This window comes from Marinobacterium sp. NO-S09 (assembly GCF_059179545.1).
Genome location: NZ_CP168954.1, coordinates 2,361,055 through 2,418,725 on the forward strand (window position 1 = coordinate 2,361,055; position 57,671 = coordinate 2,418,725).

General features: G+C 53.5%; 46 protein-coding genes (1 of these 46 running past the window's edge). 29 read left to right on the forward strand and 17 right to left on the reverse strand.

Annotated elements, in window-relative coordinates; all coding sequences use genetic code 11:
- The first annotated feature begins 49 nt into the window (after positions 1-49).
- Complete coding sequence (locus O3C79_RS10940; RefSeq protein WP_494383125.1) at positions 50-1,090, forward strand: inorganic phosphate transporter; 1,041 nt, start codon at positions 50-52, stop codon at positions 1,088-1,090.
- 31 nt (positions 1,091-1,121) lie between these two features.
- A complete protein-coding gene (locus O3C79_RS10945; protein ID WP_010323989.1) occupies positions 1,122-1,760 on the forward strand; it encodes a DUF47 domain-containing protein in 639 nt (212 codons plus the stop codon).
- On the opposite strand, the gene O3C79_RS10950 is transcribed toward O3C79_RS10945, so the two are convergent.
- Complete coding sequence (locus tag O3C79_RS10950; protein WP_494383126.1) at positions 1,747-2,796, reverse strand: NAD(P)H-dependent flavin oxidoreductase; 1,050 nt, start codon at positions 2,794-2,796, stop codon at positions 1,747-1,749. The genes O3C79_RS10945 and O3C79_RS10950 overlap by 14 nt on opposite strands.
- A gap of 382 nt (positions 2,797-3,178) precedes the next feature.
- Here O3C79_RS10950 and O3C79_RS10955 point away from each other — a divergent pair, with 382 nt between their 5' ends.
- From O3C79_RS10955 to O3C79_RS10985, 7 genes are all read left to right on the forward strand, one after another.
- Entirely contained in the window at positions 3,179-3,934 is a 756-nt protein-coding gene (locus O3C79_RS10955) for a hypothetical protein (RefSeq protein WP_494383127.1), read from the forward strand.
- A gap of 1 nt (position 3,935) precedes the next feature.
- The gene (locus O3C79_RS10960) at positions 3,936-4,400 is read left to right on the forward strand and encodes a hypothetical protein (RefSeq protein ID WP_494383128.1); all 465 of its coding nucleotides are present in this window, start codon (positions 3,936-3,938) and stop codon (positions 4,398-4,400) included.
- A 318-nt stretch (positions 4,401-4,718) separates the two neighbouring features.
- Entirely contained in the window at positions 4,719-5,408 is a 690-nt protein-coding gene (locus tag O3C79_RS10965; RefSeq protein ID WP_494383129.1) for a response regulator transcription factor, read from the forward strand.
- A 237-nt stretch (positions 5,409-5,645) separates the two neighbouring features.
- Positions 5,646-7,070 (forward strand): TolC family outer membrane protein, encoded by a 1,425-nt coding sequence (locus tag O3C79_RS10970; RefSeq protein ID WP_494383130.1) that lies wholly within the window; start codon positions 5,646-5,648, stop codon positions 7,068-7,070.
- A 27-nt stretch (positions 7,071-7,097) separates the two neighbouring features.
- Positions 7,098-9,218, forward strand: coding sequence for a type I secretion system permease/ATPase (locus O3C79_RS10975; protein WP_494383131.1), 2,121 nt, complete (start codon positions 7,098-7,100; stop codon positions 9,216-9,218).
- Positions 9,215-10,645: an HlyD family type I secretion periplasmic adaptor subunit gene (locus tag O3C79_RS10980; RefSeq protein WP_494383132.1), complete on the forward strand. Its 1,431-nt coding sequence runs from the start codon at positions 9,215-9,217 to the stop codon at positions 10,643-10,645. Before O3C79_RS10975 ends, O3C79_RS10980 begins: the two co-directional genes overlap by 4 nt.
- A gap of 56 nt (positions 10,646-10,701) precedes the next feature.
- Entirely contained in the window at positions 10,702-21,357 is a 10,656-nt protein-coding gene (locus O3C79_RS10985) for a DUF5801 repeats-in-toxin domain-containing protein (RefSeq protein ID WP_494383133.1), read from the forward strand.
- A 20-nt stretch (positions 21,358-21,377) separates the two neighbouring features.
- Here the strand turns inward: O3C79_RS10985 and O3C79_RS10990 are convergent, their stop codons facing one another.
- Positions 21,378-23,264, reverse strand: coding sequence for an ATP-binding protein (locus O3C79_RS10990; RefSeq protein ID WP_494383134.1), 1,887 nt, complete (start codon positions 23,262-23,264; stop codon positions 21,378-21,380).
- A gap of 204 nt (positions 23,265-23,468) precedes the next feature.
- Here O3C79_RS10990 and O3C79_RS10995 point away from each other — a divergent pair, with 204 nt between their 5' ends.
- Genes O3C79_RS10995 through O3C79_RS11005 form a run of 3 tightly spaced genes read left to right on the forward strand, consistent with a single transcriptional unit; the run spans position 23,469 to position 25,066 of the window.
- Complete coding sequence (locus O3C79_RS10995; protein ID WP_494383135.1) at positions 23,469-23,804, forward strand: helix-turn-helix domain-containing protein; 336 nt, start codon at positions 23,469-23,471, stop codon at positions 23,802-23,804.
- 32 nt (positions 23,805-23,836) lie between these two features.
- Entirely contained in the window at positions 23,837-24,136 is a 300-nt protein-coding gene (locus tag O3C79_RS11000) for a hypothetical protein (RefSeq protein ID WP_494383136.1), read from the forward strand.
- A gap of 45 nt (positions 24,137-24,181) precedes the next feature.
- Positions 24,182-25,066: a type II toxin-antitoxin system HipA family toxin gene (locus tag O3C79_RS11005; protein ID WP_494383137.1), complete on the forward strand. Its 885-nt coding sequence runs from the start codon at positions 24,182-24,184 to the stop codon at positions 25,064-25,066.
- Between the two features lie 6 nt (positions 25,067-25,072).
- Here O3C79_RS11005 and ppiC read toward each other — a convergent pair whose 3' ends face one another.
- Positions 25,073-25,351: a peptidylprolyl isomerase PpiC gene (gene ppiC / locus O3C79_RS11010; protein ID WP_076462452.1), complete on the reverse strand. Its 279-nt coding sequence runs from the start codon at positions 25,349-25,351 to the stop codon at positions 25,073-25,075.
- Between the two features lie 205 nt (positions 25,352-25,556).
- Between ppiC and O3C79_RS11015 the strand changes: the two genes are divergently transcribed.
- A complete protein-coding gene (locus O3C79_RS11015) occupies positions 25,557-26,387 on the forward strand; it encodes a mechanosensitive ion channel family protein (RefSeq protein ID WP_494383138.1) in 831 nt (276 codons plus the stop codon).
- Positions 26,388-26,448: 61 nt separating this feature from the next.
- On the opposite strand, the gene O3C79_RS11020 is transcribed toward O3C79_RS11015, so the two are convergent.
- On the reverse strand, positions 26,449-27,369 hold the full coding sequence (locus O3C79_RS11020) for a DMT family transporter (RefSeq protein WP_494383139.1): 921 nt from the start codon (positions 27,367-27,369) through the stop codon (positions 26,449-26,451).
- 109 nt (positions 27,370-27,478) lie between these two features.
- On the opposite strand from O3C79_RS11020, the gene O3C79_RS11025 reads away from it, so the two are divergent.
- Positions 27,479-28,417: a LysR family transcriptional regulator gene (locus O3C79_RS11025; RefSeq protein WP_494383140.1), complete on the forward strand. Its 939-nt coding sequence runs from the start codon at positions 27,479-27,481 to the stop codon at positions 28,415-28,417.
- Position 28,418: 1 nt separating this feature from the next.
- Here the strand turns inward: O3C79_RS11025 and O3C79_RS11030 are convergent, their stop codons facing one another.
- Complete coding sequence (locus O3C79_RS11030) at positions 28,419-29,609, reverse strand: benzoate/H(+) symporter BenE family transporter (protein ID WP_494383141.1); 1,191 nt, start codon at positions 29,607-29,609, stop codon at positions 28,419-28,421.
- A 165-nt stretch (positions 29,610-29,774) separates the two neighbouring features.
- Between O3C79_RS11030 and O3C79_RS11035 the strand changes: the two genes are divergently transcribed.
- Positions 29,775-30,338 carry a helix-turn-helix domain-containing protein gene (locus O3C79_RS11035; protein ID WP_494383142.1) on the forward strand — a complete coding sequence of 188 codons (564 nt, stop codon included), beginning with the start codon at positions 29,775-29,777 and terminating at the stop codon, positions 30,336-30,338.
- Here O3C79_RS11035 and O3C79_RS11040 read toward each other — a convergent pair.
- Entirely contained in the window at positions 30,335-30,883 is a 549-nt protein-coding gene (locus tag O3C79_RS11040; RefSeq protein ID WP_494383143.1) for a DUF924 family protein, read from the reverse strand. The two genes, O3C79_RS11035 and O3C79_RS11040, sit on opposite strands and share 4 nt — an antisense overlap.
- A 265-nt stretch (positions 30,884-31,148) precedes the next feature.
- The gene (hmpA, locus tag O3C79_RS11045) at positions 31,149-32,336 is read right to left on the reverse strand and encodes an NO-inducible flavohemoprotein (protein WP_494383144.1); all 1,188 of its coding nucleotides are present in this window, start codon (positions 32,334-32,336) and stop codon (positions 31,149-31,151) included.
- A 202-nt stretch (positions 32,337-32,538) separates the two neighbouring features.
- Here hmpA and norR point away from each other — a divergent pair, with 202 nt between their 5' ends.
- The 3 genes from norR (at position 32,539) to O3C79_RS11060 (ending at position 35,438) form a co-directional block, all read left to right on the forward strand.
- On the forward strand, positions 32,539-34,095 hold the full coding sequence (gene norR, locus O3C79_RS11050; RefSeq protein ID WP_494383145.1) for a nitric oxide reductase transcriptional regulator NorR: 1,557 nt from the start codon (positions 32,539-32,541) through the stop codon (positions 34,093-34,095).
- The gene (locus O3C79_RS11055; protein ID WP_494383146.1) at positions 34,088-35,038 is read left to right on the forward strand and encodes an HPP family protein; all 951 of its coding nucleotides are present in this window, start codon (positions 34,088-34,090) and stop codon (positions 35,036-35,038) included. Before norR ends, O3C79_RS11055 begins: the two co-directional genes overlap by 8 nt.
- Positions 35,039-35,132: 94 nt before the next feature.
- Positions 35,133-35,438, forward strand: coding sequence for an MTH1187 family thiamine-binding protein (locus O3C79_RS11060; RefSeq protein ID WP_010324012.1), 306 nt, complete (start codon positions 35,133-35,135; stop codon positions 35,436-35,438).
- Between the two features lie 77 nt (positions 35,439-35,515).
- On the opposite strand, the gene O3C79_RS11065 is transcribed toward O3C79_RS11060, so the two are convergent.
- On the reverse strand, positions 35,516-36,691 hold the full coding sequence (locus O3C79_RS11065; protein WP_494383147.1) for an MFS transporter: 1,176 nt from the start codon (positions 36,689-36,691) through the stop codon (positions 35,516-35,518).
- A 186-nt stretch (positions 36,692-36,877) separates the two neighbouring features.
- Here O3C79_RS11065 and O3C79_RS11070 point away from each other — a divergent pair, with 186 nt between their 5' ends.
- A complete protein-coding gene (locus O3C79_RS11070) occupies positions 36,878-37,777 on the forward strand; it encodes a LysR family transcriptional regulator (RefSeq protein WP_494383148.1) in 900 nt (299 codons plus the stop codon).
- A 33-nt stretch (positions 37,778-37,810) separates the two neighbouring features.
- Here the strand turns inward: O3C79_RS11070 and O3C79_RS11075 are convergent, their stop codons facing one another.
- The 4 genes from O3C79_RS11075 to O3C79_RS11090 form a co-directional block, all read right to left on the reverse strand.
- Positions 37,811-38,413 (reverse strand): hypothetical protein, encoded by a 603-nt coding sequence (locus O3C79_RS11075; RefSeq protein WP_494383149.1) that lies wholly within the window; start codon positions 38,411-38,413, stop codon positions 37,811-37,813.
- A 14-nt stretch (positions 38,414-38,427) separates the two neighbouring features.
- A complete protein-coding gene (locus tag O3C79_RS11080) occupies positions 38,428-39,174 on the reverse strand; it encodes a HupE/UreJ family protein (protein WP_494383150.1) in 747 nt (248 codons plus the stop codon).
- A 187-nt stretch (positions 39,175-39,361) separates the two neighbouring features.
- Positions 39,362-40,513, reverse strand: coding sequence for a (R)-mandelonitrile lyase (locus O3C79_RS11085; RefSeq protein WP_494383151.1), 1,152 nt, complete (start codon positions 40,511-40,513; stop codon positions 39,362-39,364).
- A gap of 152 nt (positions 40,514-40,665) precedes the next feature.
- Positions 40,666-41,610 (reverse strand): alpha/beta hydrolase, encoded by a 945-nt coding sequence (locus O3C79_RS11090; protein ID WP_494383152.1) that lies wholly within the window; start codon positions 41,608-41,610, stop codon positions 40,666-40,668.
- A 266-nt stretch (positions 41,611-41,876) separates the two neighbouring features.
- Here O3C79_RS11090 and O3C79_RS11095 point away from each other — a divergent pair, with 266 nt between their 5' ends.
- On the forward strand, positions 41,877-42,821 hold the full coding sequence (locus O3C79_RS11095) for an AraC family transcriptional regulator (RefSeq protein ID WP_494383153.1): 945 nt from the start codon (positions 41,877-41,879) through the stop codon (positions 42,819-42,821).
- Between the two features lie 102 nt (positions 42,822-42,923).
- Here the strand turns inward: O3C79_RS11095 and O3C79_RS11100 are convergent, their stop codons facing one another.
- Complete coding sequence (locus O3C79_RS11100; protein ID WP_494383154.1) at positions 42,924-43,343, reverse strand: DUF4399 domain-containing protein; 420 nt, start codon at positions 43,341-43,343, stop codon at positions 42,924-42,926.
- A gap of 194 nt (positions 43,344-43,537) precedes the next feature.
- Between O3C79_RS11100 and yghU the strand changes: the two genes are divergently transcribed.
- Positions 43,538-44,389 (forward strand): glutathione-dependent disulfide-bond oxidoreductase, encoded by an 852-nt coding sequence (gene yghU, locus O3C79_RS11105; protein WP_494383155.1) that lies wholly within the window; start codon positions 43,538-43,540, stop codon positions 44,387-44,389.
- A 5-nt stretch (positions 44,390-44,394) separates the two neighbouring features.
- Here yghU and O3C79_RS11110 read toward each other — a convergent pair whose 3' ends face one another.
- Positions 44,395-44,775, reverse strand: a complete 381-nt coding sequence (locus tag O3C79_RS11110; protein WP_494383156.1) for a thiol-disulfide oxidoreductase DCC family protein — start codon at positions 44,773-44,775, stop codon at positions 44,395-44,397.
- 64 nt (positions 44,776-44,839) lie between these two features.
- The gene (locus O3C79_RS11115; RefSeq protein WP_494383157.1) at positions 44,840-45,778 is read right to left on the reverse strand and encodes a LysR family transcriptional regulator; all 939 of its coding nucleotides are present in this window, start codon (positions 45,776-45,778) and stop codon (positions 44,840-44,842) included.
- 162 nt (positions 45,779-45,940) lie between these two features.
- Between O3C79_RS11115 and ydiJ the strand changes: the two genes are divergently transcribed.
- Both ydiJ and rraA read left to right on the forward strand, forming a co-directional pair.
- A complete protein-coding gene (gene ydiJ / locus O3C79_RS11120) occupies positions 45,941-49,000 on the forward strand; it encodes a D-2-hydroxyglutarate dehydrogenase YdiJ (RefSeq protein ID WP_494383158.1) in 3,060 nt (1,019 codons plus the stop codon).
- A 108-nt stretch (positions 49,001-49,108) separates the two neighbouring features.
- Entirely contained in the window at positions 49,109-49,603 is a 495-nt protein-coding gene (gene rraA / locus O3C79_RS11125) for a ribonuclease E activity regulator RraA (protein ID WP_494383159.1), read from the forward strand.
- Positions 49,604-49,951: 348 nt separating this feature from the next.
- On the opposite strand, the gene O3C79_RS11130 is transcribed toward rraA, so the two are convergent.
- The gene (locus O3C79_RS11130) at positions 49,952-51,178 is read right to left on the reverse strand and encodes an EAL and HDOD domain-containing protein (RefSeq protein WP_494383160.1); all 1,227 of its coding nucleotides are present in this window, start codon (positions 51,176-51,178) and stop codon (positions 49,952-49,954) included.
- A gap of 119 nt (positions 51,179-51,297) precedes the next feature.
- Here O3C79_RS11130 and ylqF point away from each other — a divergent pair, with 119 nt between their 5' ends.
- The 5 genes from ylqF to O3C79_RS11155 all read left to right on the forward strand — a co-directional run bounded on the left by ylqF (position 51,298) and on the right by O3C79_RS11155 (position 54,889).
- Positions 51,298-52,221: a ribosome biogenesis GTPase YlqF gene (gene ylqF / locus O3C79_RS11135; RefSeq protein ID WP_494383161.1), complete on the forward strand. Its 924-nt coding sequence runs from the start codon at positions 51,298-51,300 to the stop codon at positions 52,219-52,221.
- Entirely contained in the window at positions 52,211-52,510 is a 300-nt protein-coding gene (locus O3C79_RS11140) for a hypothetical protein (protein ID WP_494383162.1), read from the forward strand. The genes ylqF and O3C79_RS11140 overlap by 11 nt, the downstream gene beginning before the upstream one ends.
- A 30-nt stretch (positions 52,511-52,540) precedes the next feature.
- Positions 52,541-53,716 (forward strand): BaiN/RdsA family NAD(P)/FAD-dependent oxidoreductase, encoded by a 1,176-nt coding sequence (locus tag O3C79_RS11145; RefSeq protein WP_494383163.1) that lies wholly within the window; start codon positions 52,541-52,543, stop codon positions 53,714-53,716.
- Positions 53,717-53,914: 198 nt separating this feature from the next.
- Positions 53,915-54,040 carry a hypothetical protein gene (locus O3C79_RS11150; protein WP_494383164.1) on the forward strand — a complete coding sequence of 42 codons (126 nt, stop codon included), beginning with the start codon at positions 53,915-53,917 and terminating at the stop codon, positions 54,038-54,040.
- 198 nt (positions 54,041-54,238) lie between these two features.
- Complete coding sequence (locus O3C79_RS11155) at positions 54,239-54,889, forward strand: peroxiredoxin (protein ID WP_010324027.1); 651 nt, start codon at positions 54,239-54,241, stop codon at positions 54,887-54,889.
- An 82-nt stretch (positions 54,890-54,971) separates the two neighbouring features.
- On the opposite strand, the gene O3C79_RS11160 is transcribed toward O3C79_RS11155, so the two are convergent.
- Complete coding sequence (locus tag O3C79_RS11160) at positions 54,972-55,955, reverse strand: acyltransferase family protein (RefSeq protein ID WP_494383165.1); 984 nt, start codon at positions 55,953-55,955, stop codon at positions 54,972-54,974.
- A 256-nt stretch (positions 55,956-56,211) separates the two neighbouring features.
- Between O3C79_RS11160 and O3C79_RS11165 the strand changes: the two genes are divergently transcribed.
- Positions 56,212-57,671: the 5' portion of an OsmC domain/YcaO domain-containing protein gene (locus O3C79_RS11165; RefSeq protein ID WP_494383166.1), read on the forward strand. 727 nt of this gene lie beyond the right edge of the window; only the first 1,460 of its 2,187 coding nucleotides appear in the window; it begins with the start codon at positions 56,212-56,214; its stop codon lies off the right edge, out of view.

Consider the following 57,671-nt stretch of genomic DNA (forward strand, 5'->3'; position numbering starts at 1 on the left):
ACAGATCTGTTATCATTTCCTTACACGGTACAGGGATAATGCTAAGAAAATGGATACAGTCTGGCTGCTGATAGTGTTAGCCGGCCTCATGGTCGTACTCTTCGATTTTACCAATGGTTTTCATGATGCCTCCAATATGGTGGCATCTGTCATCGCATCACGTGCAATGACGCCACTGCAGTCGGTATTGATTGTGGGCGGGTTTACCTTTCTCGGCCCAGTGCTGGGTGGCACGGCGGTCGCCAATACCATTGGCAAATTTGTCACCCTTGATGAGCTGCCTGATACGCTTTCGCTTGTGGTCGTGCTATGCGGATTATTTGCAGCAACGGCCTGGAATTTCATCACCTGGTGGCGCGGTATTCCGTCGTCGTCTTCTCATGCCTTGGTGGGTGGCCTTTGTGGTGTCGTTGTCGTATCAGCCGGGCCTGATCAGGTGGTTTGGGGGCTGGAAGCACTGACGCGTGGCGAATTCACTGGCGTGACCAAAGTACTACTGGCACTGATACTTTCACCCTTGATGGGCTTCTGGCTCGGCTTTGTGTTGCAACGTGTGATGCTGCTGTTACTCCGTTCGGCCAGCCCTTTGGTCAACAGGGAACTCAGGGGCGCGCAGTGGCTGACCACCGCGGGTCTGGCATTTTCCCACGGTGCCAATGATGCTCAGAAAAGCATGGGCATACTGACACTGTGTCTGCTGCTGAGTGGCCAGATCGATACCTTTGAAGTGCCGTTCTGGGTCATCGTGCTCTGTGCGTCTGCTATCACGCTGGGAACCGTATTGGGGGGCTGGAAAATTGTCCGCACCCTGGCATTTGCCATCTACAAGATTCGCCCCCTGCATGCGTTGAACTCACAGCTGACTTCAGCCGGGGTGGTCTTTCTGGCGTCATTGGTCGGGGCACCGGTATCCACGACACACGTGGTTTCATCCTCCATCATGGGGATAGGTGCGTCTGAACGCCCCCGTGCGGTCCGCTGGACCAAAGCACGTGAAATCGCATTAACCTGGTTGATTACCATTCCGGGTGCAGCAGTCCTGGCCATGCTGAGCTATGGCCTGGTAAGTCTATTCGGACTGGGCCAGTAACCGTTCGGCCGACATTGAAGGACACAAGAATATGGCACAAAAAGAAGGTTTTCTGTCGCGGTTGATCGATAGGGTGATTCCCAAACCGCCCGATTTCTTTACCCTGCTGGCCGAGCAGAGTGCATTGGTGACGGAGACCATCTCCAACCTGCATCAGTACATGCAGCAGCCCAATGAAGCCTTGGCTGAGCTGCTGACGGAAGAGGAACATGCCGCGGACACGTTGAAGATCCGCAACTTGCACCAGCTCAACCGTGCCTTTTCAACGCCGATTGACCGTGAAGATATCTATCGCGCTATCGACGGGTTGGACTGGATCATTACTCACTGCAAAAGCACCATCAATGAGATGCTGGATCTGGATGTTAAGCCGGACAAGCATATGCAGGCAGTGATGGATGAGATGCTCAAAGGTTGTGAGGCGTTGGAACGGGGATTTCGCCAGCTGGAAACCTATCCGGCCGGGGCAGAGAAGGAGGCCCACTCGGCACGCCATGCACACCGTCGCATCGAGCGGCTGTATCGGCACAGTCTTGCTGAGCTGTTTCAAGGAGAGGTGACTGCCGAAATGCTGAAAAAACGTGAGATCTACCATCACCTGATGGATGGGTCTCGACGCCTGCATTCGGCAGCGAATGTCCTACACGATATTTTCGTTAAGCTCGTTTGAACCCTTGAGCCAAAGCTGCGGTGATCTCGGCTGCAGGCACTGCTCGGCAGCCGGAAACGTTTTGACCGGCCCAGAGCGGTGTGAAGTCGCCTGCCCCCTGGGCTTCAGCGGCAGCTCTCAAGGGCGCTGATGGGGCAGTAGCCAGCGGGAAGCGGGGGGCACCCTCATTGATGGGACCAAGGTCCCGAATCATTCGGTTGACGATGCCGCGGGCCGGGCGGCCACTGAACAGATTGGTCAATACCGTGTGGGCTGCTGCATCCGACTGCAACGCCGTGCGGTGAACCGCTGAGGTGGTGGCTTCATCACACAAGAGGTAGGCAGTGCCGACCTGCACACCAGCGGCACCCAGAGCCATGGCTGCGGCGACCCCCGCTGCATCGGCAATAGCACCGGCGGCGATCACGGGAACGCTAACGGCATTCACGATCTGGGGCAGCAGCGCCATCGTGCCTGATTGTTGGGTGATATCTTCAGTCAGGAACATACCTCGGTGCCCGCCCGCCTCAAGCCCCTGAGCAATAATGGCATCCACACCCTGGGCTTCCAGCCATAGTGCTTCCTCCAGAGTTGTGGCTGATGACAGCACTTTGGCGCCACTGGCACGTACTTGCTCCAGTAAGGCTGGGTGTGGCAAACCGAAATGGAAGCTCACCACCTCGGGTTTGACGCTTGTAACTACGTCGGCCATCGCCTGGTTGAACGGCTGGCGCCCGGGACCAGCAGGCCCCTTGGGTACGGCAACCTCAAGCTCGCTGTAATAGGGGAGAAAGTTGTCGAGCCAGTTGGCTTGTACTTCTTCGTCAGGCTCGGGTTGTGTGTGACTGAAAAAATTCAGGTTGATAGGGCCAGTGCTGCGTTGACGAAAAGCGTTTACCGCAGATTCCACACCTTCAGGGGTTAACATGGCACAGGGAAGTGACCCCAGGCCACCTGCTGAAGCAACGGCAGCCGCCAGCTCCCAGCCCTGAACACCGGCCATGGGGGCCTGAATCAGGGGAAATTGCGTGTTGATGAGCTGTCTGAGGCTGGCCATTGTTACTCCTTGGAACTACATCCTGTTGCGCCAGCCAGCTTTTCAAGAGGGAAAGGCCTCTGGCGGATAGAATGAGCAATGCTAAACGCCAAAGATCAAAGTGTGAATTATCCATTGGCGCTATTCCTGTACTGGGGAGTATCAGGCAGATTGTTGTGTTTCAAGGCTAACCAGACGATTGACAGGCTTGACGCTGTAAGCAAGGCTGCACTGAGACCAAAGGTACTTTGATAGCTATGCAGATCAAATACCAGGCCACCAAGGGTTGAGCCCAGTCCGAGCAGCAACAGTGCAGTTGATAGGCCGGTAACACAACGGAGTGCACGAGCACTGTGATAAGGTAGCGATGCAATTATGACCATGAAAGACTCAGGGAAGGGCTATGTCGCTACAGGCTGACTATCTCGCGTTAAGCAAAGGTGCGCGTATGCACCTGAAATGCAGGGCAGGTGATCGGTTCTATTTTAGAACATCAGGGCAGGTGAAATGGATTATCTGGGGTGTCATTGGGCTTATCTGCTTGCTGAGCTCTTTACTGATGTCTGTGGTGCTGGATGGTGCGGAGCAGATCATATACATGGTGACATCGCTCTGTCTCATCATCGCAGTCACGATCTCATTGGGGATGCGGCGTCATCTGGTATTGGATACAACCAATGGCAAGTTGCTGCGTGAGAAATCCTGGTGGGGCTTGAGGCGATCTGTTAAGTCTGCAGACCCTCTGACTAATCAGCGTGCAGTGGTAGCCCCAATCGCAGAGCTTTCACAAGGCTGCTTGCTTGAGATTGCCGATCATAAATACACCATTGGCACCTTTGATCAGACACGTCAGTTAGCCATCTTCATTAACCGGCATTTTGCAGTGCCGGCGTTTGATCGCGTGACCCGGTGGCCAAATGAAATTGAGCTGCAAGACGAGCAGCTCGCGGATACTGGCAGTTGCGCTGCACCTGCGCCACAACAGCCTTTATCCAATGCAGGTCTGGAAGAACGCAAAAGCCCATCAGCAGTGCCTACCCAGGCTCGCTATGTCCCGATTGGTGATCAAAAAGTCTTTCTCAAATTGGCACTGCCTTTTCCGCTGTTTCTGTTGTTGGGTATCCTGCTAAGCCAGCTTGCTAACAGGGGAGGGGTTTGAAATGAGTCGTTGGCAGTCGTCTTCCCCCAATGTCAGTAAGCTTGTGTTGACACGGAAGCTATGGATTGTCGCAATCCCGCTCCTGTTTGCATCAATACTGATGGTGTATCTGGGGCTCTCAGCTGAGTTTCCCGTTATCCTTAGCTGGGCACTGGTCTCCACCCTGGCGTTGCAAAGCTTATGTGTCCGCCATTACCTGCTTGTAGACAAGAACAAGGGTACATTGACGCGTCATCTGAGCAGTTTATACCCCATTGCTCGACTGGAGTTGCCGTTGGAGCACATCGCCGGTTTCTGTGTGACCAAAAGCTTTCTGGAGCGGCATGAGTTCAACCTTGTTGTCATGATGAATGACGGCCAGCGCGTCAGCCTGTTGTGCAACAGAGCGTTAAGCGAAATGGAAGAACATGGTCAATACCTTGCACGGTTTTGTCGCCTGCCATTCAAACTTGAAATCAGCCAGTAAATTTACATCTTGCTGAACTTTACGTGTTGGTTACTTTGTTGGTTTAAACAAAACAAATATTCCTTTGCGCAAAGGTATTTTTTGTCCAAGGTGTTCAAAATTGCCAAACTGGTCCGGCCACTGACTTTCTGTTCAGAGCCGGCCTGTACAGTTTGAGTATAAAAGATGTATCTGTCATGGCGCAGGGTTGTACGTAAATCATACAATTCGCGGCTATATTCGGATGCTGGAACGGACTAGAAAATGCATTCAGCTCGAGCCCCCAGAGTATTACTGATAGACGATCAACCTGAAGGACTTGGCCCATTGGTCAGGCTTATGCATAGCCAGGGTTTTCAGGTATTCCAAAGCAACAGTGCCCGAATAGGGTATCAGCGTGCGCATGCAGTAACACCCGACCTTATTCTTCTGGACCTGTATATGCCGGAGATGGATGGGTTGGCGGTGTTGCGCTTGCTGAGAGAATCACCAGAGACACGCGAGATCCCGGTTATTTTTTTATCATCTACTTCGTCCATTGACGACAGGTTGTCCGGATTTGAATTAGGGGCGGTTGATTTCGTCAGTAAACCCTATATGCCAGAGGAAGTTGTAGCGCGTGTCAGGGTGCATCTAGGCCGAACGCTCCAGGTAACTGATTCAAAGAACTTTACAGATACTGATACGAACCTTTGCCAGGATGAAGTGATGTTGCAGGCGGCTTTACGCATTCTTGAGAGCCGTTTAAGTGACCCGCCCAGCGTGATGGAACTGGCTCGTTCAGTGGGTACCCATGATAAACGCTTACTGCGAATCTTTCGTGCTCAGCTGGGCACAACCGTCTCAGCGTACATCCGGCAATCACGCATGGAGTTGGCCAGGCGCCTGCTGCGCAATGATTCGATCAGCATTGAAGAAGTTGCTGCCCAGGCAGGCTTCAGAAATGCAGCTAATTTTTCTACTTCATTTCGACGTGAAGAAGGGCTGTCCCCACGACAATATCGTCAACGTTGTTTGGCTGAATCCTGATACCTTTTGGTGCTCATTTTTTGAGCGCCTTCCTTTCCCGCAAAGCTTTCGTCCTTAATATCAAAAGTAACCTTTTCAGGGCCGCCTAGAATGGCGAATAAAATCTTTTAAATAATTTGCAAACTGCTGTTATCCAAACGGGTAAACCTTTGTATTAAAGCGCTCAAACAGTTTGCAGACTATCTGGAAAGTGTTAGCCCCCCGGCTCATGTGAGCTTGTTAAAGGAGATATTTTGTATGGACGCGGCCCCCAAAAACCGCTTAAAAAATAATCACTGGGCAGCCATGCTGGTAACAGGTACATGTTTGGCAGCCAGTGGTCAGGTAAACGCTGAAAATATCACTTCAGTTGTGGCTGAAGCACTGGATTCAAATCCGGAAGTCCGCTTTCAGGCCGATGCTCTGCGTGCACTGAGTGCAGAAACCCGTCAGCAAAAAGGCGGTTATCTGCCAAGTGTTGATTTGGATATGTCCCTGGGACAGGCTCGTCGTGATTTCGACAATCGTGGTACTTTCGATCGAAATTATGCCGAGCTTTCAGTAACACAGATGCTGTTTGACGGCTTCAAGGTCAGTAGCCGTGTTGATGAAGCCGAACATAAGCAACTTGAGCAGTATTATCGTCTGCGAGGAGAAGCGGAAGACAAGGCACTTGAAGTGGCTCAGGTGTATCTTGATGTTGTCCGCTATCGCCAGCTGGTCGAAATGGCTCAGATTAACGTTGATGACCATATTCGTGTCCGCGATCAGGTCCAGGAGCGTAACGAACGGGGTGTGGGTAATCGTGCCGACCTGTATCAGGCGGAAGGGCGTCTGGCACTTGCGCGCTCCAATCTCAAAACAGAGATCAGCAACCTTCAAAGTGTTACGGCACGCTTCCAGCGCCTGGTCGGGCGCGCTCCAGAGACGAAAATGCAGTCGGTGTATGATCTGAATATCAGCATGCCGCAAACACTTGAGCCGGTTCTGGAAAGTGCATTCGCCAACAATCCATCGATCCATGCGGCGTTTGCCAACATTGACGCGGCACGTTCGGCGTTGACCCTGGCCAAATCCGACAACTATCCAACACTGGAGTTGGGCTTTAGACAGGGGCTTTACGAAAACAACAACGGTTTTGATAACCGCACCGACCCGGACAGCACGGGTGATGAAAGCCTTGTTGAGCTGCGTCTGCGCTACAACCTCTACCGTGGTGGCAGTGACCGTGCGGCTCAGCGTGCAGCCCATAACCGTATTGGTCAGGCTGAGAGCCTGAGAGATAAAGCCTGTGTTGATCTGCGCCAAACGGCCACAATCGCCTGGGCCGAGCAAGGTAACCTGGAGCAGAAACTGCAGCTACTGGCCGAGCATCGTTCTTCCTCGTTTAACGTTGTTAAAGCCTACCGCCACCAGTACAGCATTGGCCGCCGCTCTTTGCTGGACGTACTGGATGCCGAAAACGAGTCCTTCCAGGCAGAACGTAACTTCATTCAGGCGGAATTTGACCTGCTGCTGAACCGTCTTCAGGTACTGAACAGCATGGGTGAGCTCCTGGATACGCTGGGTATGGCACCCGCAATGGAAGGCCTGACTGAAATGGACGTAGTCCAACAGAATCAGGAGCTGCCAGCGCGCTACTGCGCTGCCGTCTCTGAAGCTTTGGTTAGCCTTAACAAGTAAGGCCATCGTGCCAAGTGAGCCCCCGACATGCACGATGATCCTTTGTGCCATTGCCTATTGTGGCTGGCGCATAGCACCGGTGCGTCCCTGACACGGGATGCACTGGTCGAAGGCCTGCCACTCAAAAGTGGTCAACTGACGCCCTCTCTGCTGCCCCGTGCAGCGGAGCGGGCAGGTTTGCTCACGCGCCCTGTGCGCCAGGCTTTACCGCGCATCAATTCCAGGCTGTTGCCTTGCATTCTATTGCTGAATGGCAATCGTGCCTGCCTGCTTGAAAGCCTCAACCTGGATGACGGTGAGGCCGTCGTTCGTGTACCCGAGCTGGGTCTTGAGCCACAGAGCATGCCGGTGGATGAGCTGGCCGCCGATTTCTCAGGCGTGGTGTTCTACTGTCGCCCTGCATTAAAATTGACAGAAACGTCTGCAGAGAAGGCTGCGAGCGCCGACAATGGGCACTGGTTCTGGTCAGCTATTCGCCGTAATCGACGTATCTATCGCGATGTTATTCTGGCATCCCTTTGTGTAAACCTTTTTGCCCTGGCCATGCCGCTTTTTGTCATGAATGTGTATGACCGGGTGGTGCCCAACCAGAGCACGGAAACACTCTGGGTACTGGCGGCTGGTGCCGCGATAGTCATCTTCTCTGACCTGGTTTTGCGCATGTTGCGAACCTGGTTTGTGGAGCTGGCAGCCGGGCGGGCAGATGCGCGCCTGTCAGCGCGTATCATGGAACGTGTGCTGGGCATGCGGCTTGAGCACTGGCCCGCCTCTGCAGGAGCCGTTGCCGGCAACATCCAGAGTTTTGACAGTGTCAGGGCGTTTTGTGGGTCTGCCGTGGTTACGGCTTTGGTGGATCTGCCGTTCTTTCTGTTATTCCTGCTTATCATCCTGCTGATTGATCCGCTGATGTCGATCCCGGTTGCAGTCGGTGCTGGTGCCTTATTGGTCTATGCACTGTCTGTGCAACAAAGAATGCACCGCTTAGCGGAGGTGTCAGGGCAGGCATCATCACAGCGCTCTGCAGGTCTGATCGAAAGCTTGAACTGCTTGCCAGTACTGAAAAGTTTTAATGCAACCGGTCGTATGCAGCGGCAATGGGAACAGGCAACACGCTTTCTCGCCGGTTGCAGCAGCCGTCAGCGCCTCTTGGGAGCATCAGTGACCACTGGAGCTGCCTGGGTGCAGCAAACCGTTGCAGTCTGCATGATTATCATCGGTGTGTACCTGGTGATTGACGGTCAAATGACTCAGGGCGCGCTGATCGCAGCCTACATGCTGAGTTCCCGTGCCATGGCACCCGTGTCCCAGACGGCAGCTCTTCTCACGCAATATCATCAGGCTGCTGCATCGCTTAATACTCTCGAAGAAATGATGGCCGTTCCCCAGGACCGTGAAAACGAGAAACAGTATGTCAGCCGCGAAAATGTACGCGGAGATATCGAGTTCAATAAGGTCAGTTTCACCTATCCGGGTGCCGATCGCCCGGCTTTAAAACAGCTGTCTCTGCGCATATCTGCAGGTGAAAAGGTGGCCATTTTGGGCGCTGCCGGCTCCGGCAAAAGTACGTTGGAGAAAATGATAGCCGGCCTGTATCGACCCACCGAAGGCGATATATATATCGATGGTGTACATCAGCAGCAGCTGGACCCTGCTGAGTTACGCCGTCATCTGGGCTACTTGCCGCAGGATGTACAGCTCATCAACGGAAGCATCTTCGACAATGTAACCCTGGGAGATGACCTGGCAGAGCCGAAACGCCTTCAGCGTGCTTTGAAAACATCGGGTCTGGAATCCGTTATTGGACGCCATGCTGACGGATGGTCCATGCAAGTAGGGGAGAACGGGCGTGCCCTGTCCGGTGGCCAACGCCAGACCGTGGCATTGGCCCGGGCGCTTGTGACTGAAGCCCCCGTCCTGTTACTGGATGAGCCTGCCAGCGCGTTGGACAGCATGATGGAACAGCATATCTGCTCAAGCCTGAAAACCTACTGTAAGCCGCGCACTTTGCTGCTAATCACGCACAGAACCAGCTTGTTGACACTCGTCGACCGTCTGATCGTCATGGATAAGGGCGAGATCATTGCGGATGGCCCCAAGCAGCAGGTGCTTGAAGCGCTCAACAAGGGTCAGTTGAGGCGTGCCGCATGAGTAAAAACAACAAAACCGTCGAACAGGGTGGCTTTGAAGCATTGGGTCGCCTTGCTGCACCGGGAACCGGTACCGGGCGACTGGCGCAAGGCCTGATGAACCCTCTACTGAGTCGCGTCGAATCCGAAGGCGTTGACTGGACGCAGGATGCCGAGTTCAGCCTGGTAGAGGCTCGTGAGCCCGGGGCACGTGGACTGATTTACGTCATCCTGGTCATTTTCACACTGCTTTTGGTTTGGGCAGGGCTGGCGCCCATTGATGAAGTGACCCGCGGTGAAGGCAAGGTAATCCCGGCCAGCCAGTTACAGATCATCCAATCCACGGACGGCGGTGTGGTACGTGAGCTGTACGTAGCAGAGGGTGAACAGGTGAAAGCGGGGGATCTGCTGGCACGGATAGACCCGACCCGTTTCATATCAAGTTTTCAGGAAACTGAAGTTCGTATTTTTGCCCTGCAAGCAAAGGTAAAACGCCTTGCAGCGCTGCTTAATGATGAAACCTGGCAGCCCGATGAGATGGCATCACTAAGTCCGGAGCAACGGGCGGTATTGCAGAGAGAGCATGCATTTTTCCGCGAAAGCCGGGATGAATATGACCAAAAGCTGGCAATTGCTCGCGAGCAGCTGAGTCAGCAGCAACGTGCTCTGGACGAGGTTCAGGCAAAAGTCAGAGCAGCACGCCAGGCTGTTCGCCTTTCTTCGCAAGAGCTCAGGGTCACGCGCCCTCTGCTGGCATCCGGTGCTGTGTCAAAAGTTGAACTGTTGCGCCTTGAACGAGATCTGGCAGCAGCTTCTGGTGAGTTGCAGCGTGCGCAAGCCGATGTTGAGCGACAAAAGGCTGCCATTGAAGAATCGGAAGCACGTATCGCTGAGGTAGGACACACCGCCCGCAACCGTTGGCGCACAGAGTTGAGTGACGCTTCAGCGGAATTGAATGGTTTGAAAGAAGGGGCGGTTGCCCTGGCTGACCGGGTCAAGTCAGCTGAGCTGCGATCACCCGTCAGCGGAACAGTGCAGCGAGTGCTCTACAGCACTGAAGGTGCAGTTGTCGGCCCTGGTGATGCAGTTGTTGAAATCGTCCCGGCGGATGACCGCTTGCTGGTGGAAGCGAAAATTGCCCCTCGTGACATAGCTTTTCTGCGGCCTGGCCTGCCGGCCATGATCAAACTGCATGCTTATGATTTCTCTGTCTACGGTGGCATTGAAGCCGAAGTGCAGCATATCAGTGCGGACACGATCACGGATAAACGTGACAACACCTATTACCTGGTGCGCGCAATCACCCACGAAAAAGCGCTTTCTGAGGCGCTGGAGGTCATGCCCGGCATGACAGCCCAACTCGACATAATAACCGGGGAGCGCACGGTGCTCTCCTACCTGCTTAAACCCATTTTACGTGCCAAAGACAATGCTATGGGCGAACGCTGACCGGATGGAACCGGAACAGCTCCCAAAACGGCATACAAAACAGTAAAGAGGCGGATATGAATACTGTAGCGACTGTGATCTCTGTAAATGGTCAGGCATGGGTGCAAAATGCATCCGGTGAGCGGCGTTTGCTGGCATCAGGTGACCAGATGCAGCCAGGTGAGTCCCTTATCACCACGGAGACAACCCGAATAGTAATGGACTTTGGTGGTGAGCGTCCTTTGGCATTTGTAGGTGCAGAACCGGGTAATGAAGCGGCTGCCGAAGATGCCGATATTCCGGTTATTACGTTGCCAGCTACGCCTGACAACGCAGAAGAAACTCGTTCGGAAGACAGTGATCGCGCCTCGCCCGTTGCTGATGGGCACAGGTTTTTGCAGCTGGTTCGCGTATCTGAAATTGTAGAAACCGATGGTATTACACCACTGACAGTGGCTGCCATCAGGGAAGTACTAGACCCTTTGGCAATGACCTGGCCTGACAATGATGAAGATCTGGAGCCGGAACGTGAAAATGCCAGTTCTGGATTGGAAGAAGTGTTGATGAATCCAACGCAACCCGAGCCAGAACCCGAGCCCGAACCTGAGCCTGAGCCTGAGCCTGAGCCTGAGCCCGAGCCCGAGCCCGAGCCCGAACCTGAGCCCGAGCCGGAACCTGAGCCCGAGCCTGAGCCTGAGCCCGAGCCTGAGCCTGAGCCCGAGCCTGAGCCTGAGCCTGAGCCTGAGCCTGAACCTGAACCTGAACCTGAACCCAACCCTGAACCCAACCCTGAACCAGAACCGGAGCTACCCACTCCACCGGATCGTGTAGATGTGGACAGCGAGCCTGTTTCTGTCACCTTGGACCTCGGGAAGCTGTTCAGTAATCTGGACGGTGAGATTACGTTCGAGATTTCAGGTCTGCCGGATGGACTTACATTCGATAGCCTTACCGGCAAAATCGAAGGTTTGCTGACGGCCCCTGCGAGTCAGGGCGGTAATGATGGTGTGTATACCATCAGGCTGACGGGCACCGGTCAGAGCGGTGAAACACATACGCAAACCTTCAAGTGGACCATTACCAACCCGGCGCCGGAAGCCGTCAATGACACGAACAGCACCGATGAAAATACGGTACTCAATGTCGATGACGCCGAAGGCATTCTGTCCAATGACAGTGATCCGGACGGTGATGACCTGCATGTGGCAACTATCCAGACCCCGGATCAGAGCAATGAAACCCCGGTGGTCGATGCCGGTGTAACTGTGCCCGGTGATAACGGCGGTACCTTCACGGTTTATCCCAACGGCAGTTACGATTTTGACCCTAACGGCGAGTTCAGTGGACTTAATCCCGGTGATGAGGCAACCACCAGTATCACCTACACAATCAGTGATGGCGAAGGCGGCACGGATACCGCGACTCTGACCGTTACTGTTACCGGCTTGAGTGATGGTGCGCCCAGTCTGGACATCACTAATGAAAACGGTGCAGAAGCGGGTGAACACAGCATAGCTGAAAATGCGGATCAGCCTGTGACCGGTACGTTTACAGTCACAACCCCTGATGGGCTGCAACAGATTACGGTTGACGGCAGCACGGTAACGGCTGGTCAGATGGAGAATCTGAGTACCTCACCTGTCACCATTCCCGGCACTGAGGGACTCTTGAAGTTAACCGGTTTCGACCCTGAAACGGGTGACGTGACCTATGAGTATCAACAAAGCGGTTCTAATAAAGACCATAGTGCAGGTGATGATAGTATCACCGATATCTTCACTCTAACGGTGACCGATCAGCTGGATAACACCACTTCACCGCAGGATCTGACGATTCTTGTCACAGATACTGAACCTGAGGCCAAAGCTGACCGCAATACGGTTACCGAAGGGGATGTCGATGCTGCCACCGGCAATGTCTTTGATGGTAGCGGCGCCTCGACCGGCGACGTGGCCGATGTTCCGGGTGCAGATGCAACCACGCTAACTGGCGTTATGGCCGGTACACCAACCACGGATCACGTCAGTGACGGCAATCTGGCAACCGAAATTACGGGTCAGTACGGAACGCTGGTTCTCAACAGCACTGGTACCTACACCTATGAACTGGATAACACCAATCCGGTGGTGAACGGCCTGAAGGATGATGAAACGCTGGAAGATGTTTTCAGCTACACCCTTACCGACAACGATGGTGATCAATCAACCACCACTCTGACCATTGTAATTGACGGTGTAACGGATGGCGCACCGACCATTACACCCCGAGACCACAACGGTGGTGAAGACTCAAATGATCTGACCACCTACGGCCAGGCCACCGTGTATGAGCGTGGGCTGGTCGAGAGCGATGATTCGGATAAAACGAACGGTGCGATTGATGTCGAAGCCAGCGACGGCATCAAAAGTGTCAGTCTGGGCGGGCAGACGTTTGCGCTTTCAACCTTGCAGGGGCTGGACCCGGTCGACAGTGACACGCATATCAGCATTACGACTGACTATGGCACGCTAACCCTCACAGGTTTTACCGAAACAGACCAGTACAATGGTATTCCGACGGCTGGTACGCTCGCCTATGACTATGTGCTGACCACTGAGTACAGCAACACGGCACCGGCCGAAGGCGAAAATGGTTTCGATCAGATCAGCCTTCAAGTGACTGACGTGGGTGATGTCACTGACACTGGCACGCTGAATGTCAATATCATCGATGATGTCCCCACTGCGAATGCCGACATAGGTGAGCTTACGGAAGATACTCCAAGCCTCACCAATAACGTCTTCACCAACGATCGTATCGGTGGCGACGGTCCTGACAGTCCGGGGCCGATTACGGGGGTGAAGCCCGGTTCGGATACTGCGACCGATGCCAATGGCAATGTCGGCAGCAGCGTAGCGGGCGAGTATGGCCAGATCACCCTTGATGCACACGGCGCATACACCTATACGCTGGATAACACGCTGCCGGTCGTACAGAACCTGAGTGAGGGTGAAACCCTGACGGAAACCTTTGTATATACCATCACGGATGATGATGGTGATACCAGCACGACCACCCTTACCCTGACCATCAATGGGCAGGATGATCCGCCTGCGATTACACCCGTTGATGGCAATGAAGGTGATGCCAATGCGGCAGGCCAGGCAACTGTATATGAGTCCTCTCTGGATAATGTGGGAACAGATGCAGCCAATACACTGGACAGTACAACAGGTGAAATCACGGTAGATTCAAAACACGGGCTGGAGAAAGTCATTATTGGTGGTACGGATATCACCGAGTCTCAGCTCCTTGCTGCCAGTGAAAGCACACCGGTTACGATTGATACAACTTATGGCACCCTCAGTATTACCGGCTACACGCCTGACAATACCGATACGGATAGCAGCGGTAACCTGCTGGATGGCAGCGGCACCATCAGCTACACCTACGCGCTCAAGGGCAGCACTCAGAATCATGATCAGGGTGAGAATAATGAAACCCTGATGGATAGTATTACGCTGACTGTGGCCGATCGTGATGCAAGCTCACAGGATGGAACAGGCACTCTGGATGTCACCATTGTAGATGACAAGCCGGTGATTGCAGCCGGCACCGCTGACCCGACACTAACAGTCGATGAAAGTGACTTCATTACAAACGCGAGTGCAGACTTCTCGGGGCTGTTTGGTGAGATCAACTACGGTGCGGATGGCCAAGCTGATACCGATGCCAGCAGTTTTAAAATGACCATCAATAATCCTGATTCAGGTCTGGTGGATACGGCCACCGGGCAGACCGTGGTACTGAGCCAGACGCCGGACGGTGTGGTTGAAGGTAAGAATGAAAGTGGCGAGCTGGTATTCACTGTCAGCCTGGAGACTGATGGCACGATTACGCTTAATCAGTCGCGAGCCGTTAGCCATGCTGATACGACTAACCCTGATGACCAAGTAACACTGACCAGTGATGTCCTTAGCCTGGACCTGATTGCGGTCGACAAGGACGGTGATGCCACAAAACTGTCGCAGAACATCGGTGATCGTCTGATCTTCAGGGATGACGGCCCGACCATTACGGTGGGCAAACCGGCTTTCAATCCGGGGCCTCTGCAGACCCAGGACGCACAAACGGCAAGTGGTAGTACCTCCACGGCTGTGGTTGATTACGCAGACGCTTTCAATGTTGCCAGTAAGGATGCAGGCAGCGATGCCGAGCAATCTGAGGTCTGGACGTATGCCTTGAGCTTGGCGGAAGGTGCCAGTACGTCTCTTACCAGTGGCGGCGATGCTATCACCCTGAGCCTTGAAAATGGCGTAGTGCTGGGTAAAACCGGTGATGGCAGTGAAGTCTTCCGTGTCAGCGTTGGTGGCGATGGCAAGGTCACTCTGACCCAGTCGGAGCCAATTGATCATCCGACGATGGATGATGTTACTGAAATTGCTTCCCTGGAAGCGGACCTGATCTCACTTACCGGTACCGCTACCCTTACGGATGGTGATGGCGATACAGCCGAAGACAGCCAAAGCATTAACCTGGGCAGTATCCAGTTCCAGGATGACGGCCCCAGCATCGGTACGCCTGGGTCTTCAACCGTGAGCGAAGCGAATCTGGAGACAGGCAGTGCCCCCAACGAGGCAGCACTGACCCAAACCGGTACTCTCAGTGTCAATACAGGTGCTGATGATGAAGCCGCGTTGTTTGATACAGCCTTCGCAGCAGATCAAGCTTCACTCGATGGGTTAAGCCTTACATCTGGTGGCACACCTGTGGTCTGGTCATTGGATACAGCCGGTCATGTGCTCACAGCAACAGCAGGTGATGGTGGCCCTGTTGTCTTCACCGCTACGATCAAGGATCCGGCGTCTTCCAGCGCAAGCTATGAATTTGAGCTTCACACTCCACTGGATAACCCTGTCGGTGGTGAGGCAATTACCTTGCCATTTGATTTTGTGGTGGCGGATGCTGACCTGGATACGGCTGCTAACACGTTCGAAATTACGGTAGTGGACGACAACCCAGACCCGGCTGTTTCGCAGAACAAGATTGTTGACGAAGATTCAGGCGAGGGTGATCCAGAGAACACCTTCACGACCAATGCCGATGCCACTGGCAATAACACCAGTATTGATGGTGGCACACCGGATGCCGATGGCTGGGTGGAAACGCCTCATGGCAAGGCGAAGGTCAATGAAAACGGCACGATCAGTTACGAACCCAATCCCAACTTCAGTGGCGATGATATTTTCACCTATACCACTGTCACAGATAACGACACTAAAACGTACACGGTTGAGGTAAAGGTTAACCCGATTTCAGACGTTCCGGGTGTAACCAGCGATACTGCAAATGTCATCACTGATGAGGATGTAGCTGTTGCCGTAGGTTTGAATACCCCGACCATTACAGACCAGGTTCAGGAAACGGGTGCAGGTGATGCTGACTATCCCGAACGCCTGGGTGCTATCAGCCTTGAAGGAGTTCCTGCTGGCGTAAAAATACTGGACGGTGCCAATGCTGACACAGAGCTGTTCACCACAACGGGTGAACCGGTAACCGTACTGATTCAGGAATACCTGGATGGAAGCAACCATCTCAATGGTTTGAGTGCCTCAGACGTCGACCTTGTGCTGACACAGGCCCAGTACGACGCATTAAAAGTGTTGCCCCCAGCACATGATGCTGACAACTTTATAGTTACTGCCAGCGTAGATTCATATGAAGTGGATGTGAATGGAAACCAGCTCTCTGGTGTTCCATCGGCTAACAACACAACCAGTGTCAATGTTGAAGTAATAGCCATTACCGACCCGGTAGTGCTTGCAATTAATGGCTCCGATGAAGGGTCATATACCGCAACATTGAATGAAGATACTCCGCTTGATCTTACGGCTCTATTGAGCGCCAACTTCAATGATATTGACGGTAGCGAAGGCCGTGAATTGGTGATCCAAGGACTGCCAGTAGGTAGCGTCGTCAGTGTAGGTGGAAGCAGCACGACAATCGATGCGAGTGGGGCGATCAACATTCCGGCACCTGGGCTGAGTGAAAGCACCGATAGCTTCCCATCCATGACGATTACACCGCCGAAAGATTTCAGTGGTGATATCAACGACATCAGTGTCACCCTCAAAGCAGTGGATACCGATGGCGATACGGATCTGGACAGCCATGGCGGCAAGCCGGGCGAAGAAACCAGTACCGTCACCTTGAATATGCACGTGAACCCAGTCGCGGGTGATATCAATACCTCCAGCAGTCAGGAAACGCCGGAAGATACGGCGGTGGCTTTCCTCTCGGGTGTTCAGGTAACCGATACCGGCACAGATGGTACTGAAATCATTACCGAAGTGAGTTTTACAGTTCCATCCGATGCCAACGGCAGCTGGGCCTTTGAGAAAGCCGCGTCCGGCGAAGGCACTGATTGGGAAATCACCAGTGCAGGTGATAGTCACACAATCAGTGCGCTCGATGGTTACAACCTGAAAGAGATCCTCTCTGACTTTTCCCTGACGCCACCAGCCCACAGCAGTCTGGATGCCAGTGTTGACGTATCCGTAACCTCTGCAGATAGCCAAACGGTCAATGGCAGCACGGTCACCAGTTCCCCCGTGACGACTAATCACACAGTGGCCATCACGGTTACGCCGGTGGCTGAAACCTTTGATTCCAGCCATCAGCCGACGGATACGGATAGCAACGGTACTGATGATATCGGTATGTCGCCAAACCATGAGTACCAGACCGAAGGCCAGGAAGATCAGTGGTTTGCGCTGGGCACTGAAAGTACGTTCAATCTCAAGGATGACTGGGCGGTCGAAGACGACGAGCAGCTGTTCGCTGCCTTGACGCCGGAGCTGACGGCAACCAATGGTACTCAAACCAACCCGATTGGCTCCCAGTTCCGTTATAGCGAAGATGGTGGCGATAGCTGGATCACCCAAACCTTTGGTGGTGATGCGGTGCGTATCCCGGTCGAGTATCTGGATACCCTGGAGTTCAAGGGTGCGGAAAACTTCTCCGGCCAGTTCAAGATCAACGTTCAGGCGCTAACCATCGACACGGATGATGATGGTGGGGAGTCGGTTGAGGCCATTAGTGGCCTTTCAGAACTCACCAATGTGCTGATTAAGCCGGTGGCGGATGCGGTAACGACTACGGTAACGGCCCGTGTTAACGGTGATGAAGACGCTCAGGTGCCGCTGTCGATTCGTCCAAGCAGTTCAGATCCGTCGGAAACCTACAAGGTTACCATTGACGAAATACCCAATGGGGCCGTGCTCAAATATGGCTCAGATGAAATTTATGATACGAACTTTGGTGGCTATACAGTCACTGATAACGGCAATGGCACCTGGAAGCTGGTAATCGAAGACTTTGATCCGGCAACAGGCAGCACTGGCATGGCCATTACTGCGCCAGAACACTCGAATGAGCCGTTCACTCTTAAAGTCGGAACAGTTGCTGTCGATAGTCTGACGGTCGACGGTAACCTGTATGAGAATGAGTCAGCGTCGTTTGATCTCACCATAAACGTGACCCCCAAGGGTGTCGCGGACCCGGCAAGCGTTGATCTGAAGTCACTTGATGCCCAGGGCTTTGTAGAAGAATCGGTCGATGCTGCCGGCGGGGTGATGCTCAGCGACTTGTTCAACAGCATGCCGGCATTGATCGATGCTGATGACTCTGAAACCCTGAGCTTCAAACTGAAAGGGCTACCTGAAGGGTTTGGTGTGGAAGGTGCAACCTCGCTGGGTAACGGTGAATGGGTCTTCACTCCGGGCGACTGGGACAACATCACAGTTACGACGCCGAAAAACTTTGGTGGTGATTCAGGTACATTTGTCTTGTCGACCATTACGACCGAGAACGATGGTCACTCACGCACCGATGATCACGACCTGCAGATCAGAATTGAGCCTTCCCCGGAAGCCACCATGAATCTGAGTGGCAGTGCCGACGAAGATACGCCCGCATTGCTTGATTTTGGTGTGCAGCAGCAAAACGAGGAAACGGGTGAAAGCATTACCGCTGTCTGGATCAAGCAGGCCGATGTTGACGATGCTTCTGGCTTTAGCTTGACCGTCGGCGCAACAGGCGCTCAGCTGGATGGAACAGCGGAGGGCGTCATCCTGGAAGATGGCTGGTACAAGCTCGATGAAGCGGCCATAGGTAACATTTACCTGAAAGGTGATGCCAACTGGCACGGCTCTGGCAGTTTCGGTGTTCAGTATGAGGTAACTGATCAGGGCAATAATGCAGGTGCGGGTTCAACAACCAGTCTCTCTGGTGAGCAAACCTACAACTTCAGTGTTAATCCTGTAACTGACCAGCCAGATCTGACACTGGTCAGCAGTAATGCCATCAGCATGACGGCACCAGGCATTACGACGATTGACCTGAATGTCGCTAATCAGGGCGTTAATGGTGGCGATTATGATGGCAGTGAACAGCTGACGCGTATTCTGCTGGATGGTGTTCCAGAGGGTGTTACTGTTCAAGGTGCCGATTTTATCGGCGGTAGTCAGTGGCTGTTCGTTACGGACGATAGTTTCAATGCGGCTTTGGAAAAAAACATTAGCCTTGACGTGCACTATGAAGCCGATGATCTGACCGACCATCCGATAAGCATCACAGTTACCACGGAAGATGCCGCAAACGGTCAGTTGCTGACCGACAGCATCAGTGTGAACCTGACAACCAACTTTGAGGATGGCCCCGGCAGTGCGCCGCCGGCCGTGATTGTGGATTGGTCACAAACAGAGTTCTCTCCCACCGAAGATGCCGCATTTACAGTCAGTGACGCCTTCAATGGTGAGATTGAAAGTGGCGTAACCGGTAATGGTTTCAACATCACATTGTCCAATGTCCCTGAAGGCACTCAAATCAGTGGTATGACTGAAACGGTGATCAACGGCGAAACTGTTTGGACGGCCTCGGGTATGGGGGGGAATGCCGAGCTGCAAACCCTGATGCAAAACATCAGCATCACACCGCCAGCTGATTGGAACATCAATAAAGGCACGTTTGATTTTGACGCCAAGCTGACAACCTATGTGCCCAGCGGGTTGCGAAATGAAGCGGCGATAGAACCTAGTGCCAGCTTTGCCGTGCAACCGGTCAGCGATACCCCTGAAATATCTATCAGTGCGCCTGCTGTCGATGAAGGCAGCGACCTGACGTTCACCGTTGATCTGGCAAACAGTGCAGATGCACCGGACTGGTCACTGGTGGATGGAAAACTCTATCTACAGCTGGATGACTCGGGTATTGATGGGACAGGTGTGCTTAAGCAGGGTGTAACGGAACTTGCCCAGACCTCAGTGAGCGGCATCAATGGTGTCCCGGATGGCAGTTACTATGTAATTGAAGGGGTAGACCCGGCCAGCTCTGTTGTTCTGACATATACACCGTCCAGCACTCACAGTGATGGCTCCGTGAGCCTCTCGGCCTGGGCTCAGGGAACCGAGGCAGGCTCAGACCGGGTTGTCACGGGAACGAGTGCCGAAACAGGTGTGATCCAGCCCGTAAACAGTGGCTATGACTTCAGTGTGGCGCCTGCGAGTGGCTTGGAGAATGGCAGTCAGCAAGCCGAAGCAGACAAGTCCAACGTCATTCAGCTGAACATTACCGATAATGGTTTGAATGACACCGATGGATCTGAATCGATCGGGACTGTCCTGCTGAGGGATATTCCCAATGGCTTCCTGGTGTTTGTTGGCGATAGCGCAGAGGATGCATCCCTGGCGGAATTGTCCAACAACGCTGGTGGGGATGGTACAGCCAATACCTGGCTACTGGGTCAGGGTGAAATCCCGGCTTATGTTGGGGTGATGCCGCCTCAATACTGGAGTGGCACGCTGAATGATTTGAAGCTGCAAATCACTTCAGGTGAAACTTCTCTGGCGTCAGAAGGGATTAGTGAAGAGCTGTTCGACCTTGTGGTTGAGCCGGTCGCTGATGGCCTTAACTCCCTCTCTCCAACACCGAGTTTTGGTACTGAGGGTGACATCATTCAGCTCAACCTCAACCATGAACTGGCTGATCCTGAAGCAGTTGGCCCGGAAACAGGTGATTATCAGGATGAGTCCAGTGAGACTCTGACGCTGGAATTCTCGGGAATGGGTGAGCATGCCGCTTTCTATCTCGATGGCGTATTCATCAGCGGTACTTCACAGGTCGTTGGTAATGGTGGTGGTAACTACACTCTCAATGGCCTGACGCCTGAAGAAGCTGAACAGCTTGGCTTTATGCAGGCTGCGGGTGATCTGGATAATGTCCAGGTGAGAGCCCGTACCGAAGAAAGCGGCGGTGGCGAACCATCTGCCTGGACGGAATTCAAGCCCATCGATACCAGCAGTGTGACAGAGCAGTTCGGCACATCTGGTAACGATGAATTGCTTTGGACTGGGCAGGCCATTGATGGCTTTGGCGGTGAGGATGTGGTCCAACTGCGCTTTGATGAAGAGCTTACTGGCTCTGAGTTGGGCGCGTCTTTGGCCAATATCGAGTCACTGTACATGACCGGCATGGGGAGTAATGCAATTACGAGCCTGAGCGCTCAAGATGTGCTGGATATGACCGATAGCCGCAATTCACTGAAGATCAGTGGTGAGGACGCTGACTCGGTCAATCTGGATAGCGACTCTGGCTGGGCTGCTGGTAGCAGCAGTGGCGGTTACACCAGCTATTCGGCCACTCTGGCAGGCGGTGAAACCGTAACACTGGAGGTGCAAAACACCCTGGTGGAATAACGGTGTGGCCGGAAGGGCTTTCAGTCACTTCCGGCTTCGTTGTTGCCATTGGTCAGCTGTTGGATCAGATCCAGCAGCTGATCACTCCCCGCAGGTCGCAGCAACTCGGCTGTGAAGGATAGCGGGCTTCCGGGCTGTGCCGGCCGAGAGGTATAGAGCGCAACTGGAGTCGATGCCGGCAGTGTCGTCGTTCCCTTGAGGAAATCCCAGGCGGTGCCATCGGGCAGGTCCATCTCCGTTATGACGAGGTCGACAACCGACTCTGCCAATACCTGGCGAGATTCCTCAATGCCTTCACATGCCAATACATCCATTCCGTAGCCAAGCAGTAACTCTTCCAGCATCTCTCTACTGACCGGGTCAGGGTCGACCAGTAAAACACGCCGTTCTGCTTCACTTGATTCAAGCACGTGCCGCTCGATGTAGGCATCTGGTGTATCTGCAGGTAAGGGTAACTCCAGGTCGAAATGAAAGTCGGACCCTCCACCTGCATTCGAATGATATTGAAGGTGGCTGCCCATCTGGCGCAGCAGATCTGTCACAATCATCAAACCCAGGCCGGCGCCACTGTTGGAATGCTTACCCTGTTTTTGTCTGTCCTGCATTCCGGGACCATTGTCTGTTACCCGGAAGTGCAAACGGCAATGATCCGCCCTCGAATTTAGTGTCTCTACACTCAGGGTGATCAAACCATGCTGAGTAAACTTGGCAGCATTACTGAGCAGATTGATCAGAACGCGTTGTAATTGAACAAAGTCCGCTTCAATGATGGCAGGAAGGTTGGGCGCCAGGCTGAGCGTGAAGTGGTTTCCATAGCTACTCGCCAGGGACTCTGCCTGCTCAGCGATGTCCATCAGGTAACTGTAGGTATATACGGGTTCGGGGTGGCTTTGATTCTCGCGGTCCTGATCTTGTGAATATTCAAGCAACTGATCTATCAATGACAGTTGGTAGCGCACGTTGTGTTCAATGGTGTTTGCCTGTTGCCGGGCATCACCGCGGGCAAGGTAACGCGCTTCGTTCAGAATGTGCTGAAGCGGTGCGCGAAGGTCGTGTGTAATGCGTGCCAGCAGATGCCGTTGACTATCAGAGGCTCTGTGCTCATTGCCACTTTGTGACAAGGCCTTTCGAAGCTGGTATTGATTGGCAATGGTCTTGAGGATTCGGTGGTAAACATAGCCCAGTAGAAGTGTGATGATGGCAGAACCAAGGATTTTGAATACAAGCAGCCAGTTGAAGGAGGGGCGGTATGCAAGTTGCAGTAACCACTCCTGGTTCGGCAGCTGGATAATGTGTTCCACGTTTTGCTTCGGCAGTTTTTCGGTATTGCCAAGACTAAGCGGTTTGTCTGCACCCGAGCGCAACATAAAGAGCAGGTTACTGCTCTTGTATTGCAGCAACATGGACTCGATGAGTTCCGGGAACTCATACACAATCGACACAAAGCCCCAAAAACGGCCTGATTCATATAGAGGCAAACGGGCTATCACAGCCTGGCCACCCTGAATCAGGTTATATGGGCCGGTCACCGTCATCTTGCCAGTCTTTCGAGCCAGCAGCGCGTCTCGAATCCGCTCAGGGTCAGCAAACATGTCATGGCCCAGTGCCTTAATGTTTGGCGCTAGGGGTTCGATTTGTTGCACCACTCCCCGGGGTAGAATGGCGACATTCAAAATATTGGGGTGGCTGGCGCGCATCTTTCGCACAACCCTGTCGAGTCCTTCAATAGATCCCCGGCTTTGCAGCGCAAGCTCACCAATGCCATAGAGAGACAGCGTTGAACTATGGATGCTGATCGAAAGGTTATCTGCCAGTGACTGGGCGACTTCATTGAGCTCTTCCAGATGCTCCCTGTCGCGTGCGCATTCGCTCAGGTAAACCCAGCAGCCAAGCAGGAGTACGGTCACCAGGAGCAAGAGCCTGAAATAGAGCCTGTGTCTTTGGTGAATGTCCATTTCTATCTTGTGAATCCTGTCGCTTAAAACTGAGTTTTACATGCTGCAATATACCAGAGAGCGGGGACATATTACTTGTAGCAGCGACATGTGACATCGGGCAGAAGAGAGAAATAGCCTCCTTTATGATCACAATATTGTACCTTAAGTGATTTAATGCCTATTATTCTGATCATGACGAAGATAATTCCGTATGAATCCGAGCATGCGCTGCATAAGTTGGGGCAGCGTCTGGTTGCTGCCCGCCAGCGCCATCATTGGCGCCAGTCTGACGTGGCTGAGCGCACCGGTTTGTCTCGTGGAACCATTCAAAAAATGGAGAGCGGGGAGCCCGGTGTAGCAATGGGGAACTACATGATGCTGTTGGCACTTTATGGTGCGGCATCGGATCTTGATGGTGTATGCAGAGAAGTATCTGCACATGACGACTCTGAGTCTGAGCAAGCTCGCCTGCGTGTGCGTAATACCCATGAGCTGGATAATGACTTCTGAGATGAAGGGTCATAACAGACGGAGACACTTCAATGGATGAGGTGAAAGAAGGCTGGGTTTTTGTTGATATGCCGGGAGAGGCATCACCGGTTTTGGCGGCCCGATTGGTAATCGATGGCGGCATTGGTCGGTTTGTGTACGGCAAAACCTATCTGGCACGTAATGATGCTTTCCCGCTGGACCCAATTAATCTGCCTGTGAGCACATCGACCCAGACCATCAATGGCAATGATGGTGTGCCCGCCGTATTGCTGGACTCAGGCCCCGACAACTGGGGCAAGCGGCTGATGCGGGTGCTTCACTCACGGCAGCCCGCCAACAAACTGGAATAATTGCTGGCAACACGTGGGACAGGTGTCGGTGCGATAAGGGTCTCCATGTCGCGAAGCAAGCCCAAACCCGCTCAGGGCTTTCAGCCACTCAGTGAACTTGAGAACATCGGTGAGAGTGTTCAGCGTGTGCTGGACAGCGACGAGGTCATACCCGATGAAATTCTTCGCCAGCTGGAACCCGGCTCTTCAATGGGAGGGGCGCGACCCAAAAGTGTGGTGCAGGATGACGACGGCGTTGTCTGGATCGCAAAATTTACTCGGCCTGATGATCTTTTCGACCAGAGCAGGGCAGAACAGCTGTGCTATCTGATGATGCGTGAATGCGGAATCGAAACGGCCGAAACACGACTGACCCGCATCGCGGGCCGTTCCGTTCTGCTGGTCAAACGGTTCGATATCACTGCACAAGGACGGCGGCATTTTATCAGCGCCCATGCGTTGAAATACCAGCCTCGCGTACGCCAGGCAGATTTCAACCTGGTGTATTCCTACCCGGCATTGGCCGATCTGATCTGGAAACTCAGCGATGTACCTGAAGCCGGTAATGCAGAGTTATTCAGTCGCATGGTGTTCAATGTGCTGGTGGGGAATACAGATGATCACCTGCGCAACCATGGATTTCTGAAAAACCTGAATAACCATCAATACAGGCTCTCGCCAGCGTATGATGTCGTGCCTCAGCCCACCAACCAGGGGCAACAGGCCATAGCACTGGGTGCGTTCGGTCGTGGCAGCTCAGTAGAAAGCTGTCGCCAATGTGGGCGGTATTTTGGCCTTGACGAGCACGCTACCAACTCGACTATCGAGCGCCTGCAGCAGGTTGTCGCTGAATGGGAAAGGTTCGCCGAAGCCGTGCAACTATCGGATGTTGATCGCCGAATATTGCGACCCGTTTTCGAGGCTGAAAGAACGGGCCGCCAGGTGACTTGAACCGGATCAGTTTCGGTACAGTGTTTTAATCAGGTGGTAACCGAATTTGGTTTTGATGGGTCCATGCACTTTCAGCAGCGGGCGTTTGAACACAACGTCGTCAAAGGGTTTTACCATATCACCACGGTGAAACTCACCCAGATCACCCCCACGCTTGCCTGAAGGGCAGATGGAATAACGTTTGGCCAGGGCGTCAAACTTTTTGCCGCGCTTCAACTGGTCCAGAATATCCAGTGCTTCTTTCTCTGTTTTTACCAGTATGTGCAGTGCCGCTGCTGTGGCCATGGTGTATCTCGCTGATCGGGTTTCAATTGAAGAGAATGATCTTATCAAGAAACGAGGCGCAGCGGCGCGGCGAATGGCAGGAAATGGGTATACATTATGATTAGCTGGTCAGTAGCTCACTTGCAGGCTAGGCAGTTTAGCTGCCTCGAAGGAGCGACAGGCTTTAACTCAAGCCTTGAAAGGATAGCTTCCCAAGGAGTGTTCCATGCAAGAACTGATGAATAAGCTCGACATTAACCAATATCTGCCGGCCGCGCTGGATTGGTTGATGAATATTCTGCTGGCGCTGGTGATTCTTATTATCGGCATCTGGATAGCCGGCAAGGCCTACAAGGCGGTCGTCCGCATCGCAACCAAGCATGAGCAGCTGGACGATACGCTGTTTCGCTTTTTTGGCAGCCTTGTGCGCTACACCATACTCGCCTTTGTCGGCATCGCCGTACTCAACCGGTTTGGCGTCCAGACGGCCTCTATCATCGCGTTACTGGGCGCAGCAGGTCTGGCTGTGGGCCTGGCATTGCAGGGTACATTGACCAACCCGGCCGCAGGCGTAATGCTGTTGATCTTCCGCCCCTACAAGATCAATGACTTTGTCGATATCGCCGGTAACTTTGGTAAAGTACTCGAAATCGACATGTTCACCACCATTCTGCAAACCTTTGATAACCAGCAGATCATCATTCCCAATGCCAAAATCTGGGGTGAGCAAATCGTCAACCACTCCCATCATGCGGTGCGCGGTGTCGATATGACCTTTGGTATCGCTTATGGCGAGAGCATCGACAGTGCGCGAGAGGTGATTCAAACCGTTCTGGCTAACCATCCATTGGTACTTAAGGACCCGGCTCCCTTCATTGAAATCGAAACCCTGAATAACAGCTCCGTGGATTTCCTGGTGCGTCCTTACTGTGCCGGCGAGCACTATTTCCAGGTACGATATTCAGTCCCTGAACAGATCAAGAAAGCCCTGGATGACGCCAATATCGAAATCCCGTTCCCGCACCGCAAAGTGATTGTCGTGAACGAGAGCGCCTAAACCTGAGAAAGCATGACCATAGCAAGCCAGTAAACGCTGATCTTGCCATGGTCGCCCTCTTTCAGTGTTTAACCGTAGCAATAAGAGTCGACAGGAGAATGCAGCCAGCTCCCAGCAACTGGACAGTTGTAAGAGTCTCACCCAGCCAGGCGAACGCAAAGAGGGCACCAAAAGCAGGTTCCGATCCGGTCAAAAGTGCGACCCTTGAGGGAGATGTACGCTTAAGACCATAGTTCTGAGCGAAGAGTGCATATAGTGTGCAGCAGAACGTAAGATACAACGCTGCCAGCCAGAACTCTGATTCCAGCGGTAACAGCTGTGATACAGGCTGGTCACTCATTGCAAAGATGCAGAGTGCGCCCAGCATGACGACCCAGGCCTGGGTACTGGTCGTTGCCAACGGAGAAAGGGATTTACCTAGCATCAAACGATTGGTCATCACGACGAGAACGGCACGCAGTAACGCCGCCAATAGCATCAGGTAATCCCCTGTGTTCATGTGCCAGCTACCTGAGCCCTCGGCTATACCGGTTTGAGTCAGCAGTGCTACGCCCAAAAACGAGAGCATCACGAGGCAAAGCAACCTGGTGCCGGGCCAGCAGCGCTCGACCAAACCCTGTACCAAAGGTGTGATCAGCACACAGAGACTGATCAAAAACGCTGCGCGAGTAGCTGAGGTAAGGAACACACCCCAGGTTTCCGCCAGGAAGATACACAAGAGCACAGCTCCCATGGGGAGCGCACGAATACAGTCCCGCCCATAACCTGCTCTGACTTCCCTGATATGAAATGGCAACAACACCAGTGCCGTGAGGCCAAAACGTATGGATATAAATGCGATGGCACCGGTAAATAGCAGTGCCTCTTTGGTTACGGCGTAGCTGGTGCCCCAGAAAGCCGCTACCAACAACAATGACAGTTCGGGTAATGGCAGTCGGATACGGAGTTGTTGGCCAGAATAAAGCCGAGAAGGTATGAGCATTGCCTTGTTACACCCCTAGTACCTATGGAATGCGGGCATACTAACTTCATATCACTTGGGCAATAATAGGGTATTAAGTCAAATAACCTGTGACTCATAAGCATTAATTATGGATATCTCCAAACTGATACCGCTGTTACCCGATATGGCCGCCTTTGTGGCCGTGGTCGAAACCGGCAGCTTCACCAATGCTGCAGAAAAGATGGGCATTACCCCGTCCGCTGTCAGCCGACAGGTTGCCCGTCTTGAAGCGTCACTGGCGGCTCAACTTATTGAGCGCACCACTCGCCGCCAGTCGACAACCGCCGTCGGGATGGCGGTCTACGAGCAGTGCCGGAATATGCTGGATAATGCTTCTGAAGCCTTGCGCGTTTCCGAAAGCGATACCTCAATACCCAGAGGGCGTTTGAAAATCGCCATCCCCAAGGCGCTGGCAAAACAAGTATTGGAACCGCACCTGCTCGCTTTTGGCAAAACCTATCCCGAAATTTCCCTTCACCTGATGGTGACCGATCAACGAATGGATCCGGCGCGGCAGGATGTTGATATTGTCTTTCATGTTTCTGCTGAGCCACTAGAACACCTGGTTAGCAAACGGTTGGGTTCAGTCAGATCAATTCTGTGCGCCAGCCCGGACTACCTGGATAGGCGGGGAAGACCATCAATGCCTGCCGACCTTTTAAACAATGACTGTATACCCCTTGGGCTGAATCAGGGTGATAACCACTGGAAGCTGACAAGGGCAACACAACAGGTGACGCTTGCGGTGACGGGGCGCTATACCAATAACCATTCTGAAATGAGGCTAAGGGCGGTAAAGGAAGGGTTTGGCATCGGCATCTTCCCTGACTTTGTTGTACATGAAGCACTGGCGGAAGGCCTGGTCGAGCAAGTGCTACCTGGTTGGCATGTGCATAGCGACTTTCAGGGTGAAGTCCATATGCAATTCCAGCCAATGCGCTTTATGCCCGCCAAAATGCGAGCATTTATAGATTTCATGGAATGCTTGGGTGATTTAACCGCTTTGATCGATCAGCCGTGGCCCTGAACTATGACTCTGAGATTGATACAACCGCTGGCTTGGGCCAAAACCACATCTGCAGCTGGTATGCCAACAGGCCGGCCACTAGCCCCCAAAAAGCACTGCCAATGCCCATCAGGCTGACACCTGAGGCTGTAATCAGGAAGGTAATCAACGCGGCTTCACGTCCTGTCTCCTCAGACAGGCTTGCTGAAAGGCTGTTGCCAATGGTTCCCAGCAAGGCCAATCCTGCGATTGCCATGATCAGCTCAGACGGAAAAGCGGCAAACAAGGCTGCGACCGTGGCGCCAAACAACCCTGTCAAAAGGTAAAAGAAACCGGCCCAGACAGATGCCCAGTAGCGTTTATCGGGATCAGCACCGGCTTCTTTCCCCATACAAATAGCGGCGGTTATGGCGGCCAGGTTAAACGCAAAACCACCGAATGGAGCCAAAATCATGCCGGTCAGGCCCGTCCCGGCAATGAGAGGAGACGCGGGCATCTGGTAGCCGTTAGCACGCATGACAGCAATGCCAGGAACATTTTGTGATGCCATGGTGACGATAAACAAGGGGATGCCGACCCCGATCAAGGCCGGCAGAGAGAACTCGGGACTTATCCAAACGGGAGATGACAGCTGCCAGCTAACCGACCCCAGTTGCAAATCACCCTGCGCATACGCCACCGCACAGCCCACAGCTAACACCGCCGGAATCACATAGCGGGGGATCAGGTGTCGGGCCAGTAGATAGCTCAACAACATCAGGCCTACCAGTAATAGCTCGGTTTCCAGTACATCAAAGAGCTTTAACCCGAACTGCAGCAACACACCTGCCAACATGGCTGATGCAAGAGGTTTGGGCACCAGCCGCATGACGGTGTCGAACAGTCCGGTCACGCCACAGATCAGTAATAACCCGGAGCAAAAGATAAAAATTCCGATAGATTCAGCCAGTGAGTATCCCGACAAGCCCGTTACCAGAAGTGCTGCCCCCGGAGTCGACCAGGCGGTTAATACCGGCGCGCGATAGTAGAGTGAAAGCCCGATGCTGGTCACGGCCATCCCGATACCCAGCGCCCATAGCCAGGAATTAATCTCGGCAGGCCCGGCTCCCGCCGCTTCGGCGGCCTGAAAGATAATGACTGCTGAGCTTGTATACCCTACAAGCACGGCAACGAAACCTGCTGAAATATGTGAAAGGCTCAGTAATGCCTTCATGAAACACGCTCCCGCCTGCGTAAACTAATCCCGCATTGGATATGCTCAACCCCAGGCGCTTGACCCGGCCAAATCCCATTCGTACGCTATAGCGCACAAAACGAAGGGTACACCTGTGCGTTATAACGCACAATCCCGCGACTAACTATTCAGTGGTAACCATCAATGCAGCCGATCGACCAGTTCCTGTCTCATCGCCTTAAAGCCCTGCGCAAGGAAAAGGGCTGGAGCCTGGACAAAACTTCGAAGGAAACGGGGGTCAGCAAGGCCATGCTCGGACAGATCGAGCGCAGTGAATCAAGCCCCACACTGGCTACGCTTTGGAAAATCGCCAGTGGATTCAACACCTCGCTTTCAACCTTTATCGAAAACAATCAGGAGGCCTCTGCCAGTAATGACATTCGAGAAGCCGACCGGCTGCGCCACAAACCGTCCACCGATGAAATGCTGGTCGCGCCTCTGTTTCCGTATGATCAGCAATACGGATTCGAACTCTTTGAACTGACCTTGCTGCCCGGATACGAGCGCTTATCCGAGCCCCATGTGTCAGGTGTGACTGAGCATGTCATCGTCATCTCAGGCGAGATGGAGCTGCTTCTTGAAGGGCAGTGGCAACTGATGAAGCAGGGGGATGCCATTCGATTTGCCGCTGACAAGTACCATGGCTACCGTAACCTGTCAGATAAACCGGCTGTATTTCATAACCTGATTTATTATGCAGAATCTTAAAATGCCGAGTTTGGTTGTTTAAGAAACTCATTTTCTTCCTCGGTCGACTGGCGTCCCAGAATTATATTCCTGTGAGGGTAACGGCCAAACCGGTCAATGATCACTTTGTGCTTATGTTCGAAATCCAGATTTTTTTTGATACCTAAGGCTTCATAAAGCTTCACGGCCTCTACATGGATCAATTTTGACTCGCTGTGCATAAACGGCATATATAAGAAAGAGCATTGAATATCAGACAATTCCTTTTCCAATTCTTTTGATATCGCAAATTGCGCTAAAGCCAGCGCAATAGGGTCAGAAGCAAATGCCTCAGGTGTGTCACGGTAGATATTGCGTGAAAACTGATCAAGAATGATAACCTCGGCGAGGCTTCCAAAAGCGGTATCTCGCCACGTAAACAGCTCGCCTGCCTTGGCTTGACTATGAAGAGAGCCAAAACGCTTCTGAATCATGGAATCAAGCCCTTCATCTTTCTGCCACCACTGTTTTGGCTCAAGTTCATTAAACCAAAAGTCCAGGACTTCATTATGTCTTTGGGCTGTCATTTCCGACCTCAAGTGATAAAGATTACGATGCAACAATAACCAGCAAGTAAACCTTTGTGTGTAAATAACAAGTAAAAGGCGTTTTACACAACTTCATGATCTACTGATATTGGACCAGATTTCCGAGTGTTGCCAACAGATGCCGGTGTTTGAAACTGTTGCCATAGTGTCTCCAGCACAGAGGTAGAACATATCAGGCTGGGTGGTCACAAAAAAGCCCTGCAACCACTGCAGGGCTTTGCCAAGCTCAAAGGTAGATTTTCACTTACACTGCAGCGCTATCGAGTTCTTCTAATGGTCCGAAGAACTCAAAACGAATATGTTCAGCCGGCACATTGAGAGCTTTCAGGTCGCGGTAGCAGTTCTGCATAAAGGCTTTAGGGCCCAGGAAGTATACGTCTGGTGCTTTCTCCAGCGGCAGCAGGGCTTCCAGGCGCGAGCGGTCGATAAACCCTGTGGCAACGTCCTGATCATCTGCCAGCGGTTCGCTGTAGCAGTAGCTGGTATGCAGATTTGTGTATTCCTTGTTGAGTTGGTCGACGACACCTTTGAAAGCATGGGTGGCGCTATTAAGGGCACCATGGACAAAGTGAACCTCGCGGCCGCTATCCAGTGCGGGGCGCAGCATGCTGATGGTCGGGGTCAGGCCGACGCCGCCGGACAGCAGTACCAGCGGGCGGTTGGTGTCTTGCAGCACAAAGTCACCACAGGGTGGGGTGAGCTTTACGGTGTCACCGGGGTTCAGGTGGTCGTGCAGGTAATTGGATACCAGGCCTTGAGGTTCGCGTTTTACGCTTATGCGGTAATAGGGCTTGTCGGGGCTGTCAGACAGGGAGTAGTTACGACGCGTTGTTGCGCCGTTAATGTCCAGAATGATGGTGGTGAACTGGCCGGGTTTAAAATCGGCTACCGGCTCACCATCAGTGGGTACAAAGTAGAATGATGTGATCACGTCACTTTCGCGTTCTTTACCCATCAGGCGGAATTCACGTTCGCCTCGCCACCCGCCAGATTTGGCTTCATTCTCCTGATAAACACTTTCTTCCGCGGCGATGAGGATATCCGCCAGTTGCTGGTAGGCCTCGCCCCAGGCGTTAAGGACTTCATCCGTTGCAACGTCGCCGAAAACTTCCTTGATGGCCGCCAGCAGGCATTCACCAACGATCGGGTAATGCTCCGGCAGGATGTTCAAGGACGCGTGTTTTTGCACGATCAGTGATACTGCATCACCCAGTAGTTCCAGCCTGTCCAGGTTGCTGGCATAGGCGACAACGGCATTGGCCAGTGCCTGGCGTTGAGTGCCCTGAACCTGGTGGGCCTGGTTGAAATAGGCCTTCACTTCCGGGTAGCGGCTGAACATCAATGGATAGAACACTTCAGTGATGGCGCGTGCATTCTCTTTAACAGCGGGCAGGGTGGCATCGATGATGGCGCGGGTTTCGCTGGACAGCATAGCTTTCTCCTTATGTGACGGCCCTAACAGGCTGTTAAGGGCCGACGATGTTTGCTGCCATCTATGCGGGAACTGTGCCAATCTCTATAACATTGATACTATATACATCTTAAAGGCTTTTCATGTCATTTTGACTGGTAGGCCATATTGTTAAATTGACACTGGCATTGTCTAAATGACTACTTCAGGTATTTCAGAATCGATGATATCGGTCGTTTCTGACTTGTCGCGGCATATTCCACCCCGCCAGCGCTATCAGCAGTTGCTGGAAAGGATACAGCACCACTTTCCCTGTGATGCGGTTGCGCTTCTGCGCTTGCGGGATTCTGTGCTTTACCCGCTGGCAACATCCGGTATGTCAGATGACACCCAGGGCAGAACCTTTCGTGTAGACGACCATCCGCGGCTGTCCAGAATCCTGCTCAGCCGAGACCCGGTTCGCTTTCCGTCTGACTCGGCACTACCGGACCCTTATGACGGTCTGATCAACGGGCCTGAAACCGCGTTGCATGTGCACGACTGCATGGGCGTTGCGCTATTTATCGATGAACAGCCGTGGGGTCTGCTAACACTGGATGCGCTAAATCCGAAGGCATTTGATCAACTGGACTTGGAGTCGCTGCGAGTGTTTGTCCGTTTGGCGGAAGCATCCATTCGGGTAGCTGAGCTGATCCAGTCACTGGAACATCAGGTCAAGAAGGAGCATGAGGTTGCCAGGGTACTGTCACAGGACAGCGGGTACAGCGAGATAATGGGGGAAAGCAGTGCTATTCAGGACTTGGTTAAAGAGCTCGATCTGGTTGCCGCTTCAGACCTCTCTGTCCTCGTTAGCGGTGAAACCGGGGTCGGGAAGGAGCTGGTTGCCCGACATCTTCACGCGGGCTCCGCTCGGGCTGACGCGCCATTGGTGTATGTGAACTGTGCAGCATTGCCGGAAAACCTGATTGAAAGTGAGCTGTTTGGACATACCAGGGGGGCTTTTTCGGGAGCGACGGGCGCGCGCAAGGGCAAGTTTGAGCTGGCTGACGGGGGCACACTGTTTCTGGATGAGATAGGTGAGCTGCCATTGGCCATGCAACCCAAGCTGCTACGCGCCTTGCAAACCGGAGAAGTTCAGCGGCTGGGCAGTGATCATTACCACTGTGCGGATGTACGCGTGATTGCGGCGACAAACCGTAACCTGAAAGAGGAAATACTGGCCGGGCGTTTTCGTGCGGATCTGTATCACCGACTCAGCGTTTATCCCGTTACTGTCCCGCCTCTGCGAGAAAGGGGACGGGATGTACTTCTGCTAGCCGGTCATTTCCTGGAGTTGAATCGCCGTAAATTGGGGCTTGGTTCACTAAGGTTATCCAAACACGCGTGTAGAGCACTGACCGGGTATGACTGGCCGGGCAATGTGCGTGAGTTGGAGCACTTGATCAGCAGGGCAGTTTTGCGATTGTCTGCCACCCGCAAGCCGTCCGGAAGGGTGCTGACACTGGATGCGGCACTACTGGAATTGCCGGTTGATCCGACGCATCTTAGTGCATCAGAAGGCGCGCCTTTCCAAACTCATGAGCACCCACAATTTACTGAAACCTTAAGTTTACGCGAAGCAACGGACCGTTTTCAGGCCGATATGATTGTTCAGTCCTTGCGGATGCACGCATTCAATAGAACAGCTACCGCCCGAGCACTGGGGGTTGATCCGGGTAACTTTAACCGTCTTTTAAAGCGGTTGGAGATAAATGTAGAGGAGTTGAAACTGAATGCCTGAGCGTAAAGAATCAATGATCACCCAATTGCTGAGCATTGGTGAGAATACCATCAGCCATGTTGAAAAGCTGATTTCCGGGTTGGGCGCAATGCTGAGCCTGCTCAGTGTGTACTATGTTTCACACCTGTACTTGGGCGAACAAAGTGGTGCGTTAATGGTGGCCTCCATGGGGGCAACCGCGGTGTTGTTGTTCGCGGTTCCTCATGGTGCCTTGTCCCAGCCCTGGGCTGTGTTGGCAGGGCATCTGATTTCGGGAACGATAGGGGTCGCCTGTCAGCAACTATTGCCAGATAACCCCTTAACGCCGGCTCTGGCGGTTGGGTTGGCAGTGGCAGCCATGCACTATTGCCGGTGTATTCATCCACCAGGCGGTGCCACGGCATTAACGGCCGTCATTGGAGGCGATGCCGTTCATGCATTGGGGTTTGCCTACCTGCTGACACCTGTCTTGATCAACCTGATGTGTATGCTGAGCGTTGCCTGTCTCTTCAATGGTGTTTTTCCCTGGCGCCGATACCCGGCTGTGTTGTCGGTACGTACCTTGTCAAAACAGGCCCAGGGCAAAAACAAACAGGGCAGTATGCTCAGCCATGAAGATCTGGCGGCTGCGATGGAGCAGGTCAATTCCTATGTTGATGTAACGTCTGAAGAGCTTGCCGAGTTGTTTGATTTGGCTGTCGAACATGCCACTACATCGGCTCAGAAAGAGTTTGAAATCAGTGTTGGCGGCTACTACAGCAACGGACTTTTGGGGGATCGCTGGGCGGTCAGACAGGTGCTGGATGGCCCGGATGTAATTCGTTCCGCCCGTGATCTGGTGGTGTATAAAACCGTAGCCGGGGCTGGCAGTTACGAGACGGGGAGCTGTACCCTCGCAGAGTTCCTCGAATGGGCGGGATTCCCGGTGGAATTTTCAAACGAGCGCTGGGTTCGCAGCCATTAAAAGAATGTCCATGCGTGGCGTTGTAGATTCCTCAGGTCGTCATTCCGTCTAGAATACGGAGCGAAGATTCCTTTTAGCCAATCAGGAAGCTGATATGAACGTCATGATTGATCTTTGTGTAGTCCCCGTTGGGGTTGGCGTCTCGGTATCCGAGTATGTAACGGCCTGCCAGCGTGTGCTGGAGGATGCGGGGCTTGAGCACCAGATGCATGCCTATGGCACCAACATTCAGGGCGATTGGGACGAAGTAATGGCGGCAGTAAAACGTTGCCATGAAGTAGTTCATGAAATGGGCGCCCCGCGCATTACTTCATCCATGCGACTGGGAACCCGGACTGACAGGGATCAGAGCATGCAAGACAAGATCGATAGCGTTGAAACCAAGCTGGCTGCCCATTAAGGCTTAATTGCTAAAGAATAAAATAACCGCTTGCGTATGAAAGGGGCCGAAGCGGCCCCGTAATGCAATCTGAGCCTTTAGCAGGCTTCAGCCAATACTGCTTCCTGGGCTTTCTTGTGCCGCTGAAACAGTATTACCAGGGCCAGGCCCGCTGCAGAGGTAGCGGCACCCGCCAGTGCTACGCTGGGTAGCCCCAGACCGAGATGTATAACGGCACCACCCAATGCTGCACCCGTAGCATTGCCCAGGTTGAACGCGGCAATATTCATGGACGATGCCAAATTTGGCGCATCTTCGGCTTCCGAGACGACCAGAGCCTGCAAGGGTGGAACCACCGCGAAGCTGGTAATACCCCAAGCGAAAATAAGCGGAGGAATAATCCAGGTGACCTGCATGGTAGCGGCGAATACCGTCAGCAGAACCATTGTTGTCAGCATGGAGAGCACCAAAGCGCCTGTCAGGTTGCGGTCGGCATAGCGGCCCGACAGCAGGTTGCCCACGGCCAGACCAAGGCCATACAGCACCAGCATTGCCGTCACGAATAGAGGCCCGACACCGGCTTCGTCCTGCAGAATAGGCGCTATGTAACTGAAAACCGTAAACATCGAGCTGGAGCCGACAACCGTCAACAGCAGGGCAAATAACACGGATCCCTTGCCCAATACCCGCACTTCATTGGCCAGGCTGGCTTGTTCTTGTACCGGCAGTTTCGGTAGGGACACTCGCAGGGCAATCAGTGTTACCAGCCCCAGAACGGTCATTCCCATAAATGCAGTTCGCCAGCCGATGGTTTCCGCGATATAGGTCGCCAGCGGAACACCGCCGATATTGGCAATGGTGAGGCCTGAAAACATGGCTGCCACTGCGCCCGCACGTTTCTCGGGTGGCACCAGCTGAGTGGCAACGACTGACCCCACGCCAAAAAACACGCCATGGTTGAATGAAGTCAGCACCCGACCGAACAGCAGAGCGCTGTAGCTATCGGAAAGCGCAGAGATCAGGTTGCCAAGCGTAAAGATGCTCATGGCCAACAGGAGCAGGCTGCGGCGCGACATATTGGCAAAGCCAAGTGTCATGATTGGTGCGCCAACCACAACACCAAAAGCATAGGCACTGATCAGCATGCCGGCAGTCGGAATGCTGACCTCCAGGTCGCCGGCGATCACGGACAACATGCCCATAGGTGAAAATTCAGTAACCCCGATTCCGAACGCTCCCAGTGCCAGAGCCAGCAGGGGCAGGTTTGATTTCATGTGTACTCCAGTGGATTGGTTGTTCCTGTGCGGAATGTACACAAGCCCTTGGCGTTGAAAAACAGGTGTTAAGGTCACTCAGCTTTGAATTAAAATCACAAATAGATCCGTGCAATCACCAGCGGTCATGATCAAGCTGTTACACAGGTGCCTGCTTTCCGCAGCACCGGAAATGGGGGACTTAAAATGGAAAGCAGACGTGCGGATCGCACCACCGAGATGGAAACCTTTCTGGCGGTCGCCTGTGCCGGTTCTTTGAGCGGCGCAGCACGAGAGCTGGGGCTTACGCCATCGGCAGTGAGCCGTTTAGTAACACGCATAGAGCAACGTCTGGGTGTTAGGCTTGTTGTCAGAACGACGCGCAACCTGAGGCTGACCCGTGAAGGCGAAGACTACGCACTGGCGGCCCGTCGGATACTCGCCGATCTTAACCAGACTGAAACCGCATTGGCCGACCGTGCCAGGCCCAAGGGTGTGGTGCGCATCAGTGCCGGTCTGGCTCACGGCCGTTTGTCGATTGTGCCGTTGATACCCGAGTTTCTGTCACGTTATCCCGATATCAATGTGGACCTGCAGCTAAGCGATGAAATCGCTGATGTCGAAGCAGGGCACGTTGATGTTGCTATTCGTTTTGGTCCACTCCCAGACAGTCTGCTGAGTGCACGTCGTCTCGGTGAAACGGGACGGTCTGTCGTGGCATCTCCTGAATACCTGAAAACACACGGCCACCCGAAAACACCGGAAGAATTGAACCGATTTAACTGCATGGATTTCAGTTTCAAACGAATTGAACCGGGCTGGCCATTTCTGGTGAACGGGGAGCGTCTCATACTGCCCGTTGACGGGAATGTGCAAGCAAACAATGGTGAAACACTGGTGCAATTGGCACTGGCGGGCATGGGCATTACACGAATGGGCAATTTCCATATCGATGCCGAGCTCGCTTCAGGGCGGCTGGTGAGTCTGCTGGATGAGTTCAATCCAGGCGATACCGAGGCGATCCACGCGGTTTTTATCGGCGGTGCCAATATGCCCGCACGGGTACGTGTGTTTATTGATTACCTGGTGGAGAAATTCGATTCCTGAAGACTCGGTTTGATGCCCTACACATAGTTCGTATCAGGGCATATAGAGGTCACCATAAAAGCCATGCGTCTGCAGGACCACAGTGACAGGTGTATCACCCTTGTTTTCCCAATACCAACCATGTGTACCTTCAAAAGGGGCGGTAAACGCGCCGTTGGATTGCTGCTGATCCTCACCCAGCCAGTAGCTTGTAAAGGCACCGCCGGAGTTTGGTCTTTCGCCGTGCATATCAAAGGAAACGCTGCCACCTTCGATTTCCCAACTGAAAACAAAGTGGTCGCCGGGCATCATACGGGACTTTATCTCGGCGCCCTGGCCGGGCATCAAGGGGATTTTAAGGGTGTCGGAGCGCAGTTCTGTTGCTGCTTTCAACAGATCTTCAGACTCGACATCACTTGCCTGAACGTTGTTGGCAGCTAGTTCGGGGGCTAGTTCGGCTGCTGTTTCTGGAGTCGCTTCGTTAAGCTTCATCAGTCCAAGTGCCTTACCCAGCCCGGTCGGATCAATTCCATATTCGGCAGGCAGCACCGCCGTTACCAATAAAAGAGCGGCAATGCAGATGGAACCCAGAGTCGCTTTAAGCAGTTGGCCGCTGGATGGTGCCGACACAGGGTTGTTATGAATGCTGTCAGTCATGTTGCACGTTCCTTTTATCGAGTGAGCCAATAACCACTTAGCTGATAACCCATCAGCAAAAAGCCGGAGGTCATCAGGGTGACATTGGCCGCAAAGGCGTGGCGGGAGAAAGTAGGATACTGCCGCCAGAGGTTCATCAGAATAAGAATGCCAGTGAGAGCCAGTAGCTGGCCTATCTCGACGCCAGCATTGAACGCGAGGATGTTAGGCACCAGGCCATCGGGTGACAGGGTAAAGTCCTGCAATTTGGTCGCCAGGCCAAAGCCATGGAAAAAACCGAAAATGAGCACGGCTGCGCGGGTATCAGGCTGGAACCCGAACCATCGGGGGTAGGCGCCAAGGTTATCAAGGGCCTTGTACACCACGGAAAAGCCGATAATGGCATCGACCAGATAGGGACTGATCTCGGTACCGCTGAGCACGCCGTAAAGCAGGGTAGTGCTATGCCCGATGGCAAACAGCGTGACGTAGAGACCCACATCCTTCATGCGGTGCAAAAAGAAAATAACGCCAAGCAGGAACAACAGATGATCGTAGCCTGTGACCATATGTTTGGCGCCCAGATACATGAACGGGATCAGGTGCTGACCACTGACACTTTCAATGAAAGACGCATCGCCCTCCGCAACACCGTGTGCCCAAGCACTGCCGGGGATCAACGCAGCCAAAGCACTCAGGCTAAGGACAAGACTGAATACTCTCAGGAAGTTCGTGTATGCGAGTGGCCGGGGGAGCTTTTCAAATTGGGAAGGGGTACGCATAGCCTCTACCTGCACATTGATCGAATCTACAGAGGCTAGCGCGTCAAATTCCGAGGCAACAGGCTACTTCGGAGCCATTTTTTTCAGACTTCCGGCTTTAAAATACTTCCTGTGGCCTTAAAAAATAAAACCCGCGCCTGAATGCTTTCGTCAGGCGCGGGTGAAGGTGTAAAACGATCAGTGCGCTTTAGCCTTCAGCGTGCAGCACATTTTCAATTGCTTGCTCCACGCGCTGACCTTGCTTGCGGCCAATGGTGTGAGCCAGAGAAGCTGCAATGTCGTGCAACTGCGCTTCGGTGACACCTACGTTGGTTGCCATGCGAATATGGGCCGCCAGCTGAGGCTCGGCACCATCGATGCTCGCCAGAGCGGCGACGGTAATCAGTTCACGGTGCTCGTAATCGAAAATGCCGCGGGCAAAGATGTCACCAAACAGGTGGCTCTGCAGGTAGGTGTTCATGACCGGTGCAAAGTCGAACAGAGGGCCGGATACCGGACGACCAACCAGTTCAGTCTGTACCTGTTCGCCAATCACCAGGCTGGACTCTCCTTCAGGGATTGAAGAAGGCTGAGGGCCGACAGGATCATTGATGCCGTTTGCTTCGCGCTCTTTAACCAGTGTCATCAGGTTAGCCATGGCATTCAGTGCACGCGGAAAGCCGGTGTAGCCATAGAGGTGAACATGAATCTCACGGATCTCGTTGACTGTCAGGCCTGCATCCAGGCCGGCGGCCATGGCAACTCTCAGTGATGCCATATCACCGCTGGCGGCAAAGGCTACAATGGGCACAATGGCTTGTTGCTGCGCATTCAGCGCTTTGAACGTCGGGCCGGTATCGGTATTACCTGCCGCGTACTGTGCATCAGTTACTTTTTCTTTCCAGACAACATTCTCACCGTCCTTGCTGCCGGTAACAACCAGATGCGTCATGGATGCATGAGGTGTAGCACCGTGCCAGTGGTCTTCACCGGGTGGGCACCAAACGGTTTCACCTTCGGTGAATTTGATCACTTTGCCATCACGGGTGCCGGTAAGAGCCGTGCCGCTGGTGACAACCATGTGTTGGCCAGCCGGATGAGAATGCCAGGCCGTGCGTGCGCCAGGCTCAAAGGTTACGTATGCGCCGGAAAAGTTGGTGTTTTCGTTTTCGGGAAAGAGGATATCGACACTGACATTGCCGGTAAACAGATTGTCAGGGCCTTCAAAAGAGCTTTGAGATCCATGCGGATAATGCGTCTGAGCCGAAGGGTCGTGATCGTCAGCATGAGCACCGTAGCTGGCGAGACAGCCTGTCAGTGCCAATGCAGCGGTGTTAAAGCGTCCAGTCTTGAGTGTCATCATAATCTCCCTGGCGTTTCCAATGGATAAACCGTTTAAGAACCTGATTGAATTCATTCAAACAAAGTGGCGCTGTTTGCCAGTAACACGATTCAACGTGTTTCTTGCCTAATCCTTAGCAGCCGGCGGCGAGCTGCCCGCCGCCGGGGGTCTTACACCAGTGCAGCGGTGAAGAAGTTGTCCAGCTTGTCGAAAGGAATCACGTCAGTGCGGTCATAGAGGTCCACATGGTTTGAACCCGGCACGATATAGAGCTCTTTGGGCTCCGCAGCATCCGCGAACACATCTTCGCTGTAGAAACGGGAGTGTGCCTCTTCACCCATGATTAACAGCACCGGGCGCGGCGCAATCCATGAAAGTTTGTCCAGCAGCGGGAAGTTCATGAATGACAGCGCTGAGGTCTGCGTAAACTGTGTGATTGAGTTCGGGTGATAACCACGAGGGCGGGAATAGAACTCACCGAACTCGCAACCGATGGCGTGGGTGTCTTCGTCAATCTGCAGTGGTGAGCCGCGCTCGCTCAGTTCCGGGCGACCACTCTCGAACTCGGCCCAGCGCTGTTCTGCCAGTGCATCAAGGGCCTGGTTACGGGTATCTTCATCCAAAGTTCCGGCAAACCCTTCGGCATGGAGCTTGGAAATGTCGTACATGCTGACAGTCGCAACCGCCTTGATACGCTTGTCTACCTGCGCTGCGCTCAGGCCAAAGCTGCCGGAGCCGCAAATACCGATAACACCGATTCGGTTACGGTCAACGCCAGCCTGGGTGCCCAGAAAATCAACACCGGCATGAAAGTCTTCCACAAACATTTCCGGGGATGAGAGGTGTCGTGGTTGGCCAGTGGAATCACCGTTGTAGGACGGGTCGAACGTAAGCGCCACATATCCGCGCTGGGCCAGTTCGTTGGCATAAATGCCTGGGCCCTGTTCCTTAACACCACCGTAGGGAGCACCGATCAGCAGAGCGGGATAGGATGCATCGGCGTCGAAATCCGCTGGCAGGTATAGATCTGCAGCCAGGGTAATGCCGAAGCGGTTCTTGTAGCTGACGGGTTTGCGGATGACGTTATCGCTGAGTGAGAAAATGTAGTTGCCCATTAAGTGCCTCCAGGTGCTTGGGGGTGGTCCACACAAGTAATTGGGGTCACCCCGGTTTATTCCGCTGGCAGCTAAATGTGTGTCGCGATCTTTCAGGTAAAAAAGCCTGATTGCCAGCTGGTGATTGGCATTTTGGGAGAGGTAGGCTGGCTGGCGGTATAATGATTCCGCAAGGTTATTGCCTGATCCTGCAAATAGCTGGATAACCCTTCGACAGCTACGCGCGCGCGAGCTAAGGTCTGCCTATATCCTATCTGGAGACTGCTATGGCCACACAATACCCGCCTTCACATCCAACCCTTGAAATGCTTCATGGGCAATTGGCAGCCATGATTGATCACTGGACAGCAGATCAGGAAGATGTGGAAACATCCATTTCCAGCTTGTTCCTGTTTCGGCGTGAGACCATGACCGAGCCTTGTGAATGCGTCGTCGAACCCAGTATTGTGCTGGTGGCCTCGGGCGTTAAACAGCTTATTATCGGTGATCATGCTTACCGTTATGATCCCAGCCATTTCCTGTTGACCTCACTGGACCTTCCCGCGCGTTCGCAGGTGCTGGAAGCCTCGCCGGAGCAACCGTCGATGGGTCTGGTGTTTAACCTTGATCTGAACATTATTGCCGAGTTGATATCCCATCACCGGCTATCGCCGCCGCAGGAGAAATTAAGTGAGGAGGGGGCGTATATCGGCCAGCTCACGCCCGATCTTTTGGAACCGTTCAATCGCTTACTGGCGTTAATGAATCGGCCTGAAGATATCCCGGTTATCGCACCCTTGATCAAACGTGAAATTCATTACCGTCTATTGAAAAGCGACCTGGCGGCACGGCTATGGAAAATCGTATCGGCGGGTAGCCAAAGTCAGCGGATTTCACGTGCCATTGACTGGTTAAAGAATCACTACAACCAGCCTCTGCGTATTGATGAACTGGCAGCGCATGTGCAGATGAGCTCATCCAGCCTGCACCATAACTTCAGGCAATTAACGGCCAAAAGCCCGCTGCAATATCAAAAGTGGCTGAGACTGACAGAGGCAAGGCGACTGATGGTTAATGATGGTCTGGATGCAGCCAAAGCCGCCTTTCAAGTCGGTTATGAAAGCCCTTCTCAGTTCAGCCGCGAATACAGTCGTGCTTTTGGTGCACCACCCAAACGTGATGTGGAAGCCTTGCGCAAGCGCACTGATCAGATGGCAAATACGGGTAGCTGAGGCAAAAAGCTGAATGGTCCGCAGTGCATTCCATTGCTGCGGCCCATTCAAAAACGCTGGAGGTAGTAAGAGGTCGGGCACTACTTGGCCCAATACCCGCTTTTATTCGACTGTAACCGTCACCACTTCAGACATGACGGGTGGATGGTGTGGCGCATGGGCCATATCACCCAGGATCAACTGAAGGGTGTGCTTCCCGGGTGGCAAGGTCAGGGTGGTTTCGGTTTGTCCGCCACCAAAGTGCATAACCTCGTCACCCATTGCTTTGCCTGCCATGGGCATCTGCTTACCATCAATCATCAGGTGGTGATGGCCAGTGTTGGCCTTGTCTGTGCCGGCCGGTGCTACACCCATGCCCATCAAGCCAAACTGTACGTGGAACGTCTGCGGCACGGTTGCTCCATCAGCAGGTGAAATGATGTAGGCCTTGGCGTCGGCAGGCGCTGGGTTGGCTGACTCTTGAGCAATGACGCCTTGTGAAAAGAGGGCTGCCAGAACGGCCGCCATTAGATGTCTCATCATAGATGTGCTCCTTGCCTGGAGGTTGGGGGCAAAGGGATGTGTTGTTGGATTTACTCCAGGACATCATCAAGGGTAGTTGAGATTTACAAAGTTGATGCCATATCTTGAAGAACTGGCGACGCCATTTGGCCGTCAACCTTAATGTTACACAGCACGCAGCCGCAGGTTGCTGTCTGATCAGAAAGGAGTTCGTAATGTCCGATCAAACCTATACGCCACCGACGGTCTGGAAATGGGAACAACCCAGTGGCGGACAGTTTGCCAGTATTAACCGCCCAATATCCGGAGCCACCCATGAAGCGCCCCTCAAGGTGGGTAAGCATCCTTTACAGCTTTACTCTCTGGCGACCCCCAACGGCGTCAAAGTGACAATAATGCTGGAAGAGTTGTTGGCGCTTGGACACAAGGGAGCTGAGTACGATGCCTATCTGATCAAAATTTCCGAAGGGGACCAGTTTGGCAGCGGTTTTGTGGCCGCCAATCCCAACTCCAAAATTCCGGCCATGGTTGACCAGAGCGTGCAGCCGCCGCTGCGTATTTTTGAATCAGGCTCCATTTTGCTCTATCTGGCAGAGAAGTTTGATGCGTTTCTGCCCAGCGATCTGAGTGCACGTACAGAGGTCATGAACTGGTTATTCTGGCAAATGGGCAGTGCGCCTTTCCTGGGCGGTGGTTTTGGCCACTTCTATGCCTATGCGCCAGAAAAATTCGAATATCCGATTGACCGCTATACCATGGAGGTGAAACGGCAGCTGGATGTACTGGATAAACAGCTGGCCGAGAATACCTACATAGCGGGAGATGAATACACTATTGCCGACATGGCTATCTGGCCCTGGTATGGCGCACTGGTACTTGGCCGCCTTTATAACGCGGCCGAGTTCCTGGATGTGGAGAGTTACGCCCATGTTATGCGTTGGGCAAAACAGATTAATGAACGCCCGGCTGTGAAGCGCGGGCGCAAGGTCAATCGCAACTGGGGAGCCCCCGAGGACCAGCTACCCGAACGTCATGATGCCAGTGACTTGGACGCTTTGGGCCAATAAACCGGTCAGGGCTGCGGTGGAAGACTGCAGCCCTCTTTGCAACGTGATTTGAAGCGTCTGCTGGCAAACTTGAGATAGGCCCAGTTTAAAAAACTCTCCAGGCGAAAGGTTCGGATGACCGTTGCCAGATGCCGGTAGTAGGGGAGTTCCTGCCATACCACCATAAAAGCATTAACGCCTTTAAGGACTTGACCGTCTTGCCCGATAGCATGGATGACCCGCATGGCGTCAAGTTTATCCAGGCCCCACTGATCCAGACGTATCGCCGGATCGAACAGGTCTTGCCAGTCTACTCGCTGCTCGCTGTCGAGGCGCTGATAATGAGCGATTTCACGTCGGCAGAGCGGACATTGTCCATCGAAAAATAGAATAGGTTTGTTCGGCATGGTTCCTCCGTTAACACATTGCCTTTACGTCGTACCGACCGATACGGATTATTGAGGTTAACCTTTAATCATGCAGGGTTTCTACCCAGTTGGGCAGATCAACCTTGGCCAGGTGCTGCCGAGCGGTGTCCAGCAACGCCGCTGCTGCAGGCGATAGTGCACGTCCCTTGCGGGTGATGACGCAGATTTCGCGCTCAACTACGGGGTCATGCAGCGGGACAAAAGCCACCCCCGCGAACGAGTGGGTATCGGCGGCCAGGGCCGGAAGCAGGGACACACCAAGCCCCTTGCTGATCAAGGCGGCCATTCCTGCCGGGTTGGAGACCTCAATCTGCACATGATCCAATTGAATTGGAATATGGCCACTTTGACTGAAACGCCGCAGCTGCGCGCGTATGCCGGTATCTTCCGAAAGCAGTAACAGATCGTCGTCCGGTAATTGCTGCCAGCTTATCAGCCGCATCCGGGCCAGCGGGTGGTCTGAGGGCAGCACCAGACCATAACGGTCACGCAGCAGCGGGCTGTAACTCAGCTCTGGCTGCTGCGAATGGTTGCCGGCAATGGCAAAATCGACTTCATTATTCAGTACCCGCTGCTCAAGGCTGCCGGCGCTTTCATCCCGGATATCAACTTGAATGGACGGGTAATGGTGGCGAAACTCCACCAGGGCGCCGGGCATCAGGCGAGTCACAACAGAAGGGGAGCCGGCCATGCTCACTTTACCCTGCTGTAATTCCGCTCGTGCACGCAGATCGTCCAGTGCCGCATTGAAATCTGATACCAGGCGCTCGGCCACCGGCATGAAGTGTTCACCTTCTGCACTGAGTACTACGCGGCGGGTTGTGCGATCAAACAGCGTCAAACCTGCATCCTGCTCAAGCTGTTTAATGGTGGCCGTGAGTGCCGATTGGGTCAGGTGCAGATGCTCGGCGGCACGAGTGAAGCTGCCGCTGCGTGCCACCTCTATGAATGCCTGAACATGGCGGATACTGATGTTGCTCATTATTAATCTCTAAAAATGATTAATTAATAGAATTTAATCATTTGAATGATAAATCAGGATTTTGCATCATTACCCGCAATTGAACAATTGCCGATTGATGTGCCAGCCAGATACCCGCGCCTGATGGCTTGAGGGTACAGCCAGCAGGCAGTGGAGAATGACATGATCCCTCGTATCGACCAGATCGATGACACCCAGAGCCTTTACCTGGACTTTATCGAAACGCTTAAGCAAAAGGGCTTCAAGGGTGATCTCAACCCTGACTACGCCAACCGTACGGTTCTCGCCACGGATAACAGTATCTATCAGGTGCTGCCCCAAGGTGTGCTCTATCCTAAAAACACCGATGATCTGATTATGATCGCGGCTCTGGCCAATGAACCACGTTTCAAAAACGTGGTACTCAGCGCCCGTGGTGGCGGTACAGGTACAAACGGTCAGTCGCTTACCGATGGCCTGATTGTCGATGTGTCCAAACACATGAACCGAATTCTGGAGATCAATCCGGATGAGCGCTGGGTACGCGTGCAGGGCGGAGTGGTCAAAGATCAGTTGAACGCGGCGCTCAAGCCCTATGGCCTGTTCTTCGCACCTGAGCTTTCTACCAGTAACCGTGCCACTGTCGGCGGTATGATCAACACCGATGCCAGTGGTCAGGGCTCAGTACTCTACGGCAAAACCCGTGACCATGTGTTGGATCTGACCAGTGTCTGGCTGGATGGCACCTTGTGGGAATCCGGCCCCATTGATGACGAGACATTGGAAGAGCACAAGCAGCGCACGGACCGTGTCGGTGAAGTGCACCGTCTGCTGGATGACATTCAACGCAACAAACAGGATGAGATTGCGGCTTGCTTTCCCAAGCTCAACCGCTGCCTGACAGGGTACGACCTGGCACACATCCGTGATGAGTCCGGTAGCTTTAACCTGAACTCCATTCTCTGCGGTGCAGAAGGCTCCCTGGCGTTTATTGCCGAAGCCAAACTGAATGTATTGCCCATTCCCAAGTATGCCGCTCTGGTGAACATAAAATACGACAGCTTCGAAACATCGCTGCGTGATGCCAAGGCGCTGATGGAGTGGCAGCCGACGTCTGTCGAAACGATTGATTCCAAGGTCCTGAACCTGGCCATGGGGGATATCGTCTGGGATACAGTACGTGACTACTTCCCGGAAAAAGAGGGTGACCCGGCCATTCAGGGCATCAACTTGGTGGAATACACCGGTGATGATGAAGACGAGCTGCGTGCCAAGGTAGAAAAACTCTGCCAGCACCTGGAAAGCGTCAACGGCGAAGCCGGCAAGAGCTTCGGTTACACAGTGGTTTATGGTGCGGCCGAGATCAACAAGGTCTGGGGCATGCGCAAGAAGGCTGTGGGTCTGCTGGGCAATGCTCAGGGCCAGAAACGTCCTATCCCATTTGTTGAAGACACGGCTGTCCCGCCTGAGAACCTGGCTGACTTCATTATGGCGTTCCGCAAGGTGCTTGATGACCGTGGCCTGGCCTATGGCATGTTTGGCCATGTGGATGCCGGCGTATTGCATGTGCGTCCGGCCATCGACATGAAAGACCCCGAGCAGGAAACGTTGATTCGTGAAGTTACCGATGAAGTTGTGCGCCTGACGCAGGAGTACAAGGGCTTGCTGTGGGGTGAACACGGCAAGGGCGTGCGCTCTGAATATGCCCCCGAGTTTTTCGGACCGCTGTATCCGGTACTGCAGCAGATCAAGGGTTGCTTCGATCCGCGCAACCAGCTTAACCCCGGCAAGATCGCAACGCCCATGATTGAAGGCGCTGAACTGCTGAAGATCGATCAGGTGGCTACCCGTGGTCAATATGATCGACAGATCAGCGAGCCGGTACGTGATCAGTACGACTCGGCCATGAACTGTAACGGCAACGGCGCCTGCTATAACTACGATCCGAATGACGCCATGTGCCCGAGCTGGAAAGGGACCCGTGAGCGTATCCATTCTCCGAAAGGCCGTGCATCCCTGATTCGTGAGTGGTTGCGCCTGATGGCCAATCGTGGGGTGGATGTCACCGCTGAAGCGGAACAGATTCGCCAGCGTGGCTTTATTCGCAACCTGCCCAAGCGCATCCGCAACACCCTTGGCAAAAACAAGGGTGAATATGACTTCTCCAATGAAGTACACGAAGCGATGATGGGCTGTCTGGCCTGTAAGTCCTGTGTTGGTCAGTGCCCGATCAAGGTGAATGTGCCCGATTTCCGTGCCCGTTTCCTGGAGGTCTACTACGGACGTTACCTGCGCCCGATGAAAGACTACATGGTAGGTAGCCTGGAATACATGATTCCGACACTTTCCAGGTTCCCGGCACCTTATAACTGGGCCATGCGTAATACGCTGGTACGCAGTTTCATGCGACGTGTCGGCGGTATGGTTGATAGCCCTGTTATCTGCACCAACAGCCTCAAGCAGGGGCTCGATGAGCGCGGTATTGAGCTGGCGACACCTGATGTGATCGAAGGGCTGACCGATACCCAGCGTGAACGCACCGTCGTCATTGTGCAGGATGCCTTCACCAGCTATTTCGAAACCCGGCTGGTAATGGACGTGATCGATCTGCTTAGTCGTTTGGGCTTCTATGTGCTGTTGGCACCTTTCATGCCAAACGGCAAGCCACTGCATGTGCACGGCTTCATGAGTGCCTTCGACAAGGCTGCCAAGCGCAATGCGCAGATGCTGCAGCAAATTGCCGATGAAGACCTGCCCCTGATCGGTATCGATCCGTCCATGACGCTGACTTATCGACAGGAGTACAAGGATGTGATTGAGGGTGAATTGCCGCCAGTACAGCTGATTCAGGAGTGGCTCAGCACTCAAACAGAGCGCTTCCAGAGTCGTGAAGAGGGTGGCAGTAAACAGGTATTCCGCCTGATGGCACACTGCACCGAGAAAACCTCGGCAGCACCATCCTTGCGCCAGTGGCAGAACATCTTTGCAGCACTTGGTCAGGAGCTGGAAGTGGTTTCAACAGGGTGCTGTGGCATGAGCGGCACCTTTGGCCATGAGAGTGACAACCTGCAGCGCTCCAAGGATATCTACGAGCTTAGCTGGCGTGGCATTGTAAATCAGCCTGAGAACAAGGGGCGTCTGGTGGCGACGGGGTATTCCTGCCGCTCGCAGGTAAAACGTTTTGATGACAAGCAGTTACCGCATCCTGCTCAAGCGCTTTTGGACGTACTCAAAGCGTCCTGATAGAGGTGATAACTACGTAAATGCCGGGTACTTAAGTTGTAGTGCAAATGCAGCATGAATCAGCCATGATGCCCGGCTGACAACATCATTTTTAGCGAGGAGCGTCCGATGCAAGATCTGCTGCCCGATCTCTGTGACCATTTCGAAGAGCTGGTTCAGGTTGTAGAACCCATGTTTGCCAACTTCGGTGGCCGTGAAACCTTCGGTGGTGAAATCGTCACTATCAAGGCATTCGAAGACAACTCTCTGGTACGTGAGCAGGTTGCTCAGCCGGGCGAGGGCAAGGTGCTGGTTGTTGATGGCGGTGGCTCTCTGCGTCGTGCCATGCTGGGCGATATGCTCGCTGAGAAAGCCGAAAAGAACGGTTGGGAAGGCATCATCATTTACGGTTGCATCCGCGATGTGAACGCCATCGGTGCGCTGGACAACCTGGGTGTTCAGGCCTTGGCAGCGCATCCGATGAAAACCGAGAAACTGGGCGTGGGTCAGCTGAATGTACCGGTCACCTTCGGTGGTGTTACCTTCCGCCCGGGTGAGTTCGTCTATGCCGACAACAACGGTGTGCTGGTTGCACTTCGCAAGCTGGAACTGCCGGAAGACTGATATCTGTTTTCCGCTCGGGGTCGGCCGTCCGGTTGACCCCTACTATTTTTCAACATCCCGCCTGTTTACTTAAAGCCAAGTATAGCTTTCGTCTCTAATTGCCTGATATCGAAGATATAAAAATAAAGTACAAAAAATAAGCAATTTTTCGGGCGAAAATTTTTCAGCTCTGTCTATACTTAGGTCAACAGCGCACCGAGGACGTACGCTGGCTCGGTCAGCCGAGCACATAGGGACGTTACTGCACGCATCTGGTACCCCTTCGCCCGATGCGTGCCTTTCTTTTGTCTGCAGTTTAAGAATCTAAGCTAACTGATTGAACTTCCTGTCTAAGCGATAAGCGTGTACTTATTCGTACATCGCCTGCATGGCATCTTTGGTCCATTTCAGACTGTGTCGATAGGCCGCTTCATACAGCGAGATATCAAAGTCACTTGGCAACAAGTCCCAGTCACCATTCTCGTAAGCCAGTACCTGGTTCAGCAAGATCCCCATGGGGCCTTCACCTTTTGCCAAGGCTGCCTTGGTGTCTTCACCCAATGGCAGCTGCTCTAGGAGGGTTGCCTGATCAATATCCAGCATGGCATGCAAGCCGGACATCATGCCCACCATGAAGAAGCTGGACGGGTTCGGCATCTTCTGGGTTTCCGCGATCATTTCGCACATGTGGCCGCGGGTCAGCAGGATACGGGTCAGCTCTTCAGGTTTGTCACTGTTGGCTGACATGGCAATCAGGCTGGCCCATTTGCGTACCTGCTCCATGCCCAGCAATACCACGGCTTCGGCAACCGATTCAACCTGACGTACCAGGGAGTAGGCGGCAGAGTTGACGATACGCAGCAGTTTGTAGGTGAGGATCGGATCGCGGATGATCAGGTCTTCCAGCTTCTCCGGAGTGGTGTTGGGCTTCTGCAGCTCCTGGATCAGCTGCATCATGGCGATCTGGTTGGCGTTGACGTTACGGCCTTTCACCGCCTTGGGCTTACTCAGGAAGCTGCCCTGAAACAGTTTATAGCCACTCTCGATACAACTTTCCAGGGTATCAAACTGACTGATGTCGCTGGCCATCAACGTGGTTTTATAAGGTGCAAGCTGTCCGGCCAGTTCCACCAGCTGTTCGGTGGTTTTGTCGGCTACATCAACCTTAACGATCTTGGCCAGCTTGAGTGCGGTATCGTAATCAGGGCTGTATTCAAAATCGGTCAGCGCAAAGCGATAGCCATCTTTCACCATCTGGTGGATCGCCTTGAGCAGTTCCATGTTCTTGGGCTCGGTCAGGCGAATGCACAGCACAATCTGTTTGGCAGGCAATGCAGGAACGCTACCATCGAGGATCATGCGCGGGCTGACCTGGATAAAGGCCGGTACGCGTTTGACCTCACCCTGGTCCGAGATGCTGGTATAGGCATGCAGCAGCAGCTCGGAGCTGGACTCTGCTTCAGGGTTGGCCTGAGCCATGGCATCAAGGTGGTGGTCGGCGCCGTACAGCACCTCATAGGCAATGACACGTTGCTGGTGGTCAAAGATGGGCTGGCGCGCCAGCATCGCCTGGCTTTGCTCAGAAGAGGCTTCCATTCGTATCCTCGAATTGATCGACATGGATGGGTTAACACACCAATTTTAACACTTAGGTATGGTTGAATCACTCTGGGCGCTATAATAACGCCCCGTTTTGAAAATTGCTGGACTTCACGATGACTTCTATCAACTGGTTCCCCGGCCATATGCACAAGGCGCGTAAAGAGATCGCGCAGGTGATGGACGAGATAGACGTGGTAATTGAGGTGCTGGATGCGCGTCTGCCCATGTCGAGCGAGAACCCCCTGGTTGAGCAACTCAGAGGCGCCAAGCCGGTGCTGAAACTGCTGAACAAGCAGGATCTGGCCGACCCCGTGCGAACTCAGGAGTGGCTGGACTACTTGAATGCCCGTGAAAACACCCAGGCCGTGGCTCTGGATACCCAGCAGAAAAAACAGATCAAACAGATTCCCGAACTGTGCAAGAAGATGGTGCCGGCGCGGGTACGTCAGGAACGTCCGGTACGTGCCATGATCATGGGTATTCCCAATGTGGGCAAATCCACCCTGATCAATGCACTGCTGGGCCGCAAGATTGCCAAGGTAGGTAACGAACCGGCGGTGACAAAGGCGCAGAAACGATACAGCGTTCACAACGGCATGGCCTTGTCTGATACGCCGGGGATTCTCTGGCCGAAGATAGAAGACCCGGATTCAGGTTACAGACTGGCAGCCAGTGGTGCGATTAAAGACACGGCCATCGAGCATGAAATGGTGGCAACCTATGCCGCGGGTTTCCTGCTGGAGGATTATCCAGAGCGCGTGATGGAACGCTACAAGCTCAAAGCCTTGCCGGAAGACAGGGACAGCATGCTGGATGCGCTGGGCCGTAAACGCGGCTGTCTTCGTCCGGGCGGCATCGTCGATTTGAACAAGGCTTCCGGCATCCTGCTGACAGAGTTGCGGGCTGGCAAGCTGGGTCGTATCACCTTTGAAACGGTGGACGAGTGGGAACGTAAACGTATTGAAGCCGAGATCGCAGCTGCAGAAGCAGCCGCAGAGGCAGCCCGAGAGGCAGAGGAAAACAAGCATGAGTCGTAACAAGAAATCTCGTAAAGACAGCGCTCGCATGACGGTGCTGGAGCGCAAGCCCAAGAAACAGGAGCTCCTGGCTGACCCGACCAGCAAGGAAAGTCGTCGTAAGAAAGCGAAAGAGCAGCGTAAAAAGCACCAGTCGGTGTATGAAAAATCCCAGGCTACACAGAAAGCCCAGGAACGTGATACCCAGGCTGGCCGTCGAGGTACCCGTCATGGCGGCCCACTGGCCGACAAGATCCGCAAGTTGAATGCGGAGAAAAAAGAGCAGGCTCAGCAGGCTGACGAAGATTAAGCCATCAAGGCGACCCCGGTGGAGATCCAAGTGAAGTACGATGTCATTATCATAGGCGGTGGTGCCTCAGGGCTCATGTGCGCTGCAACCGCTGCCTACCGGGGCCGCAAGGTATTGCTGCTGGAACACACCAAGAAAATCGGGCGCAAAATCCTGATGTCCGGCGGCGGGCGTTGCAATTTCACCCATCTGCATAACACCCCCGCCAATTTTCTCTCGACCAACCCGCATTTCTGCAAATCGGCTCTAAGTCGTTTCAGTGCAGCTGACTTTGTCGAATTGGTAGATAGACATGGTATCGAATACCACGAGAAGACACCTGGCCAGCTGTTCTGTAATGAATCCAGCAAGGAGATCCTGCAGCTGCTGCTGACTGAATGTGAATGGTCCGGCGCCGAGTTGATGACCGAAACCAGTGTGTTTGAAGTAGAACAGGGCACAGCCGGCTATCATGTCCGAACGTCGCGCGGCCAGTTCGACGCAGAATCATTAGTCATTGCATCCGGTGGTTTGTCCATTCCCAATGGCGGGGCAACCGGCTTCGCCTACGAGGTGGCTGAACAGTTTGGTCTGCAGGTGACACCACGGCAGGCAGCCCTGGTGCCTTTTACTCTGCAGCCGGATCTGCTTGAACACCTCAAGCCTCTTTCCGGGGTTTCCCAGCCGGTGACAGTTTCCTGCAACGGCATGAGTTTCACGGAAAACCTGTTGCTGACCCACCGGGGATTAAGCGGTCCTTCGATTTTGCAGATTTCTTCCTACTGGAAGCCGGGTGACGAAATCGAAATCGACCTCCTGCCTCAGCTGGATCTGGATGCCTGGTTGAAAGAGCAGCGTCAGCAACGCCCAAAAGCTGAATTGCGTACGCTGATGGCGCAACACATGACCAAACGCCTGGCGCAGACACTTTGCGAACTCTGGGGCTTTGAGGGTGAAGTCGGGCAGTACAGCAATGCCCGGCTACAGGAAGTAGTGCGGCAGTTTAAACACTGGCGCCTTAAACCTTCCGGCACTGAAGGTTACCGAACAGCCGAGGTTACGCTGGGTGGCATCGAAACCAATGAGGTTTCTCAGAAAACCTTCGAGGCCAAGAAAGCACCAGGCCTGTACTTCATTGGCGAATGCCTGGATGTGACCGGCCACCTTGGCGGGCATAACTTCCAATGGGCCTGGGCATCCGGGTTTTGCGCCGGCCAGTACGTCTGAACCGGCCCTTTCTATCGCATTATTCTCACCAAGGCTGTAACGCTATGCTGGGCGGGCTTGCAAGGCTCAGCTGACAGCCGCCTCATGGCAGTATCGGAAATCTACGCAATGATGTTTCGAACGTTGAAGCTGCGTGAACAAGGTGTTTAGTATTCACACCTTAAGACTGGGTGTATGCGCGAAGAGCAGGGCAGGCTCATGGCTGTACTGGAGGACTGGTGCCCACCTTCAGCCGGGTATTTTCTCTATTACCCGCATCGCCGGCAGGATTCACGTGCCTTTCGGGTACTGGTCGATGCATTGCAGTATGACCCCGGACAATAAGAACCGGTTTATCTGCAGGTTCACACTCGTTGGGGCGAGACTCTGCTAATCTGGGTTTGTCATGATTTCTGTGCGGTTGATATCCGATCACTATGACGCTGATTGAAATCTTAAATTTACTTTAGTTATAAGCTTATGTGATTATGTTCTCAGTGCAGGCGAGCTTGCACATCAACGGAAGACAATTGGAGAAAGCAGATGGCACTTCGCATTAATGACACCGTTCCGAATCTTGATCTGAAAACTGATCTGGGTGATTTCAAACTGCATGATTTCATCGGTGACAGCTGGACAATCCTGTTCAGCCACCCGAAAGACTTTACGCCCGTCTGCACCACCGAATTTGGTGCCGTGGCCCAGTTAGCGGCCGAGTGGGAAAAGCGTGGCACCAAAGTGATCGGCCTGTCTGTCGATGGTGTTGACGAGCACGTAGAATGGAAAGCGGATATCGAGAAATTCTCGGGTGCACCGGCAAAATTCCCGATCATCGCTGATGATGACCTGGCTGTATCCAAGGCGCTGGACATGCTGCCCGCAGATGCCTACCTGGCGGACGGTCGAACAGCCGCAGACTCTGCCAGCGTGCGTGTGGTGTTTATCTTCAGCCCGGACAAGAAACTGCAGCTGGCCATGACATACCCGATGTCTGTTGGTCGTAACTTCGCAGAAGTGCTGCGTGCCCTGGATGCACTGCAGGCAACTTATCAGACACCCATCGCAACTCCGGCAAACTGGGTGAGCGGCCAGGACGTGATTGTTGCACTGTCACTGAATGATGATGAAGCCAAAGCCAAGTTTGGTGATATCGACATCAAATTGCCGTACCTTCGTACCACCAAACAGCCGTAAGCGTTATTAACAGGCTGTAACTGAAATGCCCTGCCGGTATTACTCCTCGGCAGGGCATTTTTGTATTCAAAAGCCGTTGTGTTCAGGTTTCTGCGTGTACAGCCTGAACGCGCTTCTTCTTTCGTACCTGCCCCAGCAACCAGACCTCGAGTCGGCTGCAGCACTCGGCCAGCAGCAACATGAGCCCCAGGTAAAGACTGATCGCCAGTGAAACAGTGATCCCCGTGTCACGGAATGTTTCGACCAAAAACAGAAACGGGTAATGCACCAGAAAGAGCGGGAACGACAGATCACTGAGTTTGCGGACCAGGCCGGTCAAAGGCAGTTTCAGCGACTGCCACGCTGTATGCGGAAGCTTCAAAGCAAGATAGATGCCCAGGCCAAACTCAAACAGGCGACAGGGCGGAAACCAGTCACCCGGACGACCGGGCATGAAGCCGTATTGACGGTATAACCATCCTTCCACCTGCTTTAACACGGATATATCCAGAAACGGCAGCCCCCACTGGCCGACATACCAGCGACTGGCAAGACTGACACAGAAGAGTATCAGTAACGTCGGGAGTGCCCATCTATTCAGCAGATACACCAGGGCAGGTGCCAGCATATACAGACTCATGATCAGGCTGATATACCAGCTTGGCGGGTTGTAAGGGCCACCCCAAAGTCCCCACCAGGCATAAAAGCCTGTCAGGCTGCCAGCCAGATCCACAGCAACACCATTCGGGAAGAGGTCGGGCATATCGCCCTGCAGCAATCCATCGCTCAGGGCGTAGCCAAACATGGCAAGCGGAATGGAGATCCAGTACAGCGGATAGATACGCTGTACCTTTTTAAACAGGTAAGCAGCGTAACCTTTAGATGGTACCGGTCTGGCTAAACCGGCGAGAACACCGGACAACACCAGGAAAAGGGTTACACCCACGCCACCGAGACTGACAAAATAGATGTTCTTCCAGCCAAAGAACGCGCCGCTTTCATGCCCCAGAAGCTGCCCTGTATGGGCAATGAACACCAGTGCTATTGCCAATATACGAAGACTGTCGAGTAAAAGTGAACGCTCCATTGAACGACCTCGATGACCAGCAGGTATTCCTCGCTACTTTAGGGGATGTCGATGACAGTTTGGATGCACCCTGCATGAAGGCAGGTAGGGGCAGAATTTCGTCCTGGGCACCGGAAGCATGCTAGAATTCGCGCCAGTTCATGTCGCCAGCTATCAGGCTAACCATTGCGTGGTTTTATGCCGCTAATGGAGTCTGTACTGCACCTGAAGCAGATACCTGCGACACCCTTCACCCACGAATCCAGAAAGTGACTCAATGGAAATCAAGGTAAATTTTCTCGATAACCTCCGACTCGAAGCCAAATTTGATGACTTCACCGTAACGGCGGACCAGCCTATCCGCTACAAGGGTGATGGCTCCGCGCCGAGTCCCTTTGATTACTTTCTGGCGTCGTCAGCACTCTGTGCGGCTTACTTCGTCAAGGTGTACTGCAAGGCACGTGACATTCCCACAGACGATATTCGTCTGTCACAGAACAACATCGTCGACCCGGAAAACCGCTACAACCAGATTTTCCAGATTCAGGTGGAATTGCCTGACACTATTTCCGACAAGGACCGTCAGGGCATCCTGCGCTCCATCGATCGCTGTACCGTGAAGAAAGTGGTGCAGGAAGGCCCTGAATTCAAGATTGATAAGGTCCAGAGTCTGGATGAAGACTCAGCGCTGCTGTTTTCGGACATGACCGAAGGTGATGGCCGCACCTATATTCCGGGCAAGGATCTGCCGCTGGAAGATACCATTGCCAACATGACCCGGGTGATTGAACAGCTGGGCATGAAAATCGAAGTATCCTCCTGGCGCAATATTGTCCCGAATGTCTGGTCACTGCATATTCGTGATGCTGCCTCACCCATGTGTTTCACCAATGGTAAGGGTGCCAGCAAGGAAAGCGCGTTGTGTTCCGCGCTGGGCGAGTTTATCGAGCGTGCCAGCTGTAACTTCTTCTACAACGACCAGTTCTTCGGCGAAGAGATCGCCAACAGTGAATTCGTTCACTACCCGACGGAAAAATGGTTCAAACCCGGGCCTGACGATGAAATCCCTGAAGGACTGCTGGATGAATACTGTCTGGAGATCTATAACCCGGACGGAGAGCTGAAGGGTTCCAACCTGATCGATACCAACTCGGGGCGTGTGGATCGTGGCATCTGTGCCATTCCGTATACACGTCAGTCGGATGGTGAAACCGTCTATTTCCCGTCCAACCTGATCGAGAACCTCTTTGTCAGTAACGGCATGAGTGCGGGTAATACTCTGTCTGAAGCCCAGGTGCAGTGTCTGTCGGAAATTTTCGAACGTGCGGTCAAGCGTGAAATCATTGAAAATGAGATCGCCTTGCCGGATGTGCCCCAGCCAGTTCTGGATAAATACCCGCATATCGTTGCCGGTATCCAGGGACTGGAAGAGCAGGGCTTCCCGGTCCTGGTGAAGGATGCTTCTCTGGGCGGTCAGTTCCCGGTTATGTGTGTCACGCTGATGAACCCGCGCACCGGTGGCGTCTTTGCCTCCTTTGGCGCACACCCCTGTTTCGAAGTGGCGCTGGAACGCAGTCTCACCGAACTGCTGCAGGGCCGCAGCTTTGAAGGCCTGAACGATGTGCCCCAGCCCACCTTCAACAGCCATGCGGTGACCGAGCCGAACAATTTTGTTGAGCACTTCATCGATTCCACCGGTGTGGTCTCCTGGCGCTTCTTCAGTGCCCGCTCTGACTA

Bases quoted from the DNA above. Each gene is read 5' to 3' on its own strand.
- O3C79_RS10940 (WP_494383125.1), top strand. From the start codon at position 50: ATGGATACAGTCTGGCTGCTGATAGTGTTAGCCGGCCTCATGGTCGTA.
- O3C79_RS10945 (WP_010323989.1), top strand. From the start codon at position 1,122: ATGGCACAAAAAGAAGGTTTTCTGTCGCGGTTGATCGATAGGGTGATT.
- O3C79_RS10950 (WP_494383126.1), bottom strand. From the start codon at position 2,796: ATGGCCAGCCTCAGACAGCTCATCAACACGCAATTTCCCCTGATTCAG.
- O3C79_RS10955 (WP_494383127.1), top strand. From the start codon at position 3,179: ATGTCGCTACAGGCTGACTATCTCGCGTTAAGCAAAGGTGCGCGTATG.
- O3C79_RS10960 (WP_494383128.1), top strand. From the start codon at position 3,936: ATGAGTCGTTGGCAGTCGTCTTCCCCCAATGTCAGTAAGCTTGTGTTG.
- O3C79_RS10965 (WP_494383129.1), top strand. From the start codon at position 4,719: ATGCATAGCCAGGGTTTTCAGGTATTCCAAAGCAACAGTGCCCGAATA.
- O3C79_RS10970 (WP_494383130.1), top strand. From the start codon at position 5,646: ATGGACGCGGCCCCCAAAAACCGCTTAAAAAATAATCACTGGGCAGCC.
- O3C79_RS10975 (WP_494383131.1), top strand. From the start codon at position 7,098: ATGCACGATGATCCTTTGTGCCATTGCCTATTGTGGCTGGCGCATAGC.
- O3C79_RS10980 (WP_494383132.1), top strand. From the start codon at position 9,215: ATGAGTAAAAACAACAAAACCGTCGAACAGGGTGGCTTTGAAGCATTG.
- O3C79_RS10985 (WP_494383133.1), top strand. From the start codon at position 10,702: ATGAATACTGTAGCGACTGTGATCTCTGTAAATGGTCAGGCATGGGTG.
- O3C79_RS10995 (WP_494383135.1), top strand. From the start codon at position 23,469: ATGCCTATTATTCTGATCATGACGAAGATAATTCCGTATGAATCCGAG.
- O3C79_RS11000 (WP_494383136.1), top strand. From the start codon at position 23,837: ATGGATGAGGTGAAAGAAGGCTGGGTTTTTGTTGATATGCCGGGAGAG.
- O3C79_RS11005 (WP_494383137.1), top strand. From the start codon at position 24,182: ATGTCGCGAAGCAAGCCCAAACCCGCTCAGGGCTTTCAGCCACTCAGT.
- ppiC (WP_076462452.1), bottom strand. From the start codon at position 25,351: ATGGCCACAGCAGCGGCACTGCACATACTGGTAAAAACAGAGAAAGAA.
- O3C79_RS11015 (WP_494383138.1), top strand. From the start codon at position 25,557: ATGCAAGAACTGATGAATAAGCTCGACATTAACCAATATCTGCCGGCC.
- O3C79_RS11020 (WP_494383139.1), bottom strand. From the start codon at position 27,369: ATGCTCATACCTTCTCGGCTTTATTCTGGCCAACAACTCCGTATCCGA.
- O3C79_RS11025 (WP_494383140.1), top strand. From the start codon at position 27,479: ATGGATATCTCCAAACTGATACCGCTGTTACCCGATATGGCCGCCTTT.
- O3C79_RS11030 (WP_494383141.1), bottom strand. From the start codon at position 29,609: ATGAAGGCATTACTGAGCCTTTCACATATTTCAGCAGGTTTCGTTGCC.
- O3C79_RS11035 (WP_494383142.1), top strand. From the start codon at position 29,775: ATGCAGCCGATCGACCAGTTCCTGTCTCATCGCCTTAAAGCCCTGCGC.
- O3C79_RS11040 (WP_494383143.1), bottom strand. From the start codon at position 30,883: ATGACAGCCCAAAGACATAATGAAGTCCTGGACTTTTGGTTTAATGAA.
- hmpA (WP_494383144.1), bottom strand. From the start codon at position 32,336: ATGCTGTCCAGCGAAACCCGCGCCATCATCGATGCCACCCTGCCCGCT.
- norR (WP_494383145.1), top strand. From the start codon at position 32,539: ATGATATCGGTCGTTTCTGACTTGTCGCGGCATATTCCACCCCGCCAG.
- O3C79_RS11055 (WP_494383146.1), top strand. From the start codon at position 34,088: ATGCCTGAGCGTAAAGAATCAATGATCACCCAATTGCTGAGCATTGGT.
- O3C79_RS11060 (WP_010324012.1), top strand. From the start codon at position 35,133: ATGAACGTCATGATTGATCTTTGTGTAGTCCCCGTTGGGGTTGGCGTC.
- O3C79_RS11065 (WP_494383147.1), bottom strand. From the start codon at position 36,691: ATGAAATCAAACCTGCCCCTGCTGGCTCTGGCACTGGGAGCGTTCGGA.
- O3C79_RS11070 (WP_494383148.1), top strand. From the start codon at position 36,878: ATGGAAAGCAGACGTGCGGATCGCACCACCGAGATGGAAACCTTTCTG.
- O3C79_RS11075 (WP_494383149.1), bottom strand. From the start codon at position 38,413: ATGACTGACAGCATTCATAACAACCCTGTGTCGGCACCATCCAGCGGC.
- O3C79_RS11080 (WP_494383150.1), bottom strand. From the start codon at position 39,174: ATGCGTACCCCTTCCCAATTTGAAAAGCTCCCCCGGCCACTCGCATAC.
- O3C79_RS11085 (WP_494383151.1), bottom strand. From the start codon at position 40,513: ATGACACTCAAGACTGGACGCTTTAACACCGCTGCATTGGCACTGACA.
- O3C79_RS11090 (WP_494383152.1), bottom strand. From the start codon at position 41,610: ATGGGCAACTACATTTTCTCACTCAGCGATAACGTCATCCGCAAACCC.
- O3C79_RS11095 (WP_494383153.1), top strand. From the start codon at position 41,877: ATGGCCACACAATACCCGCCTTCACATCCAACCCTTGAAATGCTTCAT.
- O3C79_RS11100 (WP_494383154.1), bottom strand. From the start codon at position 43,343: ATGATGAGACATCTAATGGCGGCCGTTCTGGCAGCCCTCTTTTCACAA.
- yghU (WP_494383155.1), top strand. From the start codon at position 43,538: ATGTCCGATCAAACCTATACGCCACCGACGGTCTGGAAATGGGAACAA.
- O3C79_RS11110 (WP_494383156.1), bottom strand. From the start codon at position 44,775: ATGCCGAACAAACCTATTCTATTTTTCGATGGACAATGTCCGCTCTGC.
- O3C79_RS11115 (WP_494383157.1), bottom strand. From the start codon at position 45,778: ATGAGCAACATCAGTATCCGCCATGTTCAGGCATTCATAGAGGTGGCA.
- ydiJ (WP_494383158.1), top strand. From the start codon at position 45,941: ATGATCCCTCGTATCGACCAGATCGATGACACCCAGAGCCTTTACCTG.
- rraA (WP_494383159.1), top strand. From the start codon at position 49,109: ATGCAAGATCTGCTGCCCGATCTCTGTGACCATTTCGAAGAGCTGGTT.
- O3C79_RS11130 (WP_494383160.1), bottom strand. From the start codon at position 51,178: ATGGAAGCCTCTTCTGAGCAAAGCCAGGCGATGCTGGCGCGCCAGCCC.
- ylqF (WP_494383161.1), top strand. From the start codon at position 51,298: ATGACTTCTATCAACTGGTTCCCCGGCCATATGCACAAGGCGCGTAAA.
- O3C79_RS11140 (WP_494383162.1), top strand. From the start codon at position 52,211: ATGAGTCGTAACAAGAAATCTCGTAAAGACAGCGCTCGCATGACGGTG.
- O3C79_RS11150 (WP_494383164.1), top strand. From the start codon at position 53,915: ATGGCTGTACTGGAGGACTGGTGCCCACCTTCAGCCGGGTATTTTCTC.
- O3C79_RS11155 (WP_010324027.1), top strand. From the start codon at position 54,239: ATGGCACTTCGCATTAATGACACCGTTCCGAATCTTGATCTGAAAACT.
- O3C79_RS11160 (WP_494383165.1), bottom strand. From the start codon at position 55,955: ATGGAGCGTTCACTTTTACTCGACAGTCTTCGTATATTGGCAATAGCA.